48 protein-coding genes and 1 riboswitch (1 of these 49 running past the window's edge) are annotated in these 57,671 nt (G+C 56.1%); of the genes, 25 read left to right on the forward strand and 23 right to left on the reverse strand.

Annotation, left to right across the window (positions count from 1 at the left end; translation table 11 throughout):
• Nucleotides 1-1,054, reverse strand: the 5' portion of a protein-coding gene (locus A3850_RS05160; RefSeq protein WP_068214817.1) for an esterase family protein. Its footprint begins 425 nt before the window's first position; only the first 1,054 of its 1,479 coding nucleotides appear in the window; the start codon lies at nt 1,052-1,054; the stop codon falls past the left edge of the window.
• Nucleotides 1,051-2,076, reverse strand: coding sequence for a VWA domain-containing protein (locus A3850_RS05165; RefSeq protein WP_068214818.1), 1,026 nt, complete (start codon nt 2,074-2,076; stop codon nt 1,051-1,053). Before A3850_RS05165 ends, A3850_RS05160 begins: the two co-directional genes overlap by 4 nt.
• 202 nt (nt 2,077-2,278) lie before the next feature.
• Between A3850_RS05165 and A3850_RS05170 the strand changes: the two genes are divergently transcribed.
• The 7 genes from A3850_RS05170 to nadC all read left to right on the forward strand — a co-directional run bounded on the left by A3850_RS05170 (nt 2,279) and on the right by nadC (nt 6,890).
• On the forward strand, nt 2,279-3,106 hold the full coding sequence (locus A3850_RS05170; protein WP_068214819.1) for a purine-nucleoside phosphorylase: 828 nt from the start codon (nt 2,279-2,281) through the stop codon (nt 3,104-3,106).
• Between the two features lie 81 nt (nt 3,107-3,187).
• Nucleotides 3,188-3,355 (forward strand): hypothetical protein, encoded by a 168-nt coding sequence (locus A3850_RS05175; RefSeq protein ID WP_157500901.1) that lies wholly within the window; start codon nt 3,188-3,190, stop codon nt 3,353-3,355.
• Nucleotides 3,356-3,534: 179 nt separating this feature from the next.
• Nucleotides 3,535-4,227, forward strand: a complete 693-nt coding sequence (nth, locus tag A3850_RS05180) for an endonuclease III (protein ID WP_197493988.1) — start codon at nt 3,535-3,537, stop codon at nt 4,225-4,227.
• A gap of 60 nt (nt 4,228-4,287) precedes the next feature.
• Nucleotides 4,288-4,980, forward strand: coding sequence for an SCO family protein (locus tag A3850_RS05185; protein ID WP_068214821.1), 693 nt, complete (start codon nt 4,288-4,290; stop codon nt 4,978-4,980).
• 128 nt (nt 4,981-5,108) lie between these two features.
• Nucleotides 5,109-5,333, forward strand: a complete 225-nt coding sequence (locus A3850_RS05190; RefSeq protein WP_068214822.1) for a UPF0175 family protein — start codon at nt 5,109-5,111, stop codon at nt 5,331-5,333.
• Nucleotides 5,326-5,787 (forward strand): DUF3368 domain-containing protein, encoded by a 462-nt coding sequence (locus A3850_RS05195; RefSeq protein WP_068214823.1) that lies wholly within the window; start codon nt 5,326-5,328, stop codon nt 5,785-5,787. Before A3850_RS05190 ends, A3850_RS05195 begins: the two co-directional genes overlap by 8 nt.
• A gap of 248 nt (nt 5,788-6,035) precedes the next feature.
• The gene (gene nadC / locus A3850_RS05200; protein ID WP_068214824.1) at nt 6,036-6,890 is read left to right on the forward strand and encodes a carboxylating nicotinate-nucleotide diphosphorylase; all 855 of its coding nucleotides are present in this window, start codon (nt 6,036-6,038) and stop codon (nt 6,888-6,890) included.
• A gap of 641 nt (nt 6,891-7,531) precedes the next feature.
• Here the strand turns inward: nadC and A3850_RS05205 are convergent.
• The 6 genes from A3850_RS05205 to rbfA form a co-directional block, all read right to left on the reverse strand.
• Entirely contained in the window at nt 7,532-8,017 is a 486-nt protein-coding gene (locus A3850_RS05205; RefSeq protein ID WP_197493989.1) for a single-stranded DNA-binding protein, read from the reverse strand.
• Between the two features lie 186 nt (nt 8,018-8,203).
• Nucleotides 8,204-8,707: a single-stranded DNA-binding protein gene (locus tag A3850_RS05210; protein ID WP_068214826.1), complete on the reverse strand. Its 504-nt coding sequence runs from the start codon at nt 8,705-8,707 to the stop codon at nt 8,204-8,206.
• A 349-nt stretch (nt 8,708-9,056) separates the two neighbouring features.
• A complete protein-coding gene (locus A3850_RS05215; protein WP_068214827.1) occupies nt 9,057-10,043 on the reverse strand; it encodes an IS3 family transposase in 987 nt (328 codons plus the stop codon).
• Entirely contained in the window at nt 10,040-10,441 is a 402-nt protein-coding gene (locus A3850_RS05220; RefSeq protein ID WP_068214175.1) for a transposase, read from the reverse strand. Before A3850_RS05220 ends, A3850_RS05215 begins: the two co-directional genes overlap by 4 nt.
• Before the next feature lie 862 nt (nt 10,442-11,303).
• Nucleotides 11,304-12,083 (reverse strand): rhomboid family intramembrane serine protease, encoded by a 780-nt coding sequence (locus A3850_RS05230; protein ID WP_082921632.1) that lies wholly within the window; start codon nt 12,081-12,083, stop codon nt 11,304-11,306.
• Between the two features lie 120 nt (nt 12,084-12,203).
• Complete coding sequence (rbfA, locus tag A3850_RS05235) at nt 12,204-12,575, reverse strand: 30S ribosome-binding factor RbfA (protein WP_068214830.1); 372 nt, start codon at nt 12,573-12,575, stop codon at nt 12,204-12,206.
• A gap of 300 nt (nt 12,576-12,875) precedes the next feature.
• Between rbfA and A3850_RS05240 the strand changes: the two genes are divergently transcribed.
• Nucleotides 12,876-15,473, forward strand: a complete 2,598-nt coding sequence (locus tag A3850_RS05240) for a DUF5686 and carboxypeptidase regulatory-like domain-containing protein (RefSeq protein ID WP_068214831.1) — start codon at nt 12,876-12,878, stop codon at nt 15,471-15,473.
• 258 nt (nt 15,474-15,731) lie between these two features.
• Entirely contained in the window at nt 15,732-16,538 is an 807-nt protein-coding gene (locus A3850_RS05245; protein WP_068214832.1) for a tRNA pseudouridine(38-40) synthase TruA, read from the forward strand.
• A gap of 3 nt (nt 16,539-16,541) precedes the next feature.
• Here A3850_RS05245 and A3850_RS05250 read toward each other — a convergent pair whose 3' ends face one another.
• Nucleotides 16,542-17,060 (reverse strand): class IV adenylate cyclase, encoded by a 519-nt coding sequence (locus tag A3850_RS05250; RefSeq protein WP_068214833.1) that lies wholly within the window; start codon nt 17,058-17,060, stop codon nt 16,542-16,544.
• A 153-nt stretch (nt 17,061-17,213) separates the two neighbouring features.
• Between A3850_RS05250 and A3850_RS05255 the strand changes: the two genes are divergently transcribed.
• From A3850_RS05255 to A3850_RS05280, 5 genes are all read left to right on the forward strand, one after another.
• Nucleotides 17,214-18,215 (forward strand): SH3 domain-containing protein, encoded by a 1,002-nt coding sequence (locus A3850_RS05255; protein WP_068214834.1) that lies wholly within the window; start codon nt 17,214-17,216, stop codon nt 18,213-18,215.
• 613 nt (nt 18,216-18,828) lie between these two features.
• Nucleotides 18,829-20,685 (forward strand): endo-1,4-beta-xylanase, encoded by a 1,857-nt coding sequence (locus tag A3850_RS05265; protein ID WP_197493990.1) that lies wholly within the window; start codon nt 18,829-18,831, stop codon nt 20,683-20,685.
• A gap of 166 nt (nt 20,686-20,851) precedes the next feature.
• Complete coding sequence (locus A3850_RS05270; RefSeq protein ID WP_068214837.1) at nt 20,852-24,505, forward strand: hypothetical protein; 3,654 nt, start codon at nt 20,852-20,854, stop codon at nt 24,503-24,505.
• A 321-nt stretch (nt 24,506-24,826) separates the two neighbouring features.
• On the forward strand, nt 24,827-25,732 hold the full coding sequence (rbsK, locus tag A3850_RS05275; RefSeq protein WP_197493991.1) for a ribokinase: 906 nt from the start codon (nt 24,827-24,829) through the stop codon (nt 25,730-25,732).
• Nucleotides 25,733-25,780: 48 nt separating this feature from the next.
• On the forward strand, nt 25,781-26,785 hold the full coding sequence (locus A3850_RS05280) for a multidrug DMT transporter permease (protein ID WP_068214839.1): 1,005 nt from the start codon (nt 25,781-25,783) through the stop codon (nt 26,783-26,785).
• Between the two features lie 648 nt (nt 26,786-27,433).
• Here the strand turns inward: A3850_RS05280 and A3850_RS05285 are convergent.
• A complete protein-coding gene (locus tag A3850_RS05285) occupies nt 27,434-28,609 on the reverse strand; it encodes a T9SS type A sorting domain-containing protein (protein WP_068214840.1) in 1,176 nt (391 codons plus the stop codon).
• A 218-nt stretch (nt 28,610-28,827) separates the two neighbouring features.
• Here A3850_RS05285 and A3850_RS05290 point away from each other — a divergent pair, with 218 nt between their 5' ends.
• From A3850_RS05290 to A3850_RS05305, 4 genes are all read left to right on the forward strand, one after another.
• Complete coding sequence (locus tag A3850_RS05290; RefSeq protein WP_068214841.1) at nt 28,828-29,127, forward strand: hypothetical protein; 300 nt, start codon at nt 28,828-28,830, stop codon at nt 29,125-29,127.
• Complete coding sequence (locus A3850_RS05295; protein ID WP_068214842.1) at nt 29,103-29,429, forward strand: type II toxin-antitoxin system RelE/ParE family toxin; 327 nt, start codon at nt 29,103-29,105, stop codon at nt 29,427-29,429. The genes A3850_RS05290 and A3850_RS05295 overlap by 25 nt, the downstream gene beginning before the upstream one ends.
• A gap of 62 nt (nt 29,430-29,491) precedes the next feature.
• Nucleotides 29,492-30,853 (forward strand): M24 family metallopeptidase, encoded by a 1,362-nt coding sequence (locus A3850_RS05300; protein WP_068214843.1) that lies wholly within the window; start codon nt 29,492-29,494, stop codon nt 30,851-30,853.
• A gap of 188 nt (nt 30,854-31,041) precedes the next feature.
• A complete protein-coding gene (locus A3850_RS05305; RefSeq protein WP_068214844.1) occupies nt 31,042-32,343 on the forward strand; it encodes a DEAD/DEAH box helicase in 1,302 nt (433 codons plus the stop codon).
• Nucleotides 32,344-32,518: 175 nt separating this feature from the next.
• Here the strand turns inward: A3850_RS05305 and A3850_RS05310 are convergent, their stop codons facing one another.
• The 5 genes from A3850_RS05310 to A3850_RS05330 all read right to left on the reverse strand — a co-directional run bounded on the left by A3850_RS05310 (nt 32,519) and on the right by A3850_RS05330 (nt 38,151).
• On the reverse strand, nt 32,519-33,361 hold the full coding sequence (locus A3850_RS05310) for a sugar phosphate isomerase/epimerase (protein WP_068214845.1): 843 nt from the start codon (nt 33,359-33,361) through the stop codon (nt 32,519-32,521).
• Between the two features lie 118 nt (nt 33,362-33,479).
• Nucleotides 33,480-34,598 carry a DEAD/DEAH box helicase gene (locus tag A3850_RS05315; protein WP_068214846.1) on the reverse strand — a complete coding sequence of 373 codons (1,119 nt, stop codon included), beginning with the start codon at nt 34,596-34,598 and terminating at the stop codon, nt 33,480-33,482.
• 160 nt (nt 34,599-34,758) lie between these two features.
• A complete protein-coding gene (locus A3850_RS05320) occupies nt 34,759-35,970 on the reverse strand; it encodes an MFS transporter (protein WP_068214847.1) in 1,212 nt (403 codons plus the stop codon).
• A 27-nt stretch (nt 35,971-35,997) separates the two neighbouring features.
• Nucleotides 35,998-36,276, reverse strand: coding sequence for a hypothetical protein (locus A3850_RS05325; protein WP_157500905.1), 279 nt, complete (start codon nt 36,274-36,276; stop codon nt 35,998-36,000).
• A 291-nt stretch (nt 36,277-36,567) separates the two neighbouring features.
• On the reverse strand, nt 36,568-38,151 hold the full coding sequence (locus A3850_RS05330; RefSeq protein ID WP_068214849.1) for a hypothetical protein: 1,584 nt from the start codon (nt 38,149-38,151) through the stop codon (nt 36,568-36,570).
• Nucleotides 38,152-38,320: 169 nt separating this feature from the next.
• A riboswitch (SAM riboswitch) is annotated at nt 38,321-38,447 on the forward strand.
• 9 nt (nt 38,448-38,456) lie between these two features.
• Here A3850_RS05330 and A3850_RS05335 point away from each other — a divergent pair.
• The 3 genes from A3850_RS05335 (at nt 38,457) to metX (ending at nt 41,336) form a co-directional block, all read left to right on the forward strand.
• A complete protein-coding gene (locus A3850_RS05335; protein ID WP_068214850.1) occupies nt 38,457-38,690 on the forward strand; it encodes a hypothetical protein in 234 nt (77 codons plus the stop codon).
• A gap of 6 nt (nt 38,691-38,696) precedes the next feature.
• Complete coding sequence (locus A3850_RS05340; RefSeq protein ID WP_068214851.1) at nt 38,697-39,983, forward strand: O-acetylhomoserine aminocarboxypropyltransferase/cysteine synthase family protein; 1,287 nt, start codon at nt 38,697-38,699, stop codon at nt 39,981-39,983.
• A gap of 273 nt (nt 39,984-40,256) precedes the next feature.
• Entirely contained in the window at nt 40,257-41,336 is a 1,080-nt protein-coding gene (metX, locus tag A3850_RS05345; protein WP_082921633.1) for a homoserine O-acetyltransferase, read from the forward strand.
• A 98-nt stretch (nt 41,337-41,434) separates the two neighbouring features.
• Here metX and A3850_RS05350 read toward each other — a convergent pair whose 3' ends face one another.
• Together A3850_RS05350 and A3850_RS05355 are read right to left on the reverse strand one after the other, a co-directional pair.
• On the reverse strand, nt 41,435-42,136 hold the full coding sequence (locus tag A3850_RS05350; protein ID WP_197493992.1) for a glycoside hydrolase family 25 protein: 702 nt from the start codon (nt 42,134-42,136) through the stop codon (nt 41,435-41,437).
• Nucleotides 42,137-42,424: 288 nt separating this feature from the next.
• Nucleotides 42,425-43,777 (reverse strand): lytic transglycosylase domain-containing protein, encoded by a 1,353-nt coding sequence (locus A3850_RS05355; RefSeq protein ID WP_068214854.1) that lies wholly within the window; start codon nt 43,775-43,777, stop codon nt 42,425-42,427.
• Nucleotides 43,778-44,367: 590 nt separating this feature from the next.
• Between A3850_RS05355 and A3850_RS05360 the strand changes: the two genes are divergently transcribed.
• On the forward strand, nt 44,368-45,417 hold the full coding sequence (locus A3850_RS05360; RefSeq protein ID WP_068214855.1) for a plasmid pRiA4b ORF-3 family protein: 1,050 nt from the start codon (nt 44,368-44,370) through the stop codon (nt 45,415-45,417).
• A 638-nt stretch (nt 45,418-46,055) separates the two neighbouring features.
• On the opposite strand, the gene A3850_RS05370 is transcribed toward A3850_RS05360, so the two are convergent.
• From A3850_RS05370 to A3850_RS05380, 3 genes are all read right to left on the reverse strand, one after another.
• The gene (locus A3850_RS05370) at nt 46,056-46,439 is read right to left on the reverse strand and encodes a hypothetical protein (RefSeq protein ID WP_068214857.1); all 384 of its coding nucleotides are present in this window, start codon (nt 46,437-46,439) and stop codon (nt 46,056-46,058) included.
• A gap of 122 nt (nt 46,440-46,561) precedes the next feature.
• Nucleotides 46,562-46,759, reverse strand: coding sequence for a hypothetical protein (locus A3850_RS05375; RefSeq protein ID WP_068214858.1), 198 nt, complete (start codon nt 46,757-46,759; stop codon nt 46,562-46,564).
• 11 nt (nt 46,760-46,770) lie between these two features.
• On the reverse strand, nt 46,771-47,748 hold the full coding sequence (locus tag A3850_RS05380) for an IS5 family transposase (protein WP_082921635.1): 978 nt from the start codon (nt 47,746-47,748) through the stop codon (nt 46,771-46,773).
• A 483-nt stretch (nt 47,749-48,231) separates the two neighbouring features.
• On the opposite strand from A3850_RS05380, the gene A3850_RS05385 reads away from it, so the two are divergent.
• Nucleotides 48,232-48,741: a hypothetical protein gene (locus tag A3850_RS05385; RefSeq protein WP_068214859.1), complete on the forward strand. Its 510-nt coding sequence runs from the start codon at nt 48,232-48,234 to the stop codon at nt 48,739-48,741.
• A gap of 517 nt (nt 48,742-49,258) precedes the next feature.
• Here A3850_RS05385 and A3850_RS05395 read toward each other — a convergent pair.
• The 3 genes from A3850_RS05395 to A3850_RS05410 form a co-directional block, all read right to left on the reverse strand.
• Nucleotides 49,259-49,690, reverse strand: coding sequence for a hypothetical protein (locus A3850_RS05395; protein WP_068214861.1), 432 nt, complete (start codon nt 49,688-49,690; stop codon nt 49,259-49,261).
• A 159-nt stretch (nt 49,691-49,849) separates the two neighbouring features.
• On the reverse strand, nt 49,850-50,365 hold the full coding sequence (locus tag A3850_RS05400) for a hypothetical protein (protein ID WP_068214862.1): 516 nt from the start codon (nt 50,363-50,365) through the stop codon (nt 49,850-49,852).
• Nucleotides 50,366-51,152: 787 nt separating this feature from the next.
• Nucleotides 51,153-51,674, reverse strand: a complete 522-nt coding sequence (locus A3850_RS05410) for a hypothetical protein (protein ID WP_068214864.1) — start codon at nt 51,672-51,674, stop codon at nt 51,153-51,155.
• 476 nt (nt 51,675-52,150) lie between these two features.
• On the opposite strand from A3850_RS05410, the gene A3850_RS05415 reads away from it, so the two are divergent.
• Entirely contained in the window at nt 52,151-53,374 is a 1,224-nt protein-coding gene (locus A3850_RS05415) for a hypothetical protein (RefSeq protein WP_068214865.1), read from the forward strand.
• Between the two features lie 596 nt (nt 53,375-53,970).
• Nucleotides 53,971-57,321: a hypothetical protein gene (locus tag A3850_RS05420; protein ID WP_082921636.1), complete on the forward strand. Its 3,351-nt coding sequence runs from the start codon at nt 53,971-53,973 to the stop codon at nt 57,319-57,321.
• Nucleotides 57,322-57,671: the final 350 nt, after the last annotated feature.

Here is a 57,671-nt window from a genome sequence, read left to right on the forward strand (position 1 = left end):
GGCGGATGGACAGGGTCGGGTCGCCGTAGATATCCCGGCTGGAGGGGCGTTCGTAGCCACTCGCGTTGAAAAAGGCGTTGGGGTCCTCGTACAGGTTGATGAGTTGCATCCGGCTGAAGGTGACCGGGTCCGGGCTGTAGGAGTAGCACCCGCCGAAGACGTCCGGATAAAAGGTTTGCAGCGCCAGGCTTACCCATCCACCGGTGGAGCAACCGTCTACGAAGCGGTGGTCCGAACCCGGGAGGGCACGGTACTTTGCTTCCAGCTGAGGGATGAGTTCTTTAATCAGGGCATCCCCGAAGGGGCCGCTGTTGGCGGAATTCAATTGGTAGTTGTCACCGTAGGGCCCGTCGCTATCTAAATAGACGGAAATGATCTGCGGCCCCGCGCCGGAGGTATACCATTCCATGAAGGACTCGTTACCCAAAATCCTTTGCACCCGCGTGTAGCGCCCACCGTATCCAGCTACGTTGTAGCGGATTGGATAACGCTTGCCGGGGTTATCCGCGTAACCAGCGGGCAGCAATATGGCCGCTTTAACCGTGACGTCGCGACCGTGAAAGTCGGAGAGGGCGGCGCTACGGAAGGAGAACTCTTTGAGCAGGTCCGTCTCTTGAAAAACCGGTGCTCGGGTGGCCTTGGTGAGGGACAAATTCGCCTGTTTGAAGGGCGCAAAAGTGACGGTCTTTTCCGCACTCTTGAGGACGTACGGGAAGCCATCCGCCGCCCCGAATTCCTTCTGGTCGAACTCCGCCCAAACGGTGTAGGCGCCGGCGGGAAGATCGGCCAGCGCAACGTCGTTGTTGCCGACCCAGTCCGCCGTGGGTTTGACGGTGACCGGCCCCCGATCGAGGCCCTTTAGCTGGGTACCGTAGGCGAGCGTGCGGCCACCTTCCGCACGCAATTTGAGGATTAGCCGGCCTTCCGGACGGACCTCCGCTTGCAAACCAGCGCCTACGCTGATGGTAAATGAAGGCGTGGCGGATTGGATCTGAGCCCTGGATTGACACCCAAAAAGTAGGAGGATGGAGAGGAACAAAGGGTGCCGGATCATATCTCAAACTTTTCGGCCACGCGGCGGTCCTTGCGGCCCAGGGAGAACTCGATGAGGAGCAGGAGCACGGCCGGGGCGAGGAAGTAGTAGAAGTAGCTGTCGTAACTGGAGAAGGACTGGCTTTCGAACTCCTGTTTTTCGATACGGTCCACCCGGGCGCGGATGGCGGCGGCGAGGGCGCCACTATCGCCGCTGAGGGGGAAGTACTGTCCACCGCCGGCCGACGCAATGTCTTCCATCGTGGCGGGGTTGGCGACGGTGGTCGCGGCGGCCCCACCGGCTGCGCGGACGACGTCCTGCCGGCCATCGGGCAGGTCGATGCGCATGAGGCTACTCTTGTCCGTACCCACCCCGATGGTGTAGATGAGGAGGCCTTCCTCGTGGGCTTTCCGGGCGGCGGTGGCGGCGGATCCGTCGTGGTCCTCCCCGTCGGAGATGAGGATGAGGGCGCGGTGGTTGGCACTTTCTTCGTCGAAGGCCCGCTCGGCCTGTTCGATGGCATCCCCCAGGTTGGTACCCTGGGCGCTGATCTGATAGGGCCCCGCCGCGGCGATGACGGACTTAACGAAGGCGTAATCCGTCGTCAGCGGCGCCTGCATGAGGGAGGTGCAGGTGAAGAGTTCGACGCCGATGTTGTTGCCCGTCAGTTCATCCACCAGGGCGTTGGCGAAGTAGCGGGAGCGTTCCATCCGGCTGGGTTGGACATCCTCGGCGAGCATGGAATTGGAAATGTCCATCCCGATCACGACATCGATACCCCGCCGCTTGATCTCTTCCCGCTCGGCGGACCACTGCGGGTTGGCCATCGCGAACGACAGCAGGGGGATGGAGAGCAGCAGGAGGGCAAACTTCGTCCACGGCAAGCGCCGGTTAACGCCCGGGGCGAGGTGGTCGATCAGGGCGCGGTCCGCAAAGCGCTCGAGGGCGGCCCGGCGGCGGTTCCAGTACCACAGGAAGAGGACCAGCAGGACGGGGATCAGCGCCAGGAGCCAGAGGTATTCGGGATTTTGGAGACGGAACATGGGGTTGGGTTGGGTGGGTAAGGTACGGAAGGAGGGCTTTTGATTGGCGATTCTCGATTCTCGATTAGCGATTCTTGATTTGGCTGCCGCACGTTGAAGCGGCGGCAGCCCAAAGCACCAAAATACCAAAGCACTAAAATCCATTCCTAAACAACCCGCCATACCACAGGTTATCTCTCCGGACTCAAAAAAAGCCTTACCCATGACCACCTACGATCAGATTCAGGAATGCCTCGCTTTTATTCAGCAACGTTGCGATTTGAAGCCGCGGCTGGGCATCATTTTGGGGACGGGGCTGGGGTCGCTCGGGGAAGAGATTGAGGTGGAGCGGGAGTTTGTTTACGGTTTGCTGCCATACTTCTGTGCGTCGACGGTTGTCTCCCACCGGGGGAAGTTGATTCTGGGTACGTTGCACGGGGTGCCCGTCGTGGCGATGTCGGGTCGGCTCCACTATTACGAGGGCTTTAGTATGCAGCAATTGACCTTTCCCGTGCGGGTGATGGCGGCGCTGGGGATTGAGAAATTGGTCATCAGCAACGCGAGTGGGAGCGTCAATCCGGACATTGAGGCGGGGGACGTCATCTTTTTGCGGGACCACATCAATATGCAGCCCGAGAACCCGCTGCGGGGGGAGAACGACAGCCGGCTCGGTCCGCGCTTTCCGGATATGCTGCACGCTTACGACCGGGACTTGAACCAGTGGGCCATTGAGCGGGTCGCGGACCACGGGCTGAAGGGCCACGAAGGCGTCTACCTCGCCCTCCCCGGCCCCAACCTGGAGACGCCAGCGGAATACCGGATGGCTAACATCATCGGGGCGGATTGTATCGGGATGAGTACCGTACCGGAAGTATTGGTGGCCCGCCACTGTGGCCTGCCCGTCTTCGTGATCAGCGTCGTTTCGAATAAGTGTTTCCCCATTGCGGAGATCCAACCGACTACGGTGCAGGATGTGATCGATACCGTCCAGGCGGTGGAGCCGAAGTTGCGGGGCTTCGTCAAGGATCTGGTGACCAAGCTTACTGAATAGTTATCGACTTGAATCGCTTGGTTTCGTCCTACCTTTGTGCCGGATCGGCTGAAGCCGACCGTTACTTCCAATTGCCACGCCGTGCCGAAACAATCCACCCGCCACAAGTATAAATCCCGCCGGGAGAAGGACGCCGAGCGTTTTCGGATTGGCCGGATACTGGGTTACGGGTTGCTCATTTTCGCCATCCTGATGTTGATCCGCAACTGGGAGGATTACTATAATTACTTACGGACCTACTGGATGTAGACGCTCGCTCATTACCGCTTTTCTTCGCTCCTTTCCTACTTGCTTGGCACCTGCGGCAGCGCCCGATTAGCGCATCTTATTTGATTAATTGCTATCCATATTTCATTGCACCGAGCTGACTAACAATGAGCTAGCACGAACAATTGCCGCCCGTTTGCGCCTTCACTAGAAAGTGCATTGTGAAGACTGATACCCAAACAACTGAAACGACGAAGCTGGATTACCTGGTCGATACGCTGCAAGCGGAATACGGCCGGCAGACGCGGTACAGCACCAAAACGGCCGTGGACCAACTCATCGCAACCACGCTGAGCCAGCGGACGACCTACGCCGACGAACGCGCGGCCTACAACAAATTACTGGAGACGTACGGCGACTGGGAAGGCGTGGCCGCCGCCCCGGTGGAGGGTATCGAAGCCTGCATCCAGACCAGCCGTTGGCCGGAAGTGAAGGCGCCGCGGATCAAGGAGTTGCTGAACATCATCAAGAACGATTACGGGAAAATGGATATGGAGTTTCTCCGCGACATGCCCGTGGAGGAAGCCCAGGAATTGCTGATGAAACTGCCGGGCGTGGGCCACAAAACATCCACGTTCGTACTGCTCTTTTCCCTACGCCGTCCGGTGCTGCCGGTGGATACCCACGTTCACCGGGTAAGCACCCGGTTTGGGATTCTACCGCCAAAAATCAGCCAGGCAAAATCGCACGCGGCCCTACTGGAGATGCTACCAGCCGATGCGGATGAGTTGCTCAATTTCCACAAACTACTCTTCAAGCACGGGCAACGGGTGTGTACTTATTCTTACCCACGCTGCTCGGACTGTATCGTGGCTGAACGCTGTGATTACTACCAGAATAAGACTGGCGGGTGACAACCGGCGTTGGGCTAAGGGGTTTCCTTTGCGGCCCCAATAGCCAATAAGTTTACGCCCATGTTTTTACGGATACTTTGCCTCAGCCTTACTCTCGCAACCCTGGTTTCTTGCGGGAACGACAGTAACCACGCCAACGTTGAAGACGATGGCCAAGTCAACTTTTACCGCCGCCACGCGCAGGACGCCGATGGCAATTACCTCAAAGACAGCCTCACCTACCCCGGTAACCAGCCGCGGGATGAAAATGGCGTCCTCCAACCCGAGCCGGTGCCGGATTGGACTTTCACTGACCAGATGGGTCAGCCCTTCAGTAATCAGGATTTACGCGGTAAAGTCCACGTCGTGGATTTCTTCTTCACTTCCTGCCCGACGATCTGCCCGAAGGTGAAGGGCCAGATGCTGCGCCTCGAAGAAGAGTTTGGTGATCATCCAGACTTCGCCCTCGTCTCCTTCACCGTGGACCCTAAGCGGGACACCCCCGAACACATGAAGGCCTACGCCGAGAAGCTAGGCATCGAGGATATGGAGCGGTGGCGCTTCATCAATGGCGACAAGTTTGAGGTGTACGACCTTGATGAAAAGTACCTCAGCATTGCCGAAGAGAACATCAATGCGCCCGGTGGTTTCGACCACACGGGTTACATCGTGCTGGTGGACCGGGACGGCTTCGTCCGCTCGTACGCCAACGGCACCATGCCCGAGGAGGTGGATTATTTGATGGATGATATTCGCTTGTTGTTGGAGCGGTAGGGTTAGCAAAACCTTGAGTAAGTTGTCTAGGTGTTAGTTTTCATAGTGGCTACACAAGACTAATTGAGCAAATTTAGAATAGGCAACTACCTTATCTTACAGATCGTTAGTACTCAAAAGCAATAGTTATGGGCTTCCACGTTCAACTGCCATCGGATATAGCTGCAACTGAATTTGATCTGAAAATGATTTTTGCTAGTAAATTATTCGACGAAGGTCTGATTACTTCTGGCCAAGGAGCGAAAATGGTAGGAACTACCCGTAAGACATTTGTAGAGCTCTTAGGCAAATATGGAGTAGCTGCTTTCCAGGTGGATGAAGCTGACCTCTTAGAAGATATTGCTAATGCTTAAGCGCATTGTGATTGCGGATGCGAGCACCATTATCGGTCTGGCTTACATCGATAGTTTAGATATCCTTGAAGGATTATACGGCCAGATAGAAATTACATCGGTAGTAAGAGATGAAGTGGATATGCCGCTACCCTCATGGGTCAAAGTCAATGATGAGTACAACGCAACCGTATTTCAAACTTTGGTCCCGAATCTTGACGATGGGGAAGCAAGTGCAATCGCCCTAGCCTTAGCTCAAAAAGATTCGCTGCTGATTATAGACGAGAAAAAAGGTAGAAAGTTTGCTGTCAACCTGGGGCTTCAAATAACTGGCGTCATTGGTGTAATAATTAAAGCCAGAGAGGTTGGTATAATATCCTCTGGTAAGAGCAAACTTGATGGATTGATGGACAAAGGATTTAGGTTTTCACAAAAGATATATCAGCTAGCGTTGGAGAAAATGGATGAGGCGTGATTAACCTATCTCGTGATTTAGCGCCACAATCTGATCGAGTCAAAAATTTATGATGGTCGAATATTTTCTAGGAAGCTTCCCAAGCAGAATGTTGGACGCATCGCAAAATGGTGGGTAGTCATCTTCAAGCGTAATGGCCTACCCGTTCCAACTCTCCCCCCAACCCCCTACCTTTGCGGCGCCTTAAAAGCTTGTTCGGGTCTTTGACGTCCTGAGTAACAAGCGCTTTACCAAATAGCACGACCGCAATGACTGAAACGCTTCGCCAACGCATCCTCCAATTCATCACCGAAGCCTTGGCTGAAGACGTCGGCCCCGGCGACTTTACGAGTGAAGCGACCATCCCCTCCGATAAGCGGGACACGGCGCGGCTACTGGTTAAGGATGTTGGCGTACTGGCCGGCGTGGACGTAGCCAAGATGATCTTCATGGCCGTGGACCCGACGGCGGAGTTCGACCAGCGAATGAACGATGGCGACCTGATGCACGTCGGCGACGAAGCGTTCTTCGTCACCTGTAACTCCCGCGCCCTGTTGCGTGCTGAACGGCTCGTCCTCAACACGATGCAGCGGATGAGCGGGATCGCTACCCTTTCTAACCGTTACGCCTTCGAGGTGGAAGACCTGCCGGTTAAGGTGCTCGACACTCGGAAAACAACCCCCAACCTCCGCTTCCTGGAGAAGTGGGCCGTTCGCTTGGGTGGTTGCCACAATTACCGTGATGGCCTGTACGACCGGATCATGATCAAGGACAACCACATTGACGCGGCCGGCTCCCTTACCGGCGCCATCGAAGGGGTACAGACCTTCTTCCGGGAGAATAATATGCAGCTGCCGATTACGGTGGAAGTCCGAAACCTGGTGGAGCTTATGGAAGTCCTCAACGTAGGCCAGGTGGACCGCATCATGCTCGACAATTTTGAGCTACCCATCTTGAAGGAGGCCGTTCAACACATTGGCGATCGGTTTGAATCCGAGGCTAGCGGCGGCGTCAATTTGAAGACGATCCGCGACATTGCCCTGACCGGGGTGGAGTACATCTCCGTTGGCGCCCTCACCCATGGCGCTACGTCGCTGGACCTTAGTTTGAAGGTGGTGAAGTAACTCGTTGCGACGAGCTAGTGAAGACTTAACGAACGGGTGCAATTCAGGGTTAGATATTGGTGAGTGGTCCGGCGAGCGTATTCAATCCGTACGGACAGGACTGCCCTGATTGTGCATCCCCAACCATTCCCCTAGCCAAAGGAACCGGCCAGCTCTCCGAGTGCAGAGCCGGCCGGCCAGATAACTTTCCTGCTGTTTGTTGAAAGAGTGTGCCAGTTCAAAATCGAGTGAGCGTGCACTTAGGGAAGCCCCTACATCAGAAAGAAAGGGTAAGGAAAAACTGCGTGGGGATAGAGCCACACTAGGTTAAAAAAAGTCTTGGTGGGTATTGCTGAACCGTTGGTTCACGGGAATCTGTTTCGCAAAGGAGACTAAGGCGGAAGAGAGGTTTAAGAAGCATGACGTGCGGTCACGACTTCTCTTTCGTCTTAAACATCTAATACTTCTTTGCGAAACTTGATGTGGATGTAGCTGCAGTTGCTGTAGCACCTTACTGCGCAAGGGGTTTAGCTATGATGCTTCCTTGGTTTCGCAAAGGAGATTAAGGCGGAAGAGAAGTTTAAGAAGCGTGACGTGCGGTCACGACGTCTCTTTCGTCTTAAACAGCTAATTCTTCTTTGCGAAACTTGATGTCCTTACAGCTAGAAAGGCAAGCCATCTCCGTCTGCTTCTTGCAGTACGACGGGTTCCGCCGGCAATGTATTCTGCATGGCCGGGGCGGCGGGTTCGTTGAGCACGGGGGCGGCGTTGCGCTGGTTGAGGGGACTCTGCTGGTTCCGCTGGCCGCCATCCCTTCCGTTGGAGAGGAAGGTGAAGCCTTCGATGATGATCTCGGGAGTGGACCGGTCCTGATCATACTTATCCTTCCACTTTCTGTACTGCAGCCGGCCGACGACGGAGAGCTGGTCGCCCTTACTGACGTACTGTTCTAATAGATCAACCACCTTTGGCTGAAAGGTCTTGAGACGGTGCCAGCTGGTTTCGGTGACGCGGTCGCCGTTGCGGTTCTTGTAGACGTAGTTCGTCGCCAACGATAGTTCGAGGAGGCTGCCGCCGTTATCAAAGTTACGCCGCTGGGGTTCCTGGCCGATGCGGCCAACGAGATTGATTAAATTATTAGAGTTCACGAGGAATTGGTTTAAGAAGAGTTGAAAGAGAAGGTTACCGTTGCCGCCGTCGAGCCAGTTTCGCAAAACCAGCCCCCCACCGCTCAAAGCAGGGGGCTGGGCAAAACGGTTGCAAAATGGATTTTGGTGGCTGACGTGGTTGGTAGGCCGGGATATTTGATATCAGTAAGCTGGCTTCGAAATCACCTAGGCAGCCGGCTGCTTAGCGCTCCGACGGCTAGCCGTCCGCTTGCGGCTGGAAGCTGCGGTAGCCTGGGGACGGGTAGCCGCCATGCTTTCAATCTGCTCGATCTCCGCCTCGATGGCTTCAACGTTGGATTCCCCGAACTCACTGGCAACGGGTGACGGTTGCGACTTACGGCTGGCGCCCAGAAAGGTGAATTCACTGGCAATCACTTCGGGGGTGATGCGGGACTGCTCGAACTTGTCCGTCCACTTCCGGTAGCGCATCGCACCGACGATGCTGATCTGGCTGCCCTTCTCCAGGTGCTCCACGAAGAGTTCCGCCAGTTTGCCGTAGGCTTTGATGCGGTGCCATTCGGTGCGGGTCACCTTTTTGCCCTGCTTGTTGCGGTAGTACTCGTTCGTGGCGAGATTGAAGGTGCAGGATACATCGCCGGAAGGCAGTACGAAGGTGGTAGGAGTAGCGCCGAGGTTGCCGGTGAGGTGGATGTAGTTACGTACGTTCATAATGAGATAAGTTTGGTGGCCGCACCCGGTAAGGTTTAAGTGGATGCGATCCGTTAAGTGTGAATGATGTTCGCCGCCCAATCAGTAGGCATGGGTGACATCCCTTCCAATCGGTGACGATGCAAAGGTGAACGCACTTCCAAACGGTAGTCGTTATTTAATCGAATACTTGCGAATATAGGCGTTTACGTACGTTTGTTGAGGTTGAATTGATAGAATAAGTGATTGATTAAGAGGGTGTTAGGTCTTCGTGGGTAGTTTGAAGGTTTTTTGGAATTTAGACGTTAGATTTTAGATCTTAGTGTGCCTAACCAAATAGCGTTGACAGATTAATAATGAAGTCGCGCCATTACACACGACGGTTTTTAAATTTTTCCTCAGTTAGGTACTTGACACCGGCGGGGAGTATTTGCCCACGCCCCTCACGGGCATACTTGCCGGGCGTGGGTAAATACTTCACGACGGTTGGGCACAGGTCTTCATTCACTCCCTGGCCGTCCTTGATCAAGAGCGCATAGCGGTAGCCTGGCTGATCCGATCGCCAGCCGGCCACAAAGGCTTTGGGACTGCTTCGCAACGGCAACCTTCCGTGGATCCGTTTGGTATTATAGTGCTTCACGGCTCTGTTTACCAGGCGCTTTAGCTGGTCAAAGTCTTTGGGTTGCCAGTGGTCGAGGTACTCTTGTTTGATCACACCGTTGAGGCGTTCAGCGTAAGCATTGTCCAGCGCTACGTCGCACATACTACTTGAGATGCCTCTGCTACGCAGTCGTTCGACGAACTGACGACTACGATACTGCGAACCACCATCGCTGTGGAAGATGAGACCCTGTAGATCTGACTGACCACACTGGCGAAAAGCGCTTTCCAAGGCAGCGATGTTTGCCGTTGCCAGTAGGTGTTTACTCGTATGGACACCTACGATCTGACGGCTATAAACGTCAATGATGAAGGTGATGTAGTAAAAGCTATTGTTGATGCGATAGTACGTCGTATCGCTCTGCCATACTTGGTTAACCCCATTGATAATCAGTTCTTTAATTAAATTAGGATAGCGATAGGACCCTGATCGGGTTACCCGCACGTAGTTGCGTTTACGGACTAGGGCATAGCCACGCCGGGTCATCTCACGGCAGAATGCGTTGCGCGAGATATGCCGCGGCCGTAGCATACTCCAGGCTTTCTGTAGGCCCAGGCCGGGGTGTTCTCTGCGCAACAGTTTTAACTGAGACTCAGCTCCGTTCATGGCATCCTCGTACTTAGCTCGGCGCTTCCAAAAAGCAGCGTGAGCTTGTCGACTAACGCCCAAGGCTAAATAGATCGTTTGCTTCGTCATTGGCTCTTCTTTTTGCTCGAAGAGTCGGCTGAGCGCAGTGTGGAAGCAGCTTTTTTTTTGAACTCCGGCATCTCCTCTTCGTAAATGGCCAGCATTCTCGTTTTGTGGTCAAGTTGAATGGCCATCCGACCGAGGAGGGCTTGCTGTTCGGCGAGCTGACGTTGCAGTTCTGCAAGCTTAGCAGTTTGACTATTGGGGACTTCGACGATAACGGCATTCTTCTTGGCCATGCTACTGTATTTAGCGATCCAGTTGTAGATCGTTTGATAAGATACGCCGTAAAGCTGGACCATTTGCTTGACACTAAAGGTGCCCTCCTCAAAATCTTTGACGCGGGCTCGTTTGAAGCACTCGCCGTAGCGCTTGGTGGGACGGATCTTCCGATTTTTTGTTGACATTTCGATGCATTGGTGTCAACGTATTTGGTTTAGGACATAGACGGGATACCTGATGGCTTGGGAGGTATCCGTCCCTTAACCGTGGTAGTGATTTCAGCGCCAGAAAGCGTGAAGAAATTTGCACTGTTTGAGCACGCGACAGATTTACACTTAACCCACAGAGTGAATGTAAACGGCAGACCCAGATCTTGAAACAAAAGGTAGTTGGCGAGTTTGCAAATTTTAGCTTTCTGGCGCTGAAATCGCGTTAAGCCACGGTTATAGGACAAAGCTTTTGCTTCTTTTGGCTACAAAAGAAGTGGTAGAGAAGCAATGACGTTAAGCATCGACCTGAAGGTCGACGTACCCGAAGAAAACCCGGCCTGGAGGCCGGGAGCCGGATGGAGAATCGAGTTAAGCCACCTGCAAAGGACAAGACTTTTGCTTCTTTTAGCTGCGCTGCTACTGCGTGGTGGGCACAAAAGAAGTGGTAGAGAAGCAACGACGTTAAGCATCGACCTAAAGGTCGACGTACCGGGAGCCGGATAGAAATTCGCGTTAAGCCATAGTTACAGGAAAAAGCCTCTGCTTGTTTTAGCTGCGCTGCTACCGCGTGGTCCTCTGAAAAGAGGTGCCACGAAAGAAAGAGTAGAGGAGGTTGGAGAAAGGGAGCGGCCTCTGGCAGTTCCCCAACTACCTGCCCCGAAGGGCCAGCCTGCGTAGCGATGGCACGCCGTCAGGCGGCCCATTCTAAAAGAAAGATCTTGGAAGCTAGACAGGTCCAAACTCGAATGTACCTACCCCAGTCAACTTATTTGGAAGCAGTAGTCAATCGTCGACGTACCGGTTCGGGGGGAAATCCCGGCCAGAGGCCGGGAACCACTTACCGCCGAAGTTGATCCTCCTCCTTAATCTTCTCCAACCTCGCCCAAAACGCCGCTTGCTCCCGCTCCCGTTCCGCCTGCGCGGCAGCAATCTCCGCCAGCCGTTGTTCTTCGGCGCGTTCCTGCTTAGTCTTGGTGAAAGCATCGGCGGGGAGGAAGTGGTCCTTAATGCGCGGCTTGTGGCGGGCGGCGTCTTTTTCCCTTTTTTCGATCTCGTGGTCTTCCAGCTCCCCGCGGAAGAGGTAGCCGGAGAAGGCACCCATCAGCAGGCCCAGGAGGTGGCTCTCCCAGCTCACGCCCTCCTGGCCGGGCAGGATTCCCACGATCATTCCGCCGTAGTAGAAGAGGACGACGAGGGAAACCACGATCGCCCGGAAGTCCCTGCGAAAGATGCCGCTGAAGGCCAAAAAGGCCGCCAGGGCGTACACGACGCCACTCGCTCCGATGTGGGTCACGTCCCGGCCCAGTGTCCAAACGAGGGCACCCGTCCCCAGCCAGAGGGTCAGGAGGACACGGGGCCACAACCGCTTATAGAAAAACACCAGCATCGCGCTCAGCGTCAGGAAGGGGAAGGAGTTACTCAGGATGTGGCCGATCCCGCCGTGCAGAAAGGGGCTCAGCAGGATTCCCGGCAAACCGGCAATCTCCCGCGTATGCAGCCCGTACTGGTAATTCAAGTGGCCACCCAGGAGCAGGTTGATGCCAAATACCGCCCAGATCGCCGCCAGCAATAGCACCGGCCACTTCAAAATATCCACCAGACTTCTATTCCCACTCATTGCAGATTTGTTTTCAGGTCACGGATACTCCAACGTCCAAAATCTAAAATCTAACGTCTAAGATCCTGGACGTTAGATTTTAGAAGCTAGATCTTAGACGCAAGACTTTAGAAGCCAGACCTACTCCTCCTCCAAACCCCCATTCTCATACAAGCCGTCAATCAAATCATCCACCCGGTTCATCTCGTCCAGCGTCTCATCGATGTAAAAGGCGATCGCGGGGATGCGGCGCACGTGCTTGCGAATTCGGTGGGCCAGGCCCTGTTTCAGCCGGTGGTGTTCCTCGTTCATTTGCTGGATCACTTCTTCCTTGCGTTCCGTATTCCAGATGCTCACGTAGATCTTACACTGGCTCAGGTCCGGCGTCGGGTGCACTTCCGTGACGGTCACGAGGGGTTCGGTGCCGTACACGTAGCTGCCCTCGCTCTGAAGGACGGACGAAAAATTGCGTTTGATCAGTTCGGCTACCTGCCGTTGTCTTTTTGATTCCATGTCAGTCTATAACGGCCCAATCCGGCCTCGGGTTGTTTTTTCCGCCACGATGCGAACGCGACGATTAAAGGGGCGCTGCCGCAGGTGCGATGAAATAGGTTATTTATGGGATGCACCACAACACTGGTAGAATTAACGCTTTAGATGGTGGATTGCCCACTACTTTAGCCTGCGTCCCGTATTATGGGATAACAACTCAACTGGTAAGGTCCGTCAACCTGATGTTAGGTTGGCCACCCGTAGCCAAAGATTACTACCCACATAATTACACCAATCAACAGCCCTAAATAGTTCCCTTCCGTGAAACGTTTCCTACCCTTTTTCTTCCTTTTACTCGGCACCTGCGGCAGCGCCCAACTGATGGCGCAGGCCGTCCTGACCGGCACGATCACCGACCAGGCCACCGGCGAGCCACTCCCCTTTGCCTCCATCTACGTGCAGGAAACGAAGACCGGATCGGCGAGTAACGCCAACGGACAGTACAACGTGAAACTCGCGCCGGGCACCAACAACGTCGTCTTCCAGTACCTCGGTTACCAGACCCTCGTGAAACAGGTGAGCGGCAACAAACGCCTCGACGTAAAGCTGAACTCCCAGGCCCTCGAACTCGGGACGGTCGAGATCATCAGCGGCGGGGAAGACATCAGCTACAGCGTCATCCGCCGCGCCATCGCGAAGGCGGACTACCACCTCAACCAGGTGGAATCCTACGAAGCCGACGTCTACATCAAGGGGACGGGGAAGCTGAACAGCGTCGGCGGCGCCATCAGGCTTCTGGCCGGGAAGGAAGGCCGTGAGGAGATCGACGAATCCATCGGCCAATCGTTCACGTCGGAATCGACCAGCCGCGTTTATTACACCCGGCCGAATAATTACCGCCAGGAAGTGATCCAGTCCTACAGCGTTGGGGACGAGCAGATCGACGCTTCCCAGTACGTCTTTTCCACCTTCTACCAACCATTGATTGCGAACTCGATTGTGAGCCCCCTCCACCCGCGGGCCTTTGGGTACTACAAGTACGAGCAGATCGGCACCTTCATCGACCAGGACCAACTCATCAACAAGATCCGCGTCACGCCCCGCAGCCGGGGGGAGGATGTTTTTGAAGGCTTCATCTACATTGTGCAGGACGATTGGAGCATCCACAGCCTGGACCTGACGACACCGAAACTGGGCTTCGACATCAACATCAAGCAGAATTACGCCGCCGTGCAGGAACACGTTTGGATGCCCATCACCTCCACCATCGACGTCGTGGGCGGCATCCTCGGCATCAAATTTGAGTACCACTACCTGAGCACGATTGGCGACTACAGCCTCTCCCTCAACCCCGCCCTGAAGGGTTACGTGGAGGTCATCGACGAAAAGACCCAACCTGAGATCGCCCGCCAAGCCAAGGGCAAACGGACCGTAAACGAACTCGAGGAGGCGCTCGGCAACGGCGAATCCGTTACCCGCAAGGACCTCCGCCGCCTGATGAAGACCTACAAAAAAGAGGACCGCAAGGAGCGCGAGGAGCCCGAGGTGGTGAGCAATTACTCCTTCGTGGATTCCTCCGCCGTCGTGGTCCGCGATTCCGCCGCCTGGAAGAGCATCCGTCCCGTTCCCCTTACCATCGAGGAAGTGGAGGGTTACGCCATCGCCGACAGCATATATAAGGTAGAACTGCGTGCAGACTCCGCCACGACCGATGATGACCTTCGGGCCCGCGGCGACACCACCCGCACGGGGAAGACCCGCCGCTTCAAGATGACGCGCATCCTGCCTCAACCCATTTTCAACCCCGTCCAGGGTTACATCATCGGCGCTGATGCGGAGTGGACCCACAACAAAAAAGGCTACGGCTTCGGCGTGCTACCGAGCTACAGCTTCGGGACGGAGGAGGGCTACCTCGAGCTCAGCGCCTTCTTCGGTAAGAGTGGCATCCGCGAAACGGATACGGAATCCGCGCCGCCCCGTTACCGGATCAGCGGTGGCCAGGGCTTTCGGGAATTCAACGAAGAGACGGGGATCGACCCCTGGCTAAGTACTTACCTCAACCTTCTGTCGGGCAGGAACTTCACCCGCCTGTACAAGCGCCAGTACCTCCAGTTTGACTACGCCAAGGCTTACGGGGATGAGTTCAGCGTAGACGCCCGCCTCGCCTACGAAGACCGGAGTTTCCTGCTCAACCAGGCCAATAACAACTGGTCCGGGCTGGACGACGAGGAGGTCTACACCCAGAATACGCCCATCAATAATGCGGCGGGGAGGGTAAGTGGCGTCAGCGATGCGGCCACCTTCCGCGTGGGGGCGACGTGGATGCCCGGCCTCAAGTACCGCGTCTACAATGGCCGCAAGGAGTTAATCGAGGGCAGCGCGCCGGAGATTGGTTTCCAGGTGCGCCAGGGCATTCCCGACCTGATCAATTCCACGGCGGACTTCACGGAGATCCAGGCTTCCTACCTCAACCGCTTCGACATTGGCCGGAAGGGGAAGGTGCAATTCCTCGCCCGGGGTGGTTACTTCCTCAACAATGGCAACGTCGACTTCCCGGATTTCCGCCATTTTGCCGGTTCCGAAGTCACGCTCGTGGCGGCCGATCCCCTCAGCAGCTACCGCCTCTTACCCTACTACGCTGAGAGCACCAACGAGGAGTACCTGGAGGTCTATGCCCACTATCAATTCCGCAAATTCTTGCTGACGCAGATCACCGAACTCAACCTCTTCGGTTTGCGGGAGGACCTGTTCGTCAATTACCTCTACACCCCCACTTCGGATAATTACACCGAGGTTGGCTATTCATTAGATAAGATCTTCCGGGTGCTCCGCCTGGAGTTCGTCGCCAGCTTCCGCGATGGCCAGTACGATGATTTTGGGGTTCGGTTTGGGGTGGCTACTTCGTTGGCGGAGTTGTAGTTTGGTATTCAGCCGCGGAGTTTGCTGTTCATCCGGACGCTTGGAGGATCTCCTACGTCGAACGCTCCAAGGTCCTGTGGATTTTGGTAGTTGATTGAATGGTTATATTTCTTTAAGGACCTTGGAGCGTGGTCAACTCGCGCGCAGCAAGAGTTGAGTTCCTCCAAGCGTCCGGCCAGCTGTGGAGTTTGCTGCTCACCCGGACGCTTCAAAACCTAACGTCTGCAGACCACAGACTACAGACCACAGACTAAAAAAATGCCCAACCACTACCTCCAACTCTCCTACGACGGCACCAACTACCAGGGCTACCAGTGGCAACCGGGCGGGCTCATCACGGTGCAGAGTGCCATCGAGGATACGCTGAGCCGCATCCACCGGGCGAAGGTGACCTTTAATGGGTGCGGGCGGACGGACGCCGGGGTGCATGCCACCCAGTACTACGGGCACTTCCGCACCGAAGGGGCGTTGCCGGATCGGTACCTCTTCATCCTCAACAAGCAACTGCCGAAGGGGATTGCGGCCCACGATTGTTTCCCGGTACCGGAAAAGGCCCACGCCCGGTTCGACGCTACGGAACGGACCTACGATTACTTTTTCCACGCCTGGCCGGACGCCTTCCTGGAACGCTTTTCTTCGCTTCACGACCTCCCCAACTTTGCACCCGCGTTGAGCGCCCAACTCCTACCGCATCTGGTGGGCGAGCACGATTTCTACGCCTTCTGCAAGACGCCGGAGAAGCACAACACGACGGTCTGCCGCGTCACCAACATCCAGCTGTTTACGGACGAGGCGACGGGCACGCGCTACCGGCTCCGCTTCGTGGCCAACCGCTTTTTGCGGGGCATGATCCGCATTTTGGCCAGCGATATCATTGCCGTCGGGACCGGGCAAACCACCACCGCGGAACTACTTGACTGGCTCAAAACGGGTGAGCGCGAGGAACGCTTCAAGCGCGCGCCGCCGGAAGGGCTTTTTCTCACCGGCGTCCGTTATCCCTACGCCAATCTCGATCCGGCGCTGCCGCAGGTGCACAGCGGGGGATGGAAGGCACTGGGTGGGTAAGCGTTAAACCGCTAACAGATCACTGTAAGAATTTTGGATCAAATCCGCCTCCCCAACGCCCAGGTACGCCACGTAATGCTGGCACTGGGCGAGTAGCGCATCGTGTTCCGATGGGTCGTCGCCGATGGCCTCGATCTCGATGAAGGTACCCAGCCCGACGACGGTATCGAGGTGGAATTTGACGTTATCGATGAAGTAGATTTCGCGGTGCTTGTCCACTTTGACCCAGGTGCCGAGGGCGGCGTCCAGGGTAGCGGCCAGTTGTTGGGCCTCGGCCTCGCCGGAGAGGACGGTGAGGTTGACGTGGCTGTCCTTCGGCCCCGCCTGGTTGTTCCGTTGGTAGAAGATGAGGGATTGCTCGATGGTGCCGTGCCGCAGTTTCAGCCGCCCGTCGGGGACGTTGAAGTAGTGGTCCACCTGGTGGTCAGTACCCCGGAAGTCGGCCTGTCGGTCCAGCAGCAATGCCCGCTGACGGTCGTGATCGGTGGAGGTGGCCTTGATTTCTACGAGGTGCTTTTTCATGGGGGCCGAAGGTAAGTCTGGGGAGAGATTTCCGTTCGCAAACCGGACCAGGGGCTGGCGGAACGAATCCTACCCCAACCCCCGCGAATCCTAATTGGGGGATTTTACCGCTGCCCGCCACCCCCAAATTTGGGGTAACCAAAACGTACTACTATGTTCCGTTACCTCATCCAAACCGCCGCCTGCCTGATCGCTTTCGTCACCTTCGGTGGCTCCCTGGCGGCCCAGAACGTAAACCCCGACCGCAATACGGTCGTCGCTACCAATGGCCTGTTGCTCCGTACCGCACCGTATTCCGGATCGGAGGTCATCACCGGCGTCCCGTTCGGCGAAACCGTGGATGTCTTCGACCCCTGTGACTACGGGCAAATGACGGCCACGACCATCCGCAACTACTACCGGTACGACGAGCCGGGCAAGCGCGCCGAGTACTTTCCGCAGGACGTCAGCGGCCAGTGGGTCCGCGTCAAGTACGGCCGCGATACCGGCTTCGTCTTCGATGCCTACCTCACCGAGTACTTCACGCCCCCAACCGTCTTTGACGACGACGCCAACGAGGTGGAGCCTGAACTCGTCCTCCTCACGCCGGGGGAAGACAACCACGGGGCTATTTACCACCCCGGTAAGTACAACTTCTACGGCGTTTACGATGCCGGCCCCGGGCTGCTGGCCCTCCGCAAGGCGGAAGTCGGGTACTTCACCGCCGCCCTCGATTTTGAGGCAGCCCTGCTCATCAGCGCCCGCCCGGCGCGGGACCTGTTGTTCATCGTCGGCAGTAAAGCGCCGCTGCGCCCCCACACCTTTAAGGCGGAGGGCTTCACCAAGCACTCCCTCATCTACAGTGGGTACGACGGGCCGGATGCGCCGGAGGTCGTCAGCGCCCCTGGCCTGCAATTGGAAACACCCGGCGTGGATACTTACGCGGAAGGCCCCTCCTTTAGCGTAGTGACGGATGGTGGGGAGATTCCCCTGGTTCCACCCTTCCCCTACGCTGATGCGGTGGAGTACACTGGCTCGGGCGACATCGATGGTGATGGCGCGCCAGATTACCGCCTCCGCTACGTAACGGGGGAGGCTAGCCGGACGGTGGTATTCCTGAGCTCGCTGGGGTACCGGGGGACGGCTTCGGGATTGGTGAGTAATCTTTGTTGTTAGTGGGTTGCTTGCTGCGCAAGTGTTTTCTACAAGAAGGATAGGGAGATAAGGAGGAATAAGGGGTGTGGCACTTGCGGCAGCACCTCCTTTTTCTCCTTAACCTTCTTATTCACCTTGTCGAAAACAATAGCGTTTGCTTGCTGCGCAAGTGTTTTCAACAAGAAGGATAGGGAGATAAAGAGGAATAAGGGGTGTGACACGCGCGGCAGCAACTTCTTTTTCTTCTTATCCTTCTTTTCCCCCTTGTCGAAAACAATAGCGTTTGCTTGCTACGCAAGGTTTTCTACAAGAAGGATAGGGCGATAAAGAGGAATAAGGGGTGTGACACGCGCGGTAGCACCTTCTTTTTCTTCTTAATCTTCTTATTCACCCTGTCGAAAACTAAATATTGTTGCAGCTTAATAGGGCCTAACCCGCGTAGCCAAACCAAGAAACAACCCCAACCGATTGCAATTTCGGCGGGAAAGGCCAGGCTACCCATACTCACCTACGTTGGGGGGGCTGGGTGCTTGGCCATTCTTTTGGGGGAGGCCCAATCCGTAGCCAAATGTCCGCTTGGCGGTGTGAATTGGTTGGGAAATGGGGCATCTTGGGCTTTCCCAAAACGATCAACATGCGCTCGACGATTACCCGGATCTGCCTCCTCTTCGCCACGTTCACTGCCGTGGTTTCCCTTTCGGCCCAGACGCCACTGAAGGACATTGCGGACCAGAAGAAGGTCTACGTCGGCAACATCATCAGTAACCAGCACCTGGATAACCCCGCTGGGTTTAACGGTGGCCGGGCGGACGCGAACCTCCGCGGCGAATACAACGCGGCGGTGCTGGAGAACTACATGAAGATGTCCTTCGTGCTCCCCTTCCGCGAGCCGGCGAACATCCACGAGTTGACGGTGGACCAACTGCGGGGGCAACTCCGGACGAGCCAGATGGAAACTTTCCTCAGCCGCTCCGGCTGGCAGGGACTTCGCAAGCGGGGGCACGCCATGATCTGGTTCAGCCAGGCCCCCGCGTGGCTCAACAACAGCGCACCGAGTTGGACGGCGGAGCAGGTATTCGACTTTTCCCGGAAGTACATTCTCGCCCTTGGCCAGGTCGCCGGCGATCGGATTGAGGAGTGGGACGTCATCAACGAAGCCATCTCGGATAATTTCCCCGCTACCTGGCGCCCCGGCACCTGGTATCGCAAGGCCAACGACGGCTCAGAAACGAGTTGGGGGACGGCCACCTACGAGAATTACATCAAGATGCTCTTCGTCTGGGCGCGGGAGGCGCAGCCCAATTCCCGCCTGTATTACAACGATTACTCCATCGAGCGTTTCGGTTCTTCCACGAACAGCAAGAATGGATTCATGCGGTCCAAATTCAAAGCGCTGCGGGCGTGTGGGGCGCCGGTGGATGGGATTGGTTTTCAGTCCCACTTCGTCCTGAGTAACCTGGTAAGCAGCACCGGGGCGATGAATACGAGTTTCCTCCGGAGCGTCCGCCAAACGATGGAGGACCTCGATGCGGCGGGGCTGGACGTAGCCATCACCGAGCTCGATATTCGGATCTGTAACAACGGCCGGCCGGAAGCCTTTCAGGAAACAGCTTTCCGGGAATTCGTCGCCATGGCCCTTTCCCAACCCAACTGTCGGGAGCTACTTTTCTGGGGCTTGCGGGATGAGGATAACTGGATCACGCTTACCAACAATCCGCCCTTCAACGGCTGCCAGGATGCGGCCATCTTCGAAGGCAACTACGTACCCAAGGCCGCCTACAACGGCGTAGTCGACGCCCTCAACGGACTGCCGGATCGGGACGAATACGGCTTCGCGGAACTCGTGGCCGGAGACGCCGGGCCCGCCGATTGTGGTGGAGAGCCCGATTTGGGTGGAGACGCCATCCTGGCCGTCGTGGCGCCGGATATCGTCCGCCAGGGCGAGACCGTCAACGTAGAGGTGACTTACGAATCGGCCACCAACCGCGATATCGTGATTTACTTTCAGTACGACCGCAACCCCTATACCGTCTTCCAGGAAGCCCGCTTGGCCGTGACCCAGGGTGAAGGCACCGTTTCCATCCCGGTGGCCATCCCGAACGACGTGCCGATTGCCGCGGACGATTACCAGTTCCAAACCCTCATCGCCACCACCGGGGGCGGCTGGAACGAGCGGATCTCTAACATCGAGAAAACGGACATTGACGTCGTAAGCGGCGCCACTTCCATCACCAGCCCCGGCGGGGACCAGTTCGTGGCCAGCGCTTTTCCTAACCCTACGGATGGGCGGGTAAAGCTGGCTCTCCGGTCAGCACCCGTCGTTACGGATTACGTAGTTTTCAACGCTACTGGCCAGTTGGTGCAACAAGGTCAGGCGCCAATTGGCGTTACTGATCTATCCCTTATTTTGGCGGATGTGCCGGCGGGCTTGTATACGGTGGTGCTGCAGCGTGGGGGTAGGTCTAATGTGGTGCGGGTGGTGCGGTTGTAGTGCGAATTCTGCTTGCTGCGTTAGGTTTTCAACAAGAAGGATAGGGCGATAAAGAGGAAAAAGAGGTATGGCGCGTGCGGCAGCACCTTCTTTTCCTCCTTAACCTCCTTTTCCCCCTTGTCGAAAACAGTAGCCCTCTACATGTGCGCAAAGCCCCGGACGAATAATGTTAGCCAAGCCAGCCCCGGAAAACCAAACCCCCGGTGCAATTCGTTCCCACCCCGTGAAGGTCTTCCCCAAATGGAACTGGCTGCTGGTGTTGTTGCCGGTGTGGCTGCTGATCTCGGGTGGGCTGGGGGCTCAGTCGGAGCTGTCTAATTTGCGGGATACGTTGCTGCCGGTCGTCTTCCCCGGGCAGTTGGTGGATACGCTGACGGTCGCGCCCGGCTCCCTGCAACTGTTTTCGCGGCTCGGGGTGCCCGTCGATCCCGCAGACTATACGCTTACGGGGCGTTACCTGGCCTGGAACGTCACGCCAGACGCGCTGCCCGACAGCATTTTGCGGGCGCGGTACCGGGTGCTGCCGTTTACGCTGGGCGAGCGGGCGCGTTTCCTGGATTCTACCCAACTCATCCGCGAGGAGGCCGGGTTGGTGATCGGTAGTTACGACGATTACGTGCGGCCGAACCTCCTAGGGAACGACGGGAAGGTGCGGACGAACGGTAGCTTCACCCGGGGCATCAGCGTGGGCAACCGCCAGGATCTGGTGCTCAATTCCGCCTTCAATTTGCAGCTGGACGGCGAGCTGGGCAACGGCATCGAAGTCTCGGCGGCCATCACCGACGAGAGCCTGCCCATCCAGCCCGAGGGCACGACCCAGCAGTTGCGGGAGTTCGACAAGATCTTCATCCAACTCCGCAAAAACCGCACCCAACTCACGGCTGGCGATTACGAACTGCGCAACCCCGAAGGCTACTTCCTTCGCTACTACAAGAAGCTGGAGGGTGCGACCTTTTCCACGGAGATCGGCACCCCAACACTGGCCAGAGAAGCAAATCCGGGCGCTGCCGCAGGTGCAGAGGAAGTGGGACGGGCGGTGGACGCGGAACTACAGACTAAAGACTTCAGACTGAAGACTAGCAGTAGCGTCGCCATCGCCCGCGGCCAATTCACCCGCCAGCAGATCACCCCCATCGAGGGCAACCAGGGGCCTTACAAACTGACGGGGACGGGCAGCCAGCGCTTCCTCATCGTCCTGGCCGGTACCGAACGGATCTTCCTGGACGGCAACCTGCTGGTGCGGGGGTTGGACGGGGACTACGTCATCGACTACAACCTGGCCGAGCTCACCTTTACGACGCGGCGGCTCATCACCCGGGATAGCCGCATCACGGCGGAGTACGAATTTGCGGACCAGCGGTACGTCCGGACACTCGCCACGGCTTCTTCCCACTTCGACGCGGAACGCTTCAGCGCCTACGTGAACGGCTACACCCAGCAGGACAGCCGCACAGCGACGGGGGACCTGGAACTCACCAGCCTCCAACGGCAACGGCTCAGTGAGGCGGGGGATCTGGCCGAAGGCATTCCCATCTTCAGTCTGGACACCCTCGGTGGCCGCTCCGAGATCCGGGCAACCTACGAACTGCGCGACACCAGCTACGCCTGCGGGGCGGAGACGCGGGATACCTTTTACCTGCTCGCCTCCTCCACCGGTACCTACGTGGCCACCTTCACCGACCGGGGCCCCAACGGCGGGGAGTACGAATTGGACCCGGACCGGCCCGCCAACGAACGCGTCTACCGTTTCGTCGGGAGCGACGCGGAAACCTGCCTCCCCAACGGCAGCTTCGCGCCCCTGATCGACCTCGTCGCGCCGGGGCAACAGCAACTCATTTCCGCCGGGGGCGCCTACTACCTGAAGGGCGGAGGCAGCATCAGCATGGAGGCCTCGGCCACGAAGCTGGACCTCAACCGGTTTAGCGACGTCGACAGTGAGGACGACAACGGCAGCGCCTTGCGCCTGGACTACCAAAAGGATTTCCAAATCGGTTCCGACAGCCTCGCTTGGTCCCTCGCTACGCGTGGCCACTTTGAGTACGTGGGGAAGACGTTCAACCCCATCAATCCCTACCGTTCGCCGGAATTCTTCCGGAACTGGAACCTGAGTAACCGTTTGGGGACCGTCCAGCCCGAGCGGCGCGTCGAACGCATTGCCGGGGGTGGGCTGGGGCTCGTCCGGGCGGACTTGGGGCGGCTGGATTATGATTACGAGCAGTTCAGCCGGGGGGCGAATTACCTGGGCCGTCGGCACGTGGGGAGTACTCAAATTCTTACGGCGGGCTGGCGCGTGGCGGGGAAGTTCAACTACCTCGAAAGTGAGGAGGATGGCGCGGAGGGCAGCTTCCGCCAACCGAGCCTGGCGGTGACGAAGGTGTTCGACCGGTGGGGAGGTTGGTCGCTGACCGGGAGCTACGCCGGGGAGCGGGCCCTGCGGCAGGAGATGGCGGTGGATACCCTTTCCCCCTTTTCCTTTCAGTTTGATAAGTACGCCGTGGGGATCGAGACGCCCACCAACGAAAAGTACCGCCTCGCCCTGGGGGCCAACCGGCGGGAGGACAAACTCCCCCTCGGCTCCGAACTGGCGGGGAGCACCAGCGCTACGGAGGTGAGCGCGGAGGGGAATTACCAGGCGAACGAGCACGTCCAACTGGGGGGCAACGTTACTTACCGGAGCCTCGACGTCCTGAACGATGAGTTGGTGGACGATACCCAGAGCAGTACCTTCCTGGGGCGGCTAGATTTACGGGTGAATGCCCTCCAACGGAGTTTGCGGGCCCAGACCACCTACCAGGTGGGGAGCGGGCAGGAGCCGCGGGTGGACTTCCAGTACCTGTTCGTCGGGGCCGGCCAGGGGCAGTACATCTGGCAGGATAGCCTGTACAACAACGACGGGCGGATCCAGCCCAACGAGATGGAGATCTCCCCTTTCCCGGACATCGCGGATTACGTGCGGGTGAGCGTCTTTACGAATGATTTTATCCGTACGGATAATGTATCCCTAAACCAGTCGGTGAATTGGGACCCGTCCCGGATCTGGCGGGAGGCCACGGGGGTGAAGAAATTTTTCCGTCGCTTCAGCGCCAACACGTCCGTACTGATCGACCGGAAAACGAGGGATGATCCTGACATTGACTCCTGGAATCCGCTGCAACTGGGTGTTCCTGATTCTAGCCTTACCGCTTTGAACCTGCGGCAGCGCCACGGTCTCTTTTTTAACCGGGCTAACCCCGTTTATGACGTCCAGCTATCACGCAATGACCAGCGGCGGCGGCAGGTACTGACGACGGGTTACGAAGCGATCCGGAACGAGGACTGGACGCTGCGCGCCCGCGTGCGGCCGAACGACCAACTGAGCATCGAGGCCGCCCTAGAAAATGGCCGGCGGACGGCCGACTCGGAATTTTTCAACAATAAGGATTACCGGATCGACCGCCTGGCCATCGAACCCAGCCTGAACTGGCAACCGGGGAAGGTGAGCGTGGTGAGCCGCCTCACGCTCGCCACGGAAGAAAATACCCTCGCGGCGGGGCAGGGCGAGCGCACGAACCGGGTGGAAATGAGCGTGGAAGGCAACTTCAACCAGTGGCTGACGACGAGCTTCCGGTGGGTCGAGATCGACCTGGAAGGCGACGCGCGGAGCCCCGTCGGGTTTGCATTATTGCAGGGCTTACAACCCGGCCGCAACCTGCTGTGGAACGTGGGCGCGACGCGGGAATTGAACGATTATCTGCAACTGACGGTGAGCTATGATGGGCGGCAGACGGGGGAGGCGGCGGTGGTGCATGTGGGGCGGGTTGTTGTGCAAGCGAGGTTTTGATTCTCAAAGGATTCTCGATACTCGAATCTCGATAAGTGAGGACTGATTGGCTACCGCATGAGGATGCTCACTGCGTTCGTACGAGATACCTCGCAACTCGATACTTGCCACTCGAAACTCTAAACCTCGCAATCCAACACCGGCCGCTTGAAGAACTTCCTGCGTCGGCCGTTTCAAGAACCTGGAGGGTAGTTACGGTTCAAGGGTGTACTCGAGACTCGTTACTTACAACTTGCAACTCAATACTCGATACTCGCAACTTGAAACTCGCAACTCTAAATACTCACAACGTTCTATCTTAATCCCATAAAATCCAGCAGCATGAATCGCACAGGAATAGTAGTCGTCGGGAGTAGTAATACGGATATGGTGGTGCAATCGGGGCATTTGCCCGCGGCGGGGGAGACGGTGCTGGGTGGGGCGTTTTCGATGCATCCCGGAGGGAAAGGGGCGAACCAGGCGGTGGCGGCGGCGAAGCTGGGTGGTACGGTGACCTTCGTGGCGCGGGTGGGGGACGACCTGTTCGGGCGGCAGGCGAAGGCGGGTTTTTTGGAAGTGGGGATTGACGTGGACTACGTGGTGGCGGACGCGGAGGCGGCCTCCGGGGTGGCGCTCATTATGGTGGACCGGGAGGGGGAGAACTCCATCTCCGTAGCGCTGGGGGCTAATGATCGCTTGAATACGGAGGACCTGGCGGCAGCGGGTGCGCGGTTGGGGGCGGCGCGGTACGTGCTGGTACAACTGGAAACGCCGCTGGCGGTGGTGGAATGGTTGGCGGAACGGGCCGCAACTTTTGGCTACGAACTGGTGCTGAACCCGGCGCCCGCGCGGGAGCTGAACGACAAACTGCTGGGGCGGTTGCACCTGATCACCCCGAACGCCATTGAGGCGGAGTTGCTGACGGGGGTGGAGGTTACGGACGCGGAAAGTGCCCACCGGGCTGCCGGGGTACTGCGGGGCCGGGGCGTGGACAAGGTGATCATCACAATGGGGAGCCAGGGGGCGTACGCGTTGGCGGAGGGCGTGGCGGAGCTCGTACCCACCCAAAAAGTAAAGGCCGTGGATACAACGGCGGCGGGGGATACCTTCAACGGCGCGCTGGTGGTGGCATTGACGGAGGGGAAGGGTTTGTTGGAGGCCGTCCGCTTCGCTAACCGGGCGGCGGCGTACAGCGTTGGGATCCTGGGGGCGCAGGTGTCGGCGCCGCGGCGGGAGGATTTGGGGTAGGACTCTTACGTGGAATTAATAACTTACTGACAAAATCCATCCGCACTAATGTTTATTCCTGCTTCCTACGGCCTGGCCGTTGTTCTTTGTATCGTCACGATGTTTTGTTGGGGCTCCTGGGCGAATACCCAGAAATTGGCGTCCCGCTCGTGGGCCTTTCCCTTGTTTTACTGGGACTACGTGATCGGGATCGTGTTACTGACGCTGCTGTTTGGCTTTACGCTGGGGAGTGTTGGGGAGGAGGGCCGCTCCTTCGTGGAAGACCTGCAGCAGGGCAGTGGCAGCGCCTTTGGGTCGGCTTTCCTGGGTGGGGTGATCTTCAACCTGGCTAATTTGCTGATCGTGGCGGCCATCGCGGTGTCGGGGATGGCGGTGGCCTTTCCGGTCGGGATTGGGATCGCTTTGGTGCTGGGGGTGATCGTGAATTACGTCGCCAACCCGTTGGGGGATCCGCTGTTGCTCTTCCTCGGGGTGGGCCTGGTGACGGTGGCCATCATCGTGGATGCCCTCATTTATAAACGTTTGCCGGGGGAAGGTGCGTCGTCCACCACCAAGGGTTTGTCGCTGGCCGTGGCGGGTGGGGTGCTGATGGGTTTCTTCTTCCGCTTCGTGGCCGCGGCTACCGCGACGGACTTCGTGAACCCCGCCGCCGGCTTACTCACGCCGTACAGCGCCGTGTTCGTGTTTTCGCTGGGCATCCTGGCGTCCAACTTCGTGTGGAATACCTACTTCATGTACCGGCCAGTGGAGGGCGCGGCAGTGAGTTACGCCGACTACTTCAAACTGGGGACGCCCAAGCTCCACTTCATCGGCATCCTGGGTGGCTTGATCTGGGGGACGGGTATGAGCCTGAGCCTCATCGCTTCCGAAAAGGCTGGTTTCGCCATCAGTTACGGCCTCGGCCAGGGCGCGACGATGGTGGCCGCCGCCTGGGGCGTTTTCATCTGGAAAGAGTTTAAAACGGCCCCGGCGGGGACGAATAAGTTGATTGGGTTTATGTTCGGGTTGTTTGTTTTGGGGTTGGTTTTGATTGTTGGGGCGCGGGGGGTGTAGGGATCCTGGGTGATGATTATGCTTGGCGTTTAGTTGCTTTTTGGGGGGTTAGTAAACGGCCTTTACTTAGAAATGGAGACCAATCAGGTGTGCTCGCGGATAAATTTACACGAGCCTATCCAAATAATTTTCAAACTGCTGCTATCCCCATTCTTCTGAAGCCAGTCGAGCCCGTTGTTCGATAACAAAATCACTATTATGACAGTAATTAAATTTAGACTTGCTTTATTCGTCATTCTTTACGGGATGATTCAGTTAAGTAGTTTAGATGGTCAATCTGAATTTTCCAATGACGTACTGATAGAAGCAGCTCAACTTCTCTCAATGCCAAACTATATTTCATTAGACATGGGTGAAGATCTCTGCGAACAGATGAAATCTAGAGCAGTTGAAATAGACTCTTTGAAAGAGATGGAGTGTATATTTTATACGATTTATAGTGGTAGCAAAGCCACCGGCTGCAGGTATTTACTGGGTTTCAATCAGTTGACGTCTAAAATGTATAGATTAATTGGGTTCGAAAACCCTGATATTGACATATTCTTCGACGACTTGAAAATTAGCCAAGAAGCATTTATAGATATTAATAGTTTAAATTCTACAGACTGGGTTTCTGAAATGCTTATATGTTTGAGGGACTATAGTAATCTAAGACACAAGAAAAGGCGAAGAAAATACATGGATTATGATTGCGTGAACGTTTGTAGTGGGGTTGTAATTATAAAGTAATAAAGTATCCCTCAATCCCCCCAAAACCAACCGCCCCACCCGAGCAACCCCCTCCCCATCAACCACCACAACCGAATACACCCCCGCCGGCAAGTGATCAAGATGCAAGGTGCGCTCAACAGTGGGTGCAGCATGCACCAATCGACCTAGCGAATTATAGACATAAACGGACTCCGCATTCTCCACTGATTCAAAACGAACAACACCAGTAGAGGGATTGGGGTAGAGTAGCAGCGGACTAATAGCATTTAGTGCAGGATGAGCGATACTCGTCGTTCGATCACAACGGTCACCACGGCTTAGCAAGATCTCTTCATCGGACTGAAAACACTGAAGTAAAGGACCTCCTCCGTCTAGCACTCCGGCAAAGGCTGGGCCGAAGAATGAAGTTTCATCACCAATGCCTCCTATCCATTCAGACCAAGGTCCAAAGTTTTGGCCTCCAACTAACAGATCGAAAGACCACTGCCGGCGGGCCTCACCATTCTCGAGCAGCACCGTATCAATACTACTGACTAGAAGTTCATCGGGCGCATTGCTAGCGCCAAAGTCAAACATGGTGGGTGGCTGGAAGGTATCGCCTACGGTAAGGTTAAAGTCGTACAGCACACCCGTATCTCTAATTAGCCTAAAGGGGAGTAGCAGTTCTTCTGCGGTTGTTTCATTGAATTCATCGGGGTCGGGGACGGCGTAGCGAATTACGCCAGCATCATCCCAAAAGAAAATCCCCGCATCCTTAAACATCGCATCCGTAGGTATCGATTTCGCATACTGTAAACTATAGTAGGGTCCGCTTCCGTAAATGGCGTCCAGATCAGTTGCTTCCGGCGCCATACGGTAGCGCGTAGTTGTGTCCTTATTGACTTCTGCGTTATCCGCAAAATCGATGTGGCTCCAAGTGCTGGTGGGGTGTAAAAAGGGTAAGGAGTCTTGCTGGATTTGGCTAACGGTCGAAAGAACAGCGTTGCTTTGCTCAGCGTCTAGTGGTGAATGCACGTCGGTCAGGACGTCAAGGTTCTGGTGTGTCGGGGCCGCCTGGACCTTTACGTGGCTCGTGGTGATGGTGAGGAAGAGAAGAAGTAAAAGGTGTTGCATAGGTGGTGGGTGGTTTGGGTTAAAGGAGTCAATTCCGTGCTAAAAATCAAAATCTTGTAAACTGAAGATAACGAATTAAGAATTATTGACAATTGTCCAAATATGGCCAGTTTTGGGTGAGGGACTATCACGTACCATCCCTTCCACTAGCCAACAATCGAAATTCCTAAACCCTTATCTTTAGCCAGCAACTTCATCATCCTTCCAACCTCTCCGTTATGGACGCCACCGCCACCAAAGACCTGCTGCACCTGCGCATCGAGCAAGCCGATGAAAAGCTGCTCGCCGTGCTCGCTGAAATGACCGAGACGTTGTTCCGGACCTACCAGCCGGAGGGTATTACCAACCCAGGCCAGGCAAAAGAACCGATCGGCTACCGCGCCGGTCAGGCACTGACTACGGAGGAATTGCGCGCTAAAATATCCAGAGCCGAAAAACAGATCGACGAGGGTGAATATCTCACACCGGATTACCTAGAAAAAGAGGCGGACGCATGGCTAGGCGAAAACATCGGGTAGTCATTGCCAAAGAAGCGCGGGACGACTTGCGCGAGGAACTAAAGTACCTACGCCAGCGGCGCTCGATTGAGGTGGCCCGCCACGTTAATAGAGGCATTCAGGAGACGATCAGAAGCCTCGACACCTTCCCCGAACGGCACTCCATGCTGGAAAAAATTAGCGACGGAGAGCGAACTTTCCGCTTCGTGCCGAAGTGGTCTTACCTCATCGTTTACCGGGTTACCAAAATGGAGGTACGGATCGTAGCCATCTTCAACGCCCACCAGGACGACGAAAAAATCGATGGCCTCAAAGGCAGGTAATTAAAGCAGTGAGCTAGCAATCCTGAACTACGCTCGGCCTTCCCAACAATATCCCCAAAAAAATGCTCCGCCCCCTCCTCCTCCTAACCCTCCTCCTCGCCACGCCCCTCCTCCCCCACCAGCTTCGCACCTGCGTCAGCGCCCAGGAAATGATGGGTACGGCCATCCTCACGCAACGCCAGCAGGGAGAACTGCGGGACGCCTGGCTGCAGCAACGCGTGGATACCCTCCTGCCCGCCCTCATGCGCCGGGAGGGGATCGATATGTGGGTCCTCATCAGCCGGGAGTACAACGAGGACCCGGTGCTGAAAACGATGCTGCCCAGCAACTGGATGGGCGCGCGGCGCACGACCATGCTCCTCATCTACGACCCCGGCGGCGGGCGCCCGCTGGAAACCCTCGCCTGCGCCCGCTACGACGTGGGGGACGTCTTCAAAAAAGCCTGGGATAAGGACGCCCAGCCCGACCAGTGGGCCCAGCTCGCCGAACTCATCCACGCCCGGCAACCAAAGCGGATCGCGGTGAACCGCAGCGCGGATTTCGGCCTGGCCGACGGCATCAGCAGCTACCACTACGAGCGCCTCCTGGACGTCCTCGAACCCACCGCGCGCGACCGCGTCGTGAGCGGCGAACGGCTCGCCATCGGGTGGCTCGAAAGCCGCCTCCCCGCCGAAATGACCGTCTACCGCCACATCATGCGCGTGGCCCACGGCATCATTCAGGAGGCCTTCAGCGACGCCGTTATCGTGCCCGGCGTGACGTCCACGGACGACGTCGTCTGGTGGATGCGCCAGCGTTGCGCCGCGCTCGGCCTACCCGTCTGGTTCCACCCCACCGTGGACGTGCAGCGCGCCGACCCCGAACGTTTCGACCACCTCCGCAGCTTCTCCAGCCGGCCCGGCGCGGTGATCATCCAGCCCGGCGACCTGCTGCACTGCGACTTCGGCATCACCTACTGCGGCCTCAATACGGACACCCAGCACAACGCCTACGTGCTCCGCCCCGGCGAGACGGCCGCCCCGGATTTCCTCACCGCGGCCCACGCCAGCGGCATGCGCGTCATGGACCAACTCACCGCCAATTTCCGCAACGGGCGCACCGGCAACGAACTCCTCGCCAAGACCCTCGCGGACGGCCAGGCGGCCGGCTTACGCCCCACCATTTACACCCACCCGATCGGCTACCACGGCCACGGCGCCGGCCCCACGATCGGCCTGTGGGACCAGCAGGGCGGCGTCCCCGTCCGCGGCGATTACCCCCTCCACCCGGGCACGGCGTACAGCATCGAACTCAACAACGCCATCTTCATCAGCGCCTGGAACAAGGACATCCGCATGATGTTGGAAGAAGACGGTTTCTGGGACGGCGAGCGCTTCCGCTACATCGGGCCGCGCCAAAGGGAGCTGTATTTGATTGGGCGGTGAGGGTGGCTTTTATTTTTGATGATATGGGCGCCCCGACTGAGTGCGGGACTTACTGCGTGGCGCTGCCGCGGGTGCGGTGTTTTGGGACGGAGTGCGAGCGGATGGGTAACGCCGACTAAAGTCGGCGCGTACGAGCCTACGGGGTACGACTAAAGTCGGGACCCTACCCATGGCTTACCTTCGCCCCCATGAAATCACAAGCTGAGATCCTGACCAAACTGGGCATTACCGCGCTGAACCCCATGCAACGGGAAGCGCGCAAGGCCATCCTCCACGGCGATGAGGTGATGTTGCTCTCCCCGACGGGGACGGGTAAGACCCTGGCCTTCCTCCTCCCCCTGCTCAATACCCTGAGCCCGAAGGAAGAACTCATCCAGGCGCTGATCCTGGTCCCGAGCCGGGAGCTGGCCATCCAGATCGAGCAAGTGTTTCGGGAGATGGGGAGTGGCTTCCGCTCGCAGTCCGTCTACGGTGGCCGGCCGGGCTCCAAGGAACGGCAGGACCTCAAAAACCCACCCGCCCTCCTGATCGGGACGCCGGGCCGGGTAGCGGACCACCTCCGCCGCGAAGCCTTCGACGTGCGCCGCATCAAAACCCTCATCCTGGATGAGTTCGACAAATCATTGGAAACGGGTTTCGAAGGGGAGATGAAACAGATCGTCCGGGACCTGCCGAACGTCCAAAAAAAGATCCTCACCTCCGCCACCCAGGCGGTGGAAGTCCCAGACTTCCTGGGCCTGGCCGACCCCGTCACCATCGACTACCTCGGTACCCGAAGCAGCCGCCTCCGCATCGTGGAGGCCGTCTCCGAACAGAAGGACAAACTCGACGTGCTGGAAGCCCTCCTCGGCGAAACGGGCAACGGCCGGGGCATCATCTTCTGCAACGTGAAGAGCACCCTCGCCTTCGTCGGGGAGTTCCTCGATAGCCGGGGGATCGACTACGGCACCTTCATGGGCGGCCTCGAGCAGCAGGACCGGGAACGGGCCCTGATCAAGTTCCGCAACGGCACCCACCGCATCCTCCTGGCCACGGACCTGGCGGCGCGCGGGATCGACGTCCCGGAACTGGACTTCATCATTCACTACCAACTCCCCCTCCGGGAAGCCGAGTTTACCCACCGCAACGGCCGCACCGCCCGGATGCACGCTAACGGGACGGCCTACGTCCTCCGCTACGCCGGCCTCCCCGCCGCCGAGTACCTGGGCAAAGTGGAAGCCGCCGAGCTCCCCCTCACCCCCCGCCGCGCCGAAAACTCCAACTGGACGACCCTCTACGTCTCGGCCGGCCGCCGCGACAAGATCTCGAAGGGCGATCTGGCCGGTCTCTTCTTCAAACAGGGCGGCCTCCAAAAAGGCGAACTGGGCGTCATCGAGTTGTTGACGGATTGCGCTTTCGTGGGCGTCCCCAAAAAGAAGGCGGAGGCCTTGGTGGCGTTGCTGAATAATACGCGAGTGAAGAAGCGTAAGGTTAGGATTTTGGAGGTTTGAGGGGGGGCTCTCCGCCGCCCCTTTTGCTGCGCAGCTACTTCGTGGTCCAAAGGAGAGGGGAGCTGAATCTCCGGGACATAAGAATCATTAAAAGGTTTAAATCTTTATTCCAAGTCTCATTCACCAAGGACATAGTGAACTGAAATTTCATCACTCGTTATAGAAATCTCAGAAGTCAGGTCACCCCTCTCCCCTGGAGAGGGGCCGGGGGAGAGGGATTCCCACCAAAATAATACCCAGCCCCCACCGCCGCACTCCGCAACGCACTCTCCGCAAAATTCCCCCCTTGCTCCAAATAACAATGCTGCAAACCGGCCAACTCCGGGTCGGGTAGCACGGCGGGGTAGTCGATGGTGCCAGTGCCGAATTCAGTGTAGTCTCGCGAAACGGGGTGCATGTCTTTGAGGTGCCACATCACGAAGCGGCCGGGGTGGGCCTCCACGATGGCTTTGGGCGTCGTCACCCCGGCGTGCAGGACCCAGTACATATCCAATTGGAGCCGGACGAGCGCCGGGTCGGTTTCTCGCAGGACGAGGTCGTAGGCCACCACCCCACCGTAGTCGAAGAACTCGTACCCGTTATTGTGAAAAGCGAAACCGAGCCCAGCATCCCGCGCCCGTTCGCCGATGCGGTTGAACAGGTTCGGAAGACGGCGGATGGTCGCCGCGTTGCGTTGCGCCGGGGCAAGCGTGGGCCAGGTGATGTAGTCCAGCTCCAAATCCAGGGCGGCGGCGATCACCCGGTCGACGAATTGCCAGAAGCGAACTTCTGGCCCGTCCAGATACTCATGAAAGCTGAAGTGGCCACTGGTGGCGCGCAGCCCGCGATCGTGGAGGATGTCCCGAAAAGTGCGGCAGGGGTGACCGTAAATGTAGGAGCGGTCCGCGTCGAGGCCGTATACTTCGAAGTGTTGATAGCCCATTCTCTGAAGCGCGTCGAGGGTAGCGATGGGGTCACTGGCCATGTCATCCCGCACACCGTAGAGTTGGAGGCCCAGGGGGTATTTTTTGGGAAGCATGGATTGGTATTTTGATGAAAAACATCATGATTTGATATTCAAATATCAAATCATCATAATAATATGATATTTGAATATCAAATGGTTATGTTTTTGGCTATTCAGCGTTCTGCCCCCCCTAAACCGTAACCTCCCGAAACCGAATCCCCAAACCCTGCTCAATCGTCCGCACCTTGCTCATTTCGCCGGATATGATGAGGGCGATCGACTCCCCCTTCTTGCCGCCCCGGGCCGTTCGGCCACTACGGTGGGTGTAGTATTCGAGGTGCTCCGGTAGCTGGTGGTGGAGGACGAAGGAGAGATCGTTCACGTCAATCCCCCGGGCGGAAATATCCGTCGAGACGAGGAATTGCAGTTTTTCGTTACGGAAGGCGCGCATCACCTTGTCCCGTTCCTTCTGAGTCATGTCTCCCTCGAGGGCACCGATGGCGAAATCGTACTTCTTCAATGCGGTGGCGAGGGCCTGGGTGCCCGCCTTCGTCCGGCAGAAGATGAGCCCCCGTTCGCCGGCCCGCCGCTTGAGGATGCGGACGATGACGTCGATCTTATCGTTGATCTTGGTCTTGACGTAGTAGTGGGTAATGTTCCGGTTCACCATATCGTGGCGGTTCACCTGTACGCGCACGGCCTCGGGCGACATGTAGGTCTTCACGATCCGCTTGATCTCCTCGGGCATGGTGGCGGAAAAGAGCCAGGTATTACGCTTCGCCTTGTTGTACTTCAGGATCTTGCGCAGGTCTTCCTTAAAGCCCATGCTGAGCATCTCGTCGGCTTCGTCCAGCACGAGTGTTTGGACCTTCGAGATATCCACCGCTTCCCGCTTCACGAGGTCGAGCAGCCGGCCGGGGGTAGCCACGACGATGTGCGTCGGCCGGGAAAGCGCCTTGATTTGCCGGTAGATCTTGTCGCCTCCGTACACGCCCTCGGCGAAGATCCGCGCGTCCACGTATTTCGTAAACTTGAAGAGTTGCTTCTGGATCTGCTGCACGAGCTCCCGCGTCGGCGCAATGATGAGCCCCTGCACTTCCTCCTTCTTCGGGTCGATACTGGCCAGCAACGGCAATCCGAACGCGGCCGTCTTCCCCGTCCCGGTCTGGGCCAGCCCGATCAGGTCTGTTTTCTTCTTCAGCAAGATGGGAATGACCTCCTCCTGAATTTGGGTCGGTTTGATGATCCCGAGCTCTTTGAGGCCCTTTACGTAGTCTTTGGAGATGCCTAGGGTGGAGAATGATGACATTTTTAGTTTTTAAGTTGCGAGTTTTAGAGTTGCAAGTTGCGAGTGTCGAGTTGCGAGTATCGAGTTGCAAGTATCAAGTTGCGAGTTCCGAGTGTCGAGTTGCGAGGTGTCCCGTACGAACGAAGAGAGCATAGCTGTGCGGTAGCCAATCAGTCCTCACTTATCGAGAATCGAGAATCGAGAATCGAGAATCCCTTGGGAACCACGCCCAAAACCCCAACGCAGCAACCACCCCAACCGTTCCGGGAATCACCCAAATACCCGCCCAATCGTGGCTGCCATCCGCCAGGGCGTAGGCGTTGACGACTTCTCCGGCGAGCCAGCTGCCGAGGATCATCCCGACGCCCTGGTTGGCGAATACGATCAATCCCTGGGCGGTACTCCGCAGGCTTTTGGGGACGCGGTTATCAACGTAGATCTGGGCGGCCACGACGATCCAGACGAAGCAGATGCCCTGCACCATGATTCCAGCGTAGAGTAGCCACTCCTGATGTCCTGGCCGACCCACCATGAAGGCCAGGTAGCGGGCACCCCACAGGAACAGGCCCCAGAAGACGACCCGCCGGAAACGGACCTTCCGCAGCACGAAGGGTAACGAAAGCAGGATAAATACTTCCCCCACGTTTCCAATCGACATCTTCGCCGCCGCGGCCGACCACCCGATCTCCGTCAGGAAGGGGTTGACGAAGCTGTAGTAGAAAGCCGACGGGATGCACGACAGCAGCATGGCCACCATCAGTACGAGCATGCCCGGTTCACGGAAGATCTGCTTCACTTCTTCGCCGCCTACATCCGACCAACTAAAGCCCGGCTGGGGCGGGATCTCGTCCAATCCCCAGGCCAGCGTGGCCGTCAGCAGGCAGTAGCCGACGCCCAGGAGAAGGGGCCAGGCGGTCGGCTCCCAACCCAGTAAACCCAGGGCGAAGCCAACGACGGTGAACCCGACCGTCCCCCACGTCCGCACCGCGGGAAACTGCTCCGACGGCCGCTCTAACTGGTGGAAGCAGACGCTCGAAAGCAGGCTGAACGTCGGCATGAAGCACAGGTTGAACAGCAAGATCAGGCCGTAGAAGGGGAGGAAGGCATCCACGAAAAAGCAGCCCGTCAGCGCCACCGCGGCGAAGAGGTTGAGGTAGACGAGCATCCGGTCCGCGCTGAAGTGTTTGTCCGCCAGCCAGCCCGTGATTGGTGGGGAAACGGTGGCGGCGATCGCGGCCGAAGCGTACACCATGCCCACCTCCCGGCCGCTGAATTCGAGCGTCCGCAGCAGGTAGGTCCCCAGCGTGATCGCGACGCAGGCGAAAGTGCTGTTCTGCGTCCATTGCAACAGGGAAAGGCGGAGGGTGGCGGGCATGCGGCGGAGGTAGCCCATCACCGTGCAAGTTTGTCCGGAAGCGTGCTAGACCAGTTGGTCATCCGCCGCCGGCCGGGCCTGCGGGGTGGCTTCTTTTTCGGGAAGGTCGCGCAGCATCAAAGTGGGTTCCACCTTCGTTACCTCGGGCCGCCGCAGGGCATTGAAGACGAAGCCGATCGTCCCCAGTAAGCCGAGCAGTACGCCCGCCGGCAGTACCCACGGGCTCACCTCCCACGACTGAATCTTACAGATCGCTCCGGCAAAAACCAGGGCGGCGCCCAGAAACATTAGGGTAGTAAGTAGGAAGACGGGTAGTTTTTTCACGGGGTTCAGGTTTTCACCTTAACGGTCGGTTCTTCCCCGTAGTTCACCCATTTTTTTCGGTTTCCCGGTCCCATTTCACCGCACCTGCGGCAGCGCCCATATGGCATGCTGGGCGCCCCGACTGAGTGCGGGACTTATTGCATGGCGCTGCCGCGGGTGCCAGGCAAAGGGTTTAGAAGCCTGCAAACGGAGGACTGAATTAAACAAAAAACCGGCCCGCCACCAAAAAGGATAACGGGCCGGTTGATGCGGGAGTGGCAGGTGCCTCCCCACTAATGGCTGGCTAGAATTTTAATCCAACCCCACCTGAATGGTTATTTCCTTGGTGCCGTAATCGACGGCCTCCGGGTAAGTGCCGCCCCGCACCTGAATGGTCGTCGGGGTAGCCGCGGGGATGGAGTTGACGGCTGCCTGCACGCTCATGTCCACCGTAGCCTGGGGATTGGCCGGTGGGTTGATGTCGGCGGCGACGATGCGATTGCCGGTATCTGTATCCGTGATCGTCAGCGTAGCGGCGGCGCCCGGGTTACCAAGAAGGACATTACCCGCCCCCGCGATGGCTCCGGCCGCATCGGCGCTGAAGAAGAGCGCGTCGCCGGGAGACTCCACGCGGAAGGGAAGACCGGCGGGCGTCACGACCGTGGTGGGGTTAAAAGTGACGGGGGATGTGGATACGTTCTGCGTGTAGTAAGCCGTCGGCTCACTGATGTTGACCACGCCCGTGACGACGATGTTGTCGGTGGCGAGATTGGTGTTGCCCGCACCACAGAAGTTGGGGTCCGTGCTGGAAAACACGCCGATGCTCGCCGAGAAACCACCGCCGAAGGAGTTGCCGGAGGTCGTCACGTTCGTGAGCGTCAGGTTGCGCGTATTGGTGATGCTAAAGGCCAGGCCACCCTGGGTATCAAAAACGGAAATGTCCGTCAGCGTAGCGCCGTCGGTACAGGCGATGGCGATCCCGGACCGCCCGCTGTTCCGCACCGTGATGTCGGAGAGTACGATGCCATCCGCCCCAAAGCTGGAGATGAGGGAGAAGGTGGGGGCATCTACGAGTGTGATGTTCCGCAAAGTGAAGTTGGGCGCCGTGACCTCGAAGATCCGGTCCGTAACGTCGTTCTGGGCGGAGGTAACCGTGAAGCCACCACCGTCAACGGTCACATCACCAACGCTGATGTTGAACTGGCCTTCGGTCACGTCCTCCAGCAGGGTGACGGTGCTGCCCGGCGTAGCGGCGAGGATGGCCGCGGAGAGGCTCGGATACTGGGCCGTACCGATTTGCGCGGCGCCCTGGATGGTTTGGCCGGCGTTGAGGGAGCCATTGCTTGCCATGGAGGGGGCGTTCCAGGTGAAATCTGTCGCCGCGTTGCCAGTGCCTTTAAGTTGTAGTGATTGATTTGCGGTGGTGCTGGAGGATTCACGAACACCAATATCGACGCTCGTCATACCGTTGGCGGGGCCGTTCGTAGCTACGAAGGATCCCTCGTAACTCAGGAATTGGAGGACAGTCGTGCCTTTCACCAATGCCAGGCCGTCGGGGTTGGTGCTCGTGGTAACCGTTGAGCCAGCATTCATGAAGCCAGGATAGGGAAAGCCAACGGCGCCGTAGTTGGTGCCCGCTTCGTTATCGATGGATCCGGTGAGGGGTAGCGTACCGTAGGTCGTCCCGCTGGAGCCATTGTAAAAGACGATGGAGTAGGTCGTGAGGTCAGTACCAGCCAGGCCGGCAACTTCTACGAACTCGTTTTGGTCCGTTCCTCCGTTATCGTAGTGGAACTCGTTGATCCAGACCTGTCCGGTCAGGGTAAATTGAAGAAGAAGGGCGAATACGAAAACGCCGGTGCCCACCAAACGGCGGGTAATTGAAGTAGGGGCCATGCTGAGGTTTTATTTGACGGTATGGGGGTGCAAAGATACATCGTAAATATTGGGGATACGTTCACGGTGCTGTCATTCAACGGATTACCCACACATGAAGAAAGCTTCATTTGTAAACTATGGGGGGTGCCCTTACATTTGCGCACCGCTGGATCGTACGCTTTCCGGCATTTTATAACGAAGGGTGGAGAGCACGGGCTCCCTGAAACCCTGGCAACCATTCCTCCGATGGCTTCGGATGAAAAGGTGCCAAATCCCGCCACCGCAGTGCGTTTTGCCCGGTGGAACTATAAAATCCTTCAGCCATGCACGACGCCCTCCGCCAGGACGCAGCCGCGATTGACGACATTCTCGCCGCTACGCTTGATGAAGCTACCCACTTTCTTGATAGTCTTGGTGCCCGCACTTTTCCCGTGCAGGGTTATCCCGTCTTGAACGGGCCTATCCTCAATTCTCCGGTACCTCTTTTATTCGGTCCTCGCACTGCACCCGCGGCAGCGCCCGCAATCAATAATCTTCAATTCTTAAAAAATAAATAGCAAAACATGCATTTCGAAACACTACAACTCCACGCCGGCCAGGAAGTCGATGAGACGACGCGCAGCCGCGCCCAGCCGCTTTACCAGACGACGAGCTTTACGTTCAAGGACAGCGAGCACGGGGCCAAACTCTTCGGCCTCCAGGAATTTGGCAACATCTACACCCGCCTGATGAACCCGACGACGGACGTCTTCGAAAAGCGGATCGCCGCCCTCGAAGGTGGCGTGGCGGCGGTGGCGACGGCTTCCGGGCAGTCCGCCCAGTTCCTGGCCATTAATAACCTGGCTTCGGCGGGGGACAACATTGTCTCCAGCCCCTACCTGTACGGGGGGACGTACAACCAATTCAAGGTCGCCTTCAAGCGCATTGGCATCGAAGTGCGGTGGGCGGAAAGCACCGACCCGGCCGACTTCGCCAAGCTGATCGACGAGAACACCAAGGCCCTTTACGCCGAGACGCTGCCGAACCCCAGCTTCCTGGTGGCCGACTTCGAAGGCCTCGCCAAGGTGGCGAACGAGCACGACCTCCCGCTGGTGGTGGACAACACCTTTGGCGCCGGCGGGTATCTCTGCCAGCCGCTGAAGCACGGCGCGCACATCGTTGTGGAATCCGCCACCAAGTGGATCGGCGGCCACGGGACGAGCATCGGCGGCGTCGTGATCGACGGCGGCACTTACGATTTCGGGAACGGGAAGTACCCCCAGTTCACCGACCCCAGCCCCGGTTACCACGGGTTGGTCTTCAACGACGTATTCGGTAAGGATGGCCCCTTCGGTAACATCGCCTTTGCCATCCGCCTGCGGGTGGAAGGCCTGCGCGACTTCGGCCCGGCGGTGAGCCCCTTCAACGCGTGGATGTTCATCCAGGGATTGGAAACGCTTTCCCTCCGCGTGCAGCGCCACGTCGATAATGCCCTGGAACTGGCTAAGTGGTTGGACGGCCACGATAAGGTGGAATCCGTCAGCTACGCCGGCCTGCCCGACCACCCCGGCCACGCGAACGCCCAAAAATACCTGCGAAATGGTTTCGGCGGCGTCCTCAACTTCACGGTGAAGGGCGGTAAGGCAGACGCCACCAAAGTGGTGGACAACCTCAAACTAATCAGCCACCTGGCCAACGTGGGCGACGCGAAGACGCTCATCATCCAACCGGCGGCGACGACCCACCAACAACTCAACGAGCACGAGCAACGCGCCGCGGGCGTGGAGCCAAATGCGCTACGCGTGTCGGTTGGTATTGAGCACATTGAGGACATTAAGGCGGATCTGGCGCAGGCGTTGGCGTTGGTTTGATGGTAGATGAACCCGGGGTGTTTTTGGATGCCCCGGGTTGATTTTGAAAATTTGGAGATAACGGAAATTCGGAGATAACGGAAACCACGGGCGAATAATGAAAACCCGGGAGTGGTAATGATTCCGTGGATTAACGAAAACCCGGAATTAACAAAAACCCGGAGCGCGTCTTCGACGAACACCGGGCTACGAGGTTTACCCCTCCCGGGGCAAACGGTGGGGTGTTTTTTATATGTCATTAAATACTGATCCCTGACTAACTACCTACACATCATGCATCCCTTTACCCTCGAATCCGGCGCTACCCTGCCGGAGGTGACGGCGGCGTACAACACCTACGGGGCGTTGAACGCGGCGCGGGATAACGTCATCTTCGTTTGCCACGCGCTGACGGCTAATTCCGACTGCGCGGATTGGTGGCCGGGGCTGGTGGGGCCGGGGGATACGTTGGACCCGGAGAAGTATTTCATCGTCTGCGTGAATATGCTGGGAAGTTGCTACGGAACGACGAGCCCGCTGAGCCTGAACCCGGAAACGGGACGGGCCTACGGGCTCGATTTTCCGTTGGTGACGACGCGGGATAACGCCCGGTTCTTTGCATTGGTGGCGGATCACCTTGGTATCGGGAAGATCCGGCTGCTGATGGGCGGCAGCATGGGTGGGCAGTGTGCTGGCGAGTGGGCCTGCCTGCAGCCGGAGCGCATCGAACTGCTGTGCTTACTGGCTACGAACGCTCGGCACTCCGCCTACGGAATTGCCTTCAACGAAACCCAACGGATGGCCTTGCGGGCGGACGCCACCCTGGGCACGGACGCACCCGACGCCGGGAAGGCCGGCCTCGAAGCCGCTCGCGCCTTGGCCGTGCTGAGTTACCGCCACTACCGGACCTACGACGCGACCCAGACCCAACCCGACCTGAACGACGTGGACGATTTTCGCGCCAGTAGCTACCAGCGTTACCAGGGCTTCAAACTGTGGAAGCGCTTCGACCCAGTTTGCTACTACACCCTCTCCCGGAGCATGGATACCCACAACCTGGGCCGGCACCGGGGCGGAGAGGCGGTGGCGCTGGCCACGATCCAGTCGCCGACGCTCATCATCAGTATCGATACGGATATTTTGTTTCCGACGGAGGAGCAATCGTTGCTCTCCCGCCACATCAAAAACAGCAGGCTGGAGGTGATGCAATCGGATTACGGCCACGACGGTTTTTTGGTGGAAACCAAAACCATCGGCCTTTTGCTGGCGGACTTCCTGGCGGACCAACTACAAATTGATGCGGGGACGAAACGGGCGTTTACGGAAGGGCTTTCGGGGCGGAATTTTGCGATTCCGGGGAGTGAGGAGGTTTAGGGGGGCGGAATTTGGAGGGGTTTAACGAAAACCCGGGATCTGTTTGACCTTCGGTCAAGCCTGATCCCGGGCTATCATGGTGATCCCTACCGGGATCGCTATAGCGCTAACAGGGAAGAAACCGAGATATTTGGTTCCCGTGGAGTGGGTTCCGTTTCGTTGGGGATGACGAGTTCCTGCCAGGTTTCGGCGGAGCCGGTGAAGACGTTTTTGTCGATGCGGCCGTTGATGCCGCGGGTTTTGCCCCGGTCGGTGAATTGCCAGAAGGCGTACGCGTGGTTATCCACAGTCACCGGTTTTTTGCGGGCGTAGCGGGCCAGCCAGAAGTGGTGGTCCTTCAATTGGCCGGAGAGGTAGCGGTTGTAGAAATTTTGCCCGGAGTAGATGATGGGCTTGACGCCGTACCGCTCCTCGGTGGCGGCGGACCATTCCTGGATCATTTCCACTAAACGATCGGGCGAAAGTTGTCCAGCTTTCTCGACGTCGAGGACCGGGGGGAAGTCGCCGGGTTGGAGGTCGACGGTGGCCATAAAATTATTGGCCTGTTCGATGGCGGGGACGTAGGGCAGGAAGAAGTGATAGGCGCCGCGGCGGAGGTCCTGTTTGCCGGCTTCCGTCCAGTTGTACAAAAAAGCTTTATCGCGCAAGGACCGGCCTTCGGTGGCCTTCATGAAGACGAAATCGTAGCCGGTTGTGCCCACTCTGTCCCACCGAATAAGACCCTGGTGGTGGCTGACGTCGATGCCTACTACGCCGTAGTTCTTAGCGTCGTGGGGCAACAGCCAGTCGCAGGCGGACAACAGGACGACCAGGCAGAGTAGGGGGAGGATATGTTTTTGGGGAAAGCGGATTTGGGGGCAGACTTTTTGTGGAGCCTAAGATAAGGGGAATTTGATTCTCGATTCTCGATACTCGATTGGCGAGGACTGATTGGCTCCGCACGGCTTTGCTCACTGCGTTCGTGCAGGGCATCTCCATACTTGCAACTCGATACTCTCCACTAGAAACTAGCTACTAGAAACTCATTACCACCACATTCATAAAAGCGCAATAAAAGCTACGGTCCACTACAATGCCCACCCGTGCCCCTAGAACCACCCCTTAATCCGATCCGCAAAGGTGCGCTTCTTGGCAATCGGTGCAGCGGGGAGGGCGTTTGGTTTAGCGGGAACGTGGCGTCGGTAACCGGGCAGTGCCAGTGGCGCCGGGGGGAGGTTGACGAGCAGTTCCGGGGCCGGCGGCGTATTGCGGGTGCGCGGGTCGTAGGGGAGGTATTCGGCTACGCGGTAGAAGACGAGGCGGTCGAATTCGTGGAGGCTATCCAGGACGCCGGCGTTGCTCCAGATGGCTAGTTGGTCGACGGGGATCTGGTTTTGCTCGGCCAGTTGGCGGAGGGTGGTATCGCGGTAGCCGGCTACGGTGAGGTATTGGTTGTAGAACTGGTCCGGGTTCAGTTCGCCGTCGTGGAGGCGGGGGCTCGTCCAGGGCAGGGCCACGTCGCATTCTTCGGTGGAGGCTGGGTGGGTGTTGAGGTAGGTCCGCATGGCGGGTACCACGCGGCTCGGCAGGCGCAGCCGGTAACCCGTGCCGGATTTGGGGAGGTAACCCTTCAGGTACTGGGGGTTGAGTTCGACGATGTTATCTGGCCGGAGGTTCGTGACTTGGGCCACGCGGTGGAGGCTGAGGTCGCGGTAGATCATCATCGGTTCGGTGACCTGCATGTCGAGTTCCATCTGCCCCACGGCCACGTCGTGATCGTGGTAGTAGTTCATGATGTATACGGCGGCGATGATGCTGGGGATGTAATCCGACGTCTCCCCCGGCAGGTGGTCGCGGATTTGCCAGTAGGATGGGTCCTTCCGCCCGCTGCGGCGAATGGCCTTGTTCACGTTGCCGGGCCCACAGTTGTAGGCGGCGATGGCCAGCGACCAATCTTCGTAGCGCGCGTACTGCAGGCGCAGGTACTTCAGCCCGGCGGCGCAGCCCAGTTCAGGGTCGAGGCGTTGGTCGACGACGTCGTCTACCCGCAGACCGAGTTCGCGGGCCGTTCCCGGCATGAGTTGCCAGAGCCCGCCGGCACCCACCCGGCTGGTGGCGTAGGGGCGCAGGGCGCTTTCCTGGATGGAGACGTACTTCAGCTCCCGCGGCATTCCGTTGGCGACGAGTTGCTCTTCAAAAATGGGGAAGTACCGCGCGGAACGGGCCAACATTCGCCCCGTCGCGACGGGCCACCGCTCGATGTAGTTGACGATGCGGCGGCGCACCGTCCGGTCGTGGCGGTGTTCGACCCAGCTGTCGTCGAAAGCCGCGAGCCGGGCTTTGACGAGGGAGTCGGAGACTTCCATGATCTCATCGGCTAGTGCTTCGGCGGTGCTCCGGTTGTTTGCCGATAGGGCAAGGGGGAGACTTAGGCAGAGGAATAGCGTGAGGAGCGGTTTCATTTTTTCTTGGGAGTGGGGTGTAAGGTACGGTTTTGCCTTGGTTTCGGACCTCTGGTCCGGATTTCGCCCATCACTCCCGGTACGTCGACCTTTAGGTCGATGCTTGGTGACACTGTTTTTGCACTACTTCTCTTCTACCACTTCTTTTGTGACCAAAAGAAGCAAAAGTCTTGTCCTTTGCAGGTGGCTTAACGCAAAATTTCTCCGGATTGGCTAAACGCTGCAAACTCGCTCTACGATCTGTATTTCAAGCTTCATCCTTTGTTTGCATTAGACTTCAGTTCCAATCATCAACAGCATCAGCTCGAACAGTGCAGCGTTCTTCACGCCAATCCGAAGAAATTTTACTACCACCTGCAAGGGACGGATGCAGTCCGGGGGTTCAAGAGGGTGTCCAAAATCTAAAATCCAACGTCTAAAATCCAAAGCTCAGTCCTCTTCCCTATCACATAGCACCTGCGGCAGCGCCAACTTAATGTATGTTTAATCACGCAAAAACACAATTCGTTGTAAATGCGTAACTTGCACGCCTATTTGATAACGGCAGACGCGCCGCCGGGTACGGGCGGGCGGATTTAAAATGATATGATATGTTGAGCCAGAGCCATGATTTACTGGCCGTCCTGCAGCGGGCGGCGATGACGGGGGCGGTGCGGGAGGACGCGCATTTTTTGCAGGCGACGACGCTTTACGGAAGCTATTTTAGGGCGCTGAACGCAGGTGCCGAGCCGGAGGGGGAGGATTTGCACCCGGACGCCGATGCGCTGGTCGATGCATTAGAAACGGCCCTCGACGAACGGATCGCGCTGGGTTTGGACAACGGGTTGGTGCCGGAAGAATTTGTATCGCAAGATGCGCTTTCGGAAGCCGCTTTTGCGGAAGTGAACGCGGAACTGGTGGAAGCGCTGAAGGCTTACGGATCGTTGGTGGACTATTTTGGGGATACGGACGGCAGCAAAAAGCCCGCCCCGGTGGCCGTTGTGGAGGAGCTAGTGGAAGCACCCCCCGCCGCGCCGGAAGTAACGGAAAGCGTACCGGTGCAACAGCCGGTCGTTGAGGCGGTGCCGGCAGTAGCTGAGCCGGCGGTCGCATCGGACGTGGAGGATTTACTGGACATCCGGGTAAGCCTCTACGGATCTTCGCCACCGATTTGGCGGCGGTTTAGTATTCCGGCGGGAGCTTCGGTGAAGAGTTTGCACCGGATCATTCAGACGGCCTTCGAGTGGCAGGGGCACCATTTGCACGAATTTAACGTGGGCTACAGCCGCTTCGGCCCGGTGGAGAGCGACGGGGAATCCTACGCCGGCATGACCGTGGGCGACGTGCTGGAGCACCCCGGCGAAAAGATTGGCTACATCTACGATTTTGGTGATGATTGGCGCCACGTCATCGAATTGATGGGCAAGCAACCCAACCTCAGCGGGCGAACCCGCGCCCGTTGTACGGCCGGCCGCATGGCCGCCCCACTGGATGATTGCGGTGGTTTACCTGGCTTTTATGATTATGTGGAAATCCTCGAGCGCGGCCCGGAGGACCCGGATTATGATGATGCCGCGCGGGCCCTGGGGAAGGATTTTAATCCGGCGGAGTTTGATTTGGTTGCGGTGGATGCTGGGGTTGGGGAGATTGGGTTGGGGTGAAGGGGGTGTGTAATTATCGCATGATTATTGACCTGAATACTTAGTCTCTAATTTTAGTCAATATTGATGAACCGATAGATGTTATTAGACGGGCATAAAATGACCTCTGAATTTGAGTACTCTCCATTGTCAAATTTGACCAGAAAGATGTAGTCATCGCAGATACTATCCTCTTTGCTGTAGAGCAGTTCCTGAATTACATTTTCGGTGGCATCATCGATTATTATGGTATGGGTATTGGAAGGTTGATTATTTGGTTTCTTCGGCTTTGGGCTAGCTAAGACAATAAATGTTTTTCGTTCGTAGACCTCACCGGATAAATCATAGATGAGAACGAAGCGTAAATCTGGTCTATAGGAATTAAGGTATTCGATTTGATCCTCCAGAGTAACCCTGAACTCTACGCCGTTTATGATGGTTTGCGCGACGTTGCATTCATTTGTTTGTGAGGTTTGGCAGGTGGTGGTTAGGGAGGTTTGTAGGTCATTTAAAATAGTAGAGGTGGTTTTGTCTTTATTACTCTCGTTGCAATTGAGGAGTACTAGGAGAAGAATGGCTGCAAGTAGGGTAGGTGGTTTGATAGTAGGTGATTTTAATAATGATATATTTGACGTGAGACGCATATAGCCTGCCACAAATTACTCTTCCTCTCCTTCCGCTGCGTCTTCGGAATGAAAAATCATTCCCACACCCAAAAATAACATGCCCCAGTAGGTAAAGATCCTACTTCCGTGGTGAGGAGCAACGGAGGAAAGTAAAAAATAGCCGGAGATACTGACAACAGCGTAAATCAGGAAAATAACTGCGATGACTTTTTCTCCGCTCTTACCAGCTCCGTAGATCGTATTGGCTTGCCTGACCTGTGGAGCGATGTTCGTGAAGTACAATAGACCCAACAGAGCGGACAGGAAGGCTGCTGCGTAGTACCAATAGACGGGCAGCGTACTGATATTATCCAGGTATAATTCCAGGAGAATGATGGTGACAACGAGGCCTAGGGTGAGTAGTTTAAGGTGGCGCATTTTGGGGTGGGTGATTTTACATGTTATACAGAATGGATCGATACACCCACATTATTAGGACTGACAAAGATGAATCCTTACTGAAAAACTATACCTTATATGATTAGTGGGCGATTGCTACGCTAAGCAAGCTGCTCAACGTCTGGCATATCAAGGTAGGTTCTGAACAAGCCTTCTAAAAAGACCAGACCGTAAAGGCCGGACACATTTAAATCGGGCAAGCTTATTGCGGCGAAAAGAAAGAGGGTAGTCAGTGCGATATTGAATACAGTATTCAAAGGCGTTGTTGCATGAAGATTTAAGACAAAGCTTGCGCTCATAAAATATTTAATTAAGCATTTTTTAGTTGAGAAATCGGCATGCCATGGGCTGTCATATGATTGAGTGCTTTGATTTTAATTTTGTTTTCCTGCGTTTGAGTTTCAAGTGATCGAGAGTAGTGGGTTGGACCAAAGATGGTTTTATAACGGTACATCGCCGTCTCAGATAAACTTCGTTGGTGGTAATCGGCTTCTTTTTTCCATTCTGCCCTTCCGACTTCTTCTATGCGTTTAATAAATTGATTGCGAGGATAGTCATCGGCATCACCCGGTTCCTCCCAATACCATTTCACCGCGCCTCTCTGAGGTGGAATGACAGGCCAAATATCTCGCTCCAATAAACCATCGTAGCAACTCTGTGCATCATAAGCACCATCAAGGTAGACCTCATCGATTTCGGCTTCGACCTGATCGAGAAGATCATTTACCTGAGATTCATCGCTCTCGGAGTTAGTCGTCGTGATATGGCAATGAATAAAGCCAGTGCAAGGATCAACACCCAAATGAAGTTTACGCCAGGTACGACGCTTGCTCCATCCGTGCTTGCGGCATTTCCACTCGCCTTCACCGTAAACCTTGACTCCCGTCGAGTCTATCGCAATCGTGATCGGGCCGCTAGCTGGAATCGCAAAAGGACTAATGTTGAGAGTGCGAAAACGGCGGTTAACCTGTGTAAAACTTGGTACTTTCAGGTGCGCTAGGTCCATGAGTTGAAGCAGACCCACGGTAAAACCACGAGACTGTCGATAGGGTAACCGAAAAATAGTCTTGATCATCATAATGGCCTCGATACAGGTATCACTATAAGTTTCTTGAGCACCTCTCTGGGCTGGCGAGTCACTATACCAATTTTGGGTGACCGACTCGTCAATAATAAACGTGATGTTACCACGATTTTCCAGGGCTTTGTTGTACTCCGCCCAGTTGACTACCCGGTAATCCTGCTTATCTTTTACTTCAAATCGCTCGTCCTTCTTTATCTTTGACATGGGCTGGAAATCTATTGATTTAGTTGTCGTAAACCAAAGATATGGGCTCCAGCCCAAATTTATACTAGCCGTTTATGAGGGGAATCAGGCCCGATTCATGCAACAACGCCGTATTCAAACTCAGTTTGAATCGTTTCTTATTATGATAGACGTAGTAGCTTTTGAGGGTTATTGACACTAAGTAAATTAGTACAATCAGTATGAGCCAGATGGGTTTTTGATAAAGGCCCGATAAAACAAGCAATACCATTAACCCAATACTGATGTACTTTGCTCGTGGATGAAGTAATAGTGACATGGGCTTTGTTTTACCTGCTGGTATCCAAGATAGTTATTGCCTACTTAAACGTCAAATTCACGTAGGTACTCTATTTTTAAGCTGTGATAGTGAAGATGTACGAGTCATCCGGCTAGTTATAGACTCGATGACTAGCTTAATTCGTGCATGAACTCCTACTATCTTCCCCACCCAACCCCACCCCCATGCAAAGAGTACTCATCATCGGTTGTTGCGGAGCGGGGAAATCCACCTTTGCCCGGAAGTTGGCGGACGCCACCGGCCTACCCCTCATCCACCTCGACCAAGCCTACTGGCAGCCCGACTGGACGGAACCGCCCAAAGCAGAATGGGAAGCTAAGGTGACGGAACTCGTTGCGCGCGACGCCTGGATCATGGACGGCAACTACGCTGGGTCGCTATCCTTGCGTCTTCCCCGCGCCGATACGGTAATTTACCTGGACTACCCCACGGCGAAATGCCTCTGGCGCGTCGTTAAGCGCGTGACGAAGTACCACGGGCAGCAACGCCCGGACATGCCCCCCGGCTGCCACGAACGCTTTGACTGGGAGTTCTTCCACTACGTCGCCACCTTCAACCTGACGCGCCGGCGGTTGATCCATGAGCATTTGGCGAGCTTGGGGCCGGGGCAGCGGGTGTTTCGGTTTACGCGGGATGGGGAGGGGGATGAGTTTTTGTTGGGGGTGGTTAATTGAAATGAGTGATATTTTATGTTATTTCAGCAAAAACTGAATGTCATCATTTCTTGAATGAGCCTTCCCCACCGACTTCGGTCCTAATCGAGTTCATCACATCCTGGTATATCGAAAGTATAATCAAAACTACGCCAGACATATAGGTCTCGAGCAAAATGAAAAGTAAAGCAAGAATCTTAATCAACGTGATTAACCTCGTGAATTTAGTCCAATCGAGAACAAAAGCTACGGTCAGCAAAGCCATCAAGACGTAGCCAAAGTAGAGAGAAAGGTTTAAAGAGAGTTGCCAATAGACTTCTGAGAAGCTTATAACATTGATTAGGATGCCATAAGCCAATAGGATGATGATGTACTTGCTGGAAAGCGTATGCATATAGGTTTTAGATGGAAGATACTGAAGCAAATGATACTGGCGGTATTTGCGAATTAAAGCCTTTGGATGTAAGCGTAAGAATCATAAAGTAGATCGACGATAGGAGGCGTAACTGTAAGGAAAGAATTTGGCTCGAAAAGCCTACTAATCCTGATTCGTAGATGAACTCCACTTTATCACTCTCAACTTTACGGCCAAGAACGTAGAGCCAACAAGTAGCGCGATAAATACAGTAGAGAAGGTATAGAGGCCATATGACTTCACCCCCTCGATCTCAACTTTAGCTAAATTTAGGGTGCTGCTTCTGATTGGGATGATACCGTAGGCCTTTAACGTCTCTTTGTCCTTTGTGTAAGGCAGGTTCATCTTTACCGTAACGGAGTCTTGTAGATGGGTTCTGTATTTGACGTAAACATCGTCTCGCTCCCATTTTACGATGCGGCCTTGAGTTTCAAACGCCGTTGCTTTTAAAGCGATGAGGTAGGCTAAGTTGCCTCCAATGATTATAGTTGCGAATAGTAGAATGTAGAATGATATTTTCTTGAGGTGTGATGGATCTGAATTTTGATTAAGCATTGGTTTTGTTGGTTAGGTAGGTGCGTTTGGTAATCTGGATGTAGAGGGGTTTGGCTTAGGTTTAGGTGACAAAATTTCTAATTTGAGTTGATGGGCGGTAACGCATCATACGTTAATCGAATATAAACTTTTGCTAATCACAATCTTGAAATTGTAACATCAAAAACACGGCTTACAAGTTAAATAACTAATCCTTGGATCGCTCAATTTAACCCACACCATGGATGGCTTTGTAGAAAAGCAGGAGTCACGCGCTGCGTAGTGAAACCTTTTAAATTCCTGACCTTGATAATTAAAATTGAACCTTGCTAGCTGAGAACTCCCAGTGCTCAGAAATTGAATTTTAGTTGCGCACGCTTGAGTAAACCTAGATGTATCGTACATCGGCAGGTGAAAATCAATGATGCTATTTTGTGGATCATTCGGATCCATAAACACCGTATATTTTTCTCCATCAATCAAGCTTCTCATTTGCTTTCCAGTTGTTTTCGTATATTTTTTGCCTCGAAAAGTAAAGGTATACTTAGTGCCTTTTGCTATTTTTTGCACTTGCCCGGTGACGGGGGCATTAATGGAATGTAAGTACTCGTATCGCTCTTGGGTGCTCTTCATTCGGTACTGAAATATCCCAATAATAATCAATGTAACTATGACCAGAGAAAATAGCTCTTTCATTAATCAATATTGTTTTGGGATTTGAACCAATTTTAGCGCTGTTTTTCGAGGGTTTCAATAATACCCCAGCACCCTGTTGAGTGTTTTAACATCACTCTTTCTTCTACTATTGATGTTGGCTCAACTTTCTATTGGCATTAATCTCCTACATTATACGGTAAACTCTTGTGATATACTATCCCGCCGTCGGTATTGCTTGTTTAGGGTGAAGTTGGCCTGACAAGGTTCCTATATGTACACTGGTGCCGAAATGGGCTTGGATCGAGTTCTCGTAGGCTTGCCTAATCTAGCTCTTTATCCTTGGTGACAGCTCCGCAATCGCCTACGTTGGCGGGGATTTCTGCTAAGCGGGATTACCCGAAAGCGTAGCTATATACGCTCATGTAAACTTAAACACCATCATACCAATCGAAAAACGTATTGATCATCCTTGCCCTGATAGGAAATAGCAAAACCATGAGTATTGCAAAACTAACAAGTTCAAGCCCCACATATTCACTACCCAGGTATAGTGTACTTGTGATTGGGAATACACGTATCAAGGCAAACGTTGACAATGCGTACAAAATTAAAAGACACATATAAGAATACTTATAACTCCTGAAATACAAAGCGATAGCTGCTATGGTCAAAGACAATGAGATGGCATAAAACGAGTGTTCAATTATGTAAATCGATAGCTGCCCTATGGCCGCAAGCAACAAGCAAACCACAAGTACGATAAAACCTTTGGGTCTTTTTTGAAGAAATGCTGAGGTCATGTTCAACTTTGGCTCTTGTTAATTATCTAACATTCTGATCTTAAATTTACACTATAGTTTAGGTATTTGAATTGTACATAATTGAGAGCTTGGCTTAGGTCAAGGTACCAAGTAGTTTCCGGGACGGTGGGCGTGCGGGAAAGTTTGTCGTGTAGGCTGGCGGAGGGGAGGGGTTGGCGGTTTACGGTGCCGCCGTCCTGGCTGCTGATTTTTAGGGTGAGGTTGCCTTGGCAGGGTTCCAATATGTACACTGGACCCGCAATGGGCTGGGGTTGCCGGACGATATACTGCAGACTTACTGAGTTGTCGACGTACTGAAATTTGGCCTCTTGGGTGAAGCGGGGTACCGGCCGTTCGGCTCGGTGCCGTAGTGCAATGACCTCCTCTACCACGGCCTGGAAGGCGGCGTTGAACTGGCGGTTGGTGGGGGTTAGTGATAGATCAGCGAAGATGAAACCGCGGCGTTTTAGCTTGGCTTCGAGTTCGGGGTAATTATCGCGAAGGGCGGCGGGGTCCAGGTTGAGTTCCAGCGGCTGATTCTCCGGCATGAGGGTGAGTCGCAGGTTGGCGGGTTGGACTACGTCCCCGTCCCGTAAGTTGTAGCTGCTCCAGTCGCTAAGGAACGGCTACGATCCGCCCCCCATAATAATTGCCTTACAACCACAGGTCAGCGTGTGGTAAGCCTATTAAGATGACACCTCCTTACTTGACACCGTCTGGCACCAATTGCTTGCTTAGGCCCAACGTAGAGTCCCCGAAGGGCAGATTTTGCGAAAATGACTAGTCCATTTATATTTGTAAGCTCATTTAGTACGCGTTTGTCACAAGTGGGGAAGCCGTACGGAATGAGGGTGGCAAGTGCTTCGACAAGGGTCAAAGTGTTCAAACCTCTAGTTTGTTATAGTTAGATATGGCATCACATATTGACGAGGCCAAAAGTGTTTATTGAAGTCAATTAATCAAATAACGTTGCGTCATTTTTATTTGGCCCGATCATTAACATTAAATAGACAAAAATAGTAATATGCACTGCATCAAAAATACCCTGACAATCATTTGCGCTCTAGTTGCATTTCTGCTGCTGGCTCCACTTCACGGTCAGGACTGTCCTACGGGAATTATAAGGTTTACATCTCAAGCGGAGATCGATCAGTTTTTGATTGATTTCCCTACCTGTACCGAACTAGATGGTATCGATATCCGACCTACCTCTCCGGGTAGTAGCGAAATCGATGTTACGAACCTTGAAGGACTTTCAAACATTTCAATCGTTAACGGAGAACTAAGTGTAAATGCAAAAAATTTAACTGGATTCACTGGTTTAAGAAATCTTACCAGGGTTGGCGGCTCTTTTGGTTTGTATGGATTCGGTTTCCCTTCATATACTTCTTTAGAAGGCTTGGAAAACCTGTCCTTTATTGGAGGTGATTTGAATCTGAATTCTAGCGGAGCTAGTAGGCTGGAAACCTTGGCTGGCCTGGAAAATTTACAAACGCTGAATGGTACTCTCAGAATCAGCAGCGATAGACTGAGAGAAATATCAGCCTTAAGCCAGTTGTCTGAGGTAGGAGGATTACAACTAAGTTTCCTTGATGAACTAGTCAGTTTGGAAGGATTACATAACATTACTAGAGTAAATGGAAATGTATCCATTGCGATTGGACGAAAACTCATTGGTCTTAATGGACTCCGGGGGCTTACTGTTGTTGATGGTGACTTTAGACTCAATAATCTTGCCCTGGTAACTAGTTTGTCAGGCCTTGAGAACCTTTCTTCAATAGCCGGGAAGTTGACTATTGACTTTCTAGTTCAAATTGAAGATCTTGATGAGTTAAGTGCTTTAAACGTTCTGGGCGGTGATCTCACCATTACGAGAAATTCTCAACTTGGCTCGATCTCGGCCCTGGAGAAATTAAACTTAAATTCAATCAGTTTGATCAGAATTGAAGATAATCCGAATTTGGAGGAGTGCGCAATAGCCTCCGTCTGTTCTTATCTGTCAACGGATGGCTCTTCAATTCTCCTGGAAAACAATGGCCAGGGCTGTAATACTCGGCAAGAACTAGACGATGCATGTGCCTCATTAAACAGAGTCTATATTGGAAATGTGCCCTACAGGACGATAACTGATGCCTTTGATGCTGCTCAAGATGGAGATGAAATTATCGTAACTTCCGGGGCATATAACGAGAACATTAATCTTCAAGGAAAATCAATTACTATTAAAATTGGCGTGGCCCCTGAGTAGGGCTTTCGATTTTCACGAATTACAAATTAAGACTACCCCCCACCACTAGACAAACAATTCCAAATACTCCCGAAAGGCGTACCGCTTGGCACGTTGCCGCGTGGGGATATCTTCCAGGATACCTACGGACTCGAGGTCATAGATATCTTGGCAGTGGCCATCGTACCGTCAATCATTTCACTGACGTTTTTGGCACTGACGACCGGTTGCTGAAAGAGTTTTGTAATCAATCGCTGCGCATTGTCCCGGCGGCCACCTAACGAGCTGATCCGGTAGGACCACGCAGTAGACGCGCAGCGCATCACCATGATAGGCCGGACCACGGAGTAGCTGCGAAGCAAACCAGGATTGACCAAAGGTCTATTCAGATCCCGGCCGAGGTAGCCAACATCGCATCTATCCCCCCCGCCCCACGAACGCAGCAAGCAAACAACAGCGGCAGCCAATCAAAAATCAACTATCGTCTACCGTCAATCGTCTATCCGTTCCCCACGAACGCAGTGAGCAAAGCCATGCGGTAGCCAAATCAGTCCTCGCTAATCGAGTATCGAGAATCGAGAATCTCTTACCTTCCCCCCCAAACCCATCCCACCCCAATGCGCCTCCTCCTCCTAGCCTTCCTCCTCTGCACCTGCGGCAGCGCCCAACTACACGCACAGCTGAACCCCGAACACTGGCAAGCACTCGCCCCCCGCAACATTGGGCCGGCCGGCATGTCGGGGCGGGTGACGAGCATTGACGTGCACCCGCAGGACCGGGACATTATCTACGTCGGGACGGCCAGCGGCGGGCTGTGGCAAAGCAAGAACGGCGGCATCAGCTTCGCGCCGATCTTCGACGACAACCGCTATCTCAGCATCGGTGCGGTGGCCATTTCGGACGCCAACCCGAGCATCATCTGGGCCGGGACGGGCGAAGGCAACCCCCGCAACTCGGCCAACTACGGCGGCGGGATCTACAAGTCGCTCGACGGCGGGAAGACCTGGCAACACCTCGGGCTGGAAGCCACCCGCCACATCCACCGCGTGCTGCCTCACCCGACCGATCCGGACGTCTGCTACGTCGGCGCCATGGGCAACATGTGGGCACCCAACGAGGAACGCGGCGTGTACCGCACCACCGACGGCGGCCAGACCTGGGAACGCATCCTCTACGTCAACGACGGCACCGGCATCGCCGAAATGGTGATGGACCCGACCAACTCCAACAAACTGATCGCGGCCACGTGGACCTTCGACCGCGACCCCGACTACTTCAACTCCGGCGGCCCCGGCTCCGGCATCTGGGTGAGCCACGATGGCGGCGACAACTGGGAACGCCGCACCGCCAAGGACGGTCTGCCGAAGGGCGACCTCGGGCGCATCGGCCTGGCCATCGCCGCCAGCCAACCGAACATCGTTTACGCCCTCGTGGAAGCCAAGGAAAACGGCCTTTACAAATCCACCGACGGCGGCGCAAGCTGGAAACTCGTTAGCAAAAAGAACATCGGTAACCGGCCGTTCTACTACGCCGAACTCTACGTCGACCCCCAGAACGAAAACCGGATCTACAACGTCTTCACCTACGTCTCGAAGAGTGAGGACGGCGGCAAGACCTTCCGCCAGATCGCCGATTACGGTAACGCCGTACACCCCGATCACCACGCGTTCTGGATCGACCCGAACGACCCGGAATTCGTCATCGACGGCAACGACGGGGGCCTCAACATCAGCCACGACGGTGGCGAAACCTGGCGCTTCGCGGCCAACCTGCCCCTGGCCCAGTTCTACCACATCAACTACGACATGAGCTACCCCTACCTCGTCGGCGGGGGGATGCAGGACAACGGTTCGTGGGTCGGCCCCAGCCAGTCGCTGCACGCCGGCGGCATCACGGATGCGGACTGGCAGGAAGTCAATTTCGGTGATGGTTTCGACCTCGTTTTTAAGCCCGGCGACCCGAATACCGTCTACGCCGCCAGCCAGGGCGGCTACGTGAACCGCATCAACCGGCGCACGGGCAGCAACCTTTCCATCCGGCCGATCCACCCGGACGGCACCTTCCTGCGCTTCAACTGGAACGCCCCGATCGCCCAGGGCCCGCAGTCGCCCTGCACCTTTTATATGGGCAGCCAATTCGTGCACAAGAGCATTGATTGTGGCGACAACTGGGAGATCATCAGCCCCGACCTGACCACCAACGACAGCCTCCGCCAGCGCTCCATGATCTCCGGCGGCCTCACCATCGACGCCACCCAGGCTGAGAACCACACCACCCTCCTCGTCATCACGCCCAACCACAAGGCCTGGGAAAGCAAGCAGGCCCTCTGGGTCGGTTCCGACGATGGCCGCCTCCATCTCTCGAAGGACGACGGCGCTACCTGGGAGGACCTCACCAGTCGCCTCCCCGGTTTCAAGGCGGGCAGCTGGATCCCCTACATCGAGGCGAGCGTCCACAACGAGGCCGAGGCCTGGGTCGTCGTGAATGACTACCGCCGGGGCGACCCCAAACCCTACGTTTACCACACGGACGACTTCGGCCAGACCTTCAGTTTGGTCGTGCGCGAGGGCGACGTTACCGGCCACGCCATGTGCATCGTGCAGGACCCCGCCGAGCCGGCCCTCCTCTTCCTCGGCACCGACCAGGGCCTCTGGTTCAGCCTCGATAAGGGCAGCAACTGGGGCCACCACACGGCCGGTTTCCCCGCCGTCCAGGTCGCCGATCTCAAGATCCACCCGCGGGAGCACGACCTCATCATCGGCACCTTCGGCCGCGCCGCCTGGATCCTCGACGACATCCGCCCCTTCCGCAAACTCGCCGAGATCGAAACCACCGTCGCGGCCCTCGACAGCTTCACCGTCTTCCCCGCCCCGGACGCCTACCAGTGGAGCCGCCGCAGCTACCAGGGCACGCGTTTCTACGCCCAGGGCCAGTACCAGGGCGAGGACCGTCGCCGCGGGGCCCTCCTCACCTACTGGGTCCAACCAAGCAAGAATAGGGCGCTGCCGCAGGTGCCAAAAGAAGGACAGGGTGCACCAAAGACCAAGCGCAAAAACCGGGACCGCAACCCCGCACCAATGACCACCTCCACTACGAATGACGACCCGAGCCGTGTCCTCCGCTACTCCGCCAAGGAACCGGGGATCAAGGAAGACGTCCCCGGCCGCGAAAGCGCCCGCTGGGGCCTCCGCGAAGACCCCTTCGCCAGCGGGAATGGCAACCCCGACCCCATCGACGGCCCGAAAGGAAAAGTAAAGGTTCAGGTAGTGGACGTCCAGTCCGGAGACACCATCCGCACCTACAAGATCACCCCGCGCTGGGGCATGAACCGCACCAGCTGGAACATGCGCCGCGACGGGATCCGCTACCCCAGCCGCACCCCCGCCAAACCCGATGCGGACCTGCCGAGTGGCCCGTCCGTCGCCCCCGGCGTCTACGAAGTCGTGATGACCTATGGCGACCATGTCGGCAAAACCCTCGTCACCGTAAAGCCCGACCCGCGCGAACCGGGCGTCAACCGCGCCGATGGCCGCGGCCAGGAGATGCAGGCGGAGTTGGATTCCACCGTAGTCCGCACCGGCCGCGCCTGGCAGGAGTTGCTGGATGCGGAGAAGTCCCTCAAGCTCGTCGAGAACCTCGCCAAAGAGGCTCCCAAAGCCGTAAAGGACACCCTCCTGGCCGACATCAAAACCCTCCGCAAATCCATCGCCGACCTCCAGGAGGTCTACACCAACCCGGAGGGCCAGAAGGGCATCCAGCGCAACCCCACCAACCTCCAGGCCAAGCTCTACACCGCCAGCTCCTACGTAGGCGACGTCAAGGGCGCCCCCACCCAGATGGCCACCCTGGCCCTGGCCCAAGCCCAAACTGCGTCGATGGATTTCATCCAACAAGTTGCGGCGTTTATGGAGGGCGATTTGGCGAAGTTTAAGCGGGCGGTTGAGGAGGCGGAGTTGAGTTTGTTTTGAGGGGAGATTTTAGACGTTGGATTTTAGATTTTAGACGGGATGGCTAAAGTCTTTGGAGTTTATCCGTCCCTTAACTGTGGTAGTGATTTCGGTGGGAGAAAGCGTTAAGAAATTTGCACTGTTCGAGCACACGATAGAATATTACATGACCCACAATATTATGTAATCAATAGATTATTGCACAGCGCACAGATCGAATGGCGAGTTTGCAAATTTTAGCTTTCTCCCACCGAAATCGCGTTAAGCCACGGTTATAGGACAAGACTTTTGCTTCTTTTGGTCACAAAAGAAGTGGTAGAGAGGAAATGGTAGAGCAGAAGTGACGTTAAGCATCGACCTAAATGTCGACG

The sequence above is a fragment of the Lewinella sp. 4G2 genome (assembly GCF_001625015.1).
GTDB lineage: Bacteria > Bacteroidota > Bacteroidia > Chitinophagales > Saprospiraceae > Neolewinella.

Excerpts from the sequence above, each read along its gene's own strand:
- A3850_RS05290 (WP_068214841.1), top strand. The coding sequence starts at position 28,828 with ATGGACGCCACCGCCACCAAAGACCTGCTGCACCTGCGCATCGAGCAA.
- A3850_RS05360 (WP_068214855.1), top strand. The coding sequence starts at position 44,368 with ATGTTGAGCCAGAGCCATGATTTACTGGCCGTCCTGCAGCGGGCGGCG.
- A3850_RS05215 (WP_068214827.1), bottom strand. The coding sequence starts at position 10,043 with ATGACGAAGCAAACGATCTATTTAGCCTTGGGCGTTAGTCGACAAGCT.
- nadC (WP_068214824.1), top strand. The coding sequence starts at position 6,036 with ATGACTGAAACGCTTCGCCAACGCATCCTCCAATTCATCACCGAAGCC.
- A3850_RS05395 (WP_068214861.1), bottom strand. The coding sequence starts at position 49,690 with ATGCTTAATCAAAATTCAGATCCATCACACCTCAAGAAAATATCATTC.
- rbsK (WP_197493991.1), top strand. The coding sequence starts at position 24,827 with ATGAATCGCACAGGAATAGTAGTCGTCGGGAGTAGTAATACGGATATG.
- metX (WP_082921633.1), top strand. The coding sequence starts at position 40,257 with ATGCATCCCTTTACCCTCGAATCCGGCGCTACCCTGCCGGAGGTGACG.
- A3850_RS05220 (WP_068214175.1), bottom strand. The coding sequence starts at position 10,441 with ATGTCAACAAAAAATCGGAAGATCCGTCCCACCAAGCGCTACGGCGAG.
- rbfA (WP_068214830.1), bottom strand. The coding sequence starts at position 12,575 with ATGGAATCAAAAAGACAACGGCAGGTAGCCGAACTGATCAAACGCAAT.
- A3850_RS05300 (WP_068214843.1), top strand. The coding sequence starts at position 29,492 with ATGCTCCGCCCCCTCCTCCTCCTAACCCTCCTCCTCGCCACGCCCCTC.
- A3850_RS05370 (WP_068214857.1), bottom strand. The coding sequence starts at position 46,439 with ATGCGCCACCTTAAACTACTCACCCTAGGCCTCGTTGTCACCATCATT.
- A3850_RS05245 (WP_068214832.1), top strand. The coding sequence starts at position 15,732 with ATGCCCAACCACTACCTCCAACTCTCCTACGACGGCACCAACTACCAG.
- A3850_RS05375 (WP_068214858.1), bottom strand. The coding sequence starts at position 46,759 with ATGAGCGCAAGCTTTGTCTTAAATCTTCATGCAACAACGCCTTTGAAT.
- A3850_RS05165 (WP_068214818.1), bottom strand. The coding sequence starts at position 2,076 with ATGTTCCGTCTCCAAAATCCCGAATACCTCTGGCTCCTGGCGCTGATC.
- A3850_RS05335 (WP_068214850.1), top strand. The coding sequence starts at position 38,457 with ATGCACGACGCCCTCCGCCAGGACGCAGCCGCGATTGACGACATTCTC.
- A3850_RS05270 (WP_068214837.1), top strand. The coding sequence starts at position 20,852 with ATGTTAGCCAAGCCAGCCCCGGAAAACCAAACCCCCGGTGCAATTCGT.
- A3850_RS05265 (WP_197493990.1), top strand. The coding sequence starts at position 18,829 with ATGCGCTCGACGATTACCCGGATCTGCCTCCTCTTCGCCACGTTCACT.
- A3850_RS05250 (WP_068214833.1), bottom strand. The coding sequence starts at position 17,060 with ATGAAAAAGCACCTCGTAGAAATCAAGGCCACCTCCACCGATCACGAC.
- A3850_RS05295 (WP_068214842.1), top strand. The coding sequence starts at position 29,103 with ATGGCTAGGCGAAAACATCGGGTAGTCATTGCCAAAGAAGCGCGGGAC.
- A3850_RS05230 (WP_082921632.1), bottom strand. The coding sequence starts at position 12,083 with ATGAGTGGGAATAGAAGTCTGGTGGATATTTTGAAGTGGCCGGTGCTA.
- A3850_RS05185 (WP_068214821.1), top strand. The coding sequence starts at position 4,288 with ATGTTTTTACGGATACTTTGCCTCAGCCTTACTCTCGCAACCCTGGTT.
- A3850_RS05410 (WP_068214864.1), bottom strand. The coding sequence starts at position 51,674 with ATGCCGGAGAATCAGCCGCTGGAACTCAACCTGGACCCCGCCGCCCTT.
- A3850_RS05420 (WP_082921636.1), top strand. The coding sequence starts at position 53,971 with ATGCGCCTCCTCCTCCTAGCCTTCCTCCTCTGCACCTGCGGCAGCGCC.
- A3850_RS05210 (WP_068214826.1), bottom strand. The coding sequence starts at position 8,707 with ATGAACGTACGTAACTACATCCACCTCACCGGCAACCTCGGCGCTACT.
- A3850_RS05380 (WP_082921635.1), bottom strand. The coding sequence starts at position 47,748 with ATGTCAAAGATAAAGAAGGACGAGCGATTTGAAGTAAAAGATAAGCAG.
- A3850_RS05315 (WP_068214846.1), bottom strand. The coding sequence starts at position 34,598 with ATGTCATCATTCTCCACCCTAGGCATCTCCAAAGACTACGTAAAGGGC.
- A3850_RS05305 (WP_068214844.1), top strand. The coding sequence starts at position 31,042 with ATGAAATCACAAGCTGAGATCCTGACCAAACTGGGCATTACCGCGCTG.
- A3850_RS05310 (WP_068214845.1), bottom strand. The coding sequence starts at position 33,361 with ATGCTTCCCAAAAAATACCCCCTGGGCCTCCAACTCTACGGTGTGCGG.
- A3850_RS05340 (WP_068214851.1), top strand. The coding sequence starts at position 38,697 with ATGCATTTCGAAACACTACAACTCCACGCCGGCCAGGAAGTCGATGAG.
- A3850_RS05320 (WP_068214847.1), bottom strand. The coding sequence starts at position 35,970 with ATGGGCTACCTCCGCCGCATGCCCGCCACCCTCCGCCTTTCCCTGTTG.
- A3850_RS05255 (WP_068214834.1), top strand. The coding sequence starts at position 17,214 with ATGTTCCGTTACCTCATCCAAACCGCCGCCTGCCTGATCGCTTTCGTC.
- A3850_RS05330 (WP_068214849.1), bottom strand. The coding sequence starts at position 38,151 with ATGGCCCCTACTTCAATTACCCGCCGTTTGGTGGGCACCGGCGTTTTC.
- A3850_RS05400 (WP_068214862.1), bottom strand. The coding sequence starts at position 50,365 with ATGAAAGAGCTATTTTCTCTGGTCATAGTTACATTGATTATTATTGGG.
- A3850_RS05355 (WP_068214854.1), bottom strand. The coding sequence starts at position 43,777 with ATGAAACCGCTCCTCACGCTATTCCTCTGCCTAAGTCTCCCCCTTGCC.
- A3850_RS05415 (WP_068214865.1), top strand. The coding sequence starts at position 52,151 with ATGCACTGCATCAAAAATACCCTGACAATCATTTGCGCTCTAGTTGCA.
- A3850_RS05285 (WP_068214840.1), bottom strand. The coding sequence starts at position 28,609 with ATGCAACACCTTTTACTTCTTCTCTTCCTCACCATCACCACGAGCCAC.
- A3850_RS05195 (WP_068214823.1), top strand. The coding sequence starts at position 5,326 with ATGCTTAAGCGCATTGTGATTGCGGATGCGAGCACCATTATCGGTCTG.
- A3850_RS05280 (WP_068214839.1), top strand. The coding sequence starts at position 25,781 with ATGTTTATTCCTGCTTCCTACGGCCTGGCCGTTGTTCTTTGTATCGTC.
- A3850_RS05170 (WP_068214819.1), top strand. The coding sequence starts at position 2,279 with ATGACCACCTACGATCAGATTCAGGAATGCCTCGCTTTTATTCAGCAA.
- A3850_RS05385 (WP_068214859.1), top strand. The coding sequence starts at position 48,232 with ATGCAAAGAGTACTCATCATCGGTTGTTGCGGAGCGGGGAAATCCACC.
- A3850_RS05190 (WP_068214822.1), top strand. The coding sequence starts at position 5,109 with ATGGGCTTCCACGTTCAACTGCCATCGGATATAGCTGCAACTGAATTT.